At 35.2% G+C, this 57,671-nt stretch carries 54 protein-coding genes and 2 other annotated features (2 of these 56 only partly in view); of the genes, 11 read left to right on the top strand and 43 right to left on the bottom strand.

Annotated features, from left to right (window positions below):
• The 6 genes from AT726_RS12105 to AT726_RS12080 all read right to left on the bottom strand — a co-directional run.
• A protein-coding gene (locus AT726_RS12105) for a class I SAM-dependent methyltransferase (RefSeq protein WP_068759692.1) crosses the window boundary here: on the bottom strand, positions 1-75 show its beginning. It extends 516 nt beyond the left edge of the window; only the first 75 of its 591 coding nucleotides appear in the window; it begins with the start codon at positions 73-75; its stop codon lies off the left edge, out of view.
• Positions 76-98: 23 nt separating this feature from the next.
• A complete protein-coding gene (locus AT726_RS12100; protein WP_335338326.1) occupies positions 99-914 on the bottom strand; it encodes an AbaSI family restriction endonuclease in 816 nt (271 codons plus the stop codon).
• Positions 915-1,205: 291 nt separating this feature from the next.
• Positions 1,206-5,618 carry a hypothetical protein gene (locus AT726_RS12095; protein WP_068759690.1) on the bottom strand — a complete coding sequence of 1,471 codons (4,413 nt, stop codon included), beginning with the start codon at positions 5,616-5,618 and terminating at the stop codon, positions 1,206-1,208.
• Positions 5,605-6,327 carry a DUF6063 family protein gene (locus AT726_RS12090; RefSeq protein ID WP_055243964.1) on the bottom strand — a complete coding sequence of 241 codons (723 nt, stop codon included), beginning with the start codon at positions 6,325-6,327 and terminating at the stop codon, positions 5,605-5,607. The genes AT726_RS12095 and AT726_RS12090 overlap by 14 nt, the downstream gene beginning before the upstream one ends.
• A 1-nt stretch (position 6,328) precedes the next feature.
• Positions 6,329-7,930 carry a hypothetical protein gene (locus AT726_RS12085; protein ID WP_068759689.1) on the bottom strand — a complete coding sequence of 534 codons (1,602 nt, stop codon included), beginning with the start codon at positions 7,928-7,930 and terminating at the stop codon, positions 6,329-6,331.
• A gap of 11 nt (positions 7,931-7,941) precedes the next feature.
• The gene (locus AT726_RS12080; RefSeq protein WP_068759688.1) at positions 7,942-8,922 is read right to left on the bottom strand and encodes a Wadjet anti-phage system protein JetD domain-containing protein; all 981 of its coding nucleotides are present in this window, start codon (positions 8,920-8,922) and stop codon (positions 7,942-7,944) included.
• 255 nt (positions 8,923-9,177) lie between these two features.
• On the opposite strand from AT726_RS12080, the gene AT726_RS12075 reads away from it, so the two are divergent.
• Both AT726_RS12075 and AT726_RS12070 read left to right on the top strand, forming a co-directional pair.
• The gene (locus AT726_RS12075; RefSeq protein WP_068759687.1) at positions 9,178-9,549 is read left to right on the top strand and encodes a hypothetical protein; all 372 of its coding nucleotides are present in this window, start codon (positions 9,178-9,180) and stop codon (positions 9,547-9,549) included.
• Between the two features lie 89 nt (positions 9,550-9,638).
• A complete protein-coding gene (locus AT726_RS12070) occupies positions 9,639-9,896 on the top strand; it encodes a hypothetical protein (RefSeq protein ID WP_068759686.1) in 258 nt (85 codons plus the stop codon).
• Positions 9,897-10,054: 158 nt separating this feature from the next.
• Here AT726_RS12070 and AT726_RS12065 read toward each other — a convergent pair whose 3' ends face one another.
• The 5 genes from AT726_RS12065 to AT726_RS12045 all read right to left on the bottom strand — a co-directional run bounded on the left by AT726_RS12065 (position 10,055) and on the right by AT726_RS12045 (position 17,437).
• Positions 10,055-10,828 carry a class I SAM-dependent methyltransferase gene (locus AT726_RS12065; protein WP_068759685.1) on the bottom strand — a complete coding sequence of 258 codons (774 nt, stop codon included), beginning with the start codon at positions 10,826-10,828 and terminating at the stop codon, positions 10,055-10,057.
• Positions 10,829-11,486: 658 nt separating this feature from the next.
• Complete coding sequence (locus tag AT726_RS12060; RefSeq protein WP_068759684.1) at positions 11,487-12,938, bottom strand: DUF4352 domain-containing protein; 1,452 nt, start codon at positions 12,936-12,938, stop codon at positions 11,487-11,489.
• Positions 12,939-13,131: 193 nt separating this feature from the next.
• Positions 13,132-14,136, bottom strand: coding sequence for an isocitrate dehydrogenase (NAD(+)) (locus AT726_RS12055; RefSeq protein WP_068759683.1), 1,005 nt, complete (start codon positions 14,134-14,136; stop codon positions 13,132-13,134).
• A complete protein-coding gene (locus tag AT726_RS12050; protein ID WP_068759682.1) occupies positions 14,136-16,064 on the bottom strand; it encodes an aconitate hydratase in 1,929 nt (642 codons plus the stop codon). Before AT726_RS12050 ends, AT726_RS12055 begins: the two co-directional genes overlap by 1 nt.
• Entirely contained in the window at positions 16,064-17,437 is a 1,374-nt protein-coding gene (locus AT726_RS12045; RefSeq protein WP_068759681.1) for a 2-isopropylmalate synthase, read from the bottom strand. Before AT726_RS12045 ends, AT726_RS12050 begins: the two co-directional genes overlap by 1 nt.
• A 294-nt stretch (positions 17,438-17,731) precedes the next feature.
• Here AT726_RS12045 and AT726_RS12040 point away from each other — a divergent pair, with 294 nt between their 5' ends.
• On the top strand, positions 17,732-18,178 hold the full coding sequence (locus AT726_RS12040) for a hypothetical protein (RefSeq protein WP_068759680.1): 447 nt from the start codon (positions 17,732-17,734) through the stop codon (positions 18,176-18,178).
• A 36-nt stretch (positions 18,179-18,214) separates the two neighbouring features.
• Here AT726_RS12040 and AT726_RS12035 read toward each other — a convergent pair whose 3' ends face one another.
• The 18 genes from AT726_RS12035 to AT726_RS11955 form a co-directional block, all read right to left on the bottom strand.
• Positions 18,215-18,793: a DJ-1/PfpI family protein gene (locus AT726_RS12035; protein ID WP_055275781.1), complete on the bottom strand. Its 579-nt coding sequence runs from the start codon at positions 18,791-18,793 to the stop codon at positions 18,215-18,217.
• 216 nt (positions 18,794-19,009) lie between these two features.
• Positions 19,010-20,008 (bottom strand): tryptophan--tRNA ligase, encoded by a 999-nt coding sequence (trpS, locus tag AT726_RS12030; protein WP_055243985.1) that lies wholly within the window; start codon positions 20,006-20,008, stop codon positions 19,010-19,012.
• A gap of 76 nt (positions 20,009-20,084) precedes the next feature.
• Positions 20,085-20,298, bottom strand: a binding site (T-box leader).
• Positions 20,299-20,337: 39 nt separating this feature from the next.
• On the bottom strand, positions 20,338-23,589 hold the full coding sequence (locus AT726_RS12025) for a DEAD/DEAH box helicase (protein WP_068759679.1): 3,252 nt from the start codon (positions 23,587-23,589) through the stop codon (positions 20,338-20,340).
• A 105-nt stretch (positions 23,590-23,694) separates the two neighbouring features.
• Entirely contained in the window at positions 23,695-24,534 is an 840-nt protein-coding gene (locus AT726_RS12020) for a hypothetical protein (RefSeq protein WP_068759678.1), read from the bottom strand.
• 240 nt (positions 24,535-24,774) lie between these two features.
• Positions 24,775-24,924 carry a hypothetical protein gene (locus AT726_RS12905; protein ID WP_156344936.1) on the bottom strand — a complete coding sequence of 50 codons (150 nt, stop codon included), beginning with the start codon at positions 24,922-24,924 and terminating at the stop codon, positions 24,775-24,777.
• 158 nt (positions 24,925-25,082) lie between these two features.
• The gene (locus tag AT726_RS12015; RefSeq protein WP_055245113.1) at positions 25,083-25,511 is read right to left on the bottom strand and encodes a DUF2680 domain-containing protein; all 429 of its coding nucleotides are present in this window, start codon (positions 25,509-25,511) and stop codon (positions 25,083-25,085) included.
• Between the two features lie 114 nt (positions 25,512-25,625).
• The gene (locus AT726_RS12010; protein WP_055304343.1) at positions 25,626-26,372 is read right to left on the bottom strand and encodes a metallophosphoesterase family protein; all 747 of its coding nucleotides are present in this window, start codon (positions 26,370-26,372) and stop codon (positions 25,626-25,628) included.
• A gap of 21 nt (positions 26,373-26,393) precedes the next feature.
• Positions 26,394-27,227, bottom strand: coding sequence for a metallophosphoesterase (locus AT726_RS12005; protein ID WP_237297122.1), 834 nt, complete (start codon positions 27,225-27,227; stop codon positions 26,394-26,396).
• 123 nt (positions 27,228-27,350) lie between these two features.
• Positions 27,351-28,766, bottom strand: coding sequence for a cardiolipin synthase (gene cls / locus AT726_RS12000; RefSeq protein ID WP_068759676.1), 1,416 nt, complete (start codon positions 28,764-28,766; stop codon positions 27,351-27,353).
• Positions 28,767-28,806: 40 nt separating this feature from the next.
• On the bottom strand, positions 28,807-29,310 hold the full coding sequence (locus tag AT726_RS11995) for a DedA family protein (RefSeq protein ID WP_055245118.1): 504 nt from the start codon (positions 29,308-29,310) through the stop codon (positions 28,807-28,809).
• 141 nt (positions 29,311-29,451) lie between these two features.
• Positions 29,452-29,712 (bottom strand): autorepressor SdpR family transcription factor, encoded by a 261-nt coding sequence (locus tag AT726_RS11990; protein WP_055275769.1) that lies wholly within the window; start codon positions 29,710-29,712, stop codon positions 29,452-29,454.
• 56 nt (positions 29,713-29,768) lie between these two features.
• A complete protein-coding gene (locus AT726_RS11985; RefSeq protein WP_068759675.1) occupies positions 29,769-30,590 on the bottom strand; it encodes a YhfC family intramembrane metalloprotease in 822 nt (273 codons plus the stop codon).
• A gap of 80 nt (positions 30,591-30,670) precedes the next feature.
• Complete coding sequence (locus tag AT726_RS11980; protein ID WP_055304177.1) at positions 30,671-31,156, bottom strand: GNAT family N-acetyltransferase; 486 nt, start codon at positions 31,154-31,156, stop codon at positions 30,671-30,673.
• A 34-nt stretch (positions 31,157-31,190) separates the two neighbouring features.
• Positions 31,191-31,988, bottom strand: coding sequence for a potassium channel family protein (locus tag AT726_RS11975; RefSeq protein WP_068759674.1), 798 nt, complete (start codon positions 31,986-31,988; stop codon positions 31,191-31,193).
• Positions 31,989-32,382: 394 nt separating this feature from the next.
• Positions 32,383-33,558 carry an alpha/beta hydrolase gene (locus tag AT726_RS11970; protein WP_068759673.1) on the bottom strand — a complete coding sequence of 392 codons (1,176 nt, stop codon included), beginning with the start codon at positions 33,556-33,558 and terminating at the stop codon, positions 32,383-32,385.
• Positions 33,559-34,042: 484 nt separating this feature from the next.
• Entirely contained in the window at positions 34,043-35,212 is a 1,170-nt protein-coding gene (locus AT726_RS11965) for an aminotransferase class I/II-fold pyridoxal phosphate-dependent enzyme (protein WP_055275759.1), read from the bottom strand.
• Positions 35,209-35,688, bottom strand: a complete 480-nt coding sequence (locus AT726_RS11960; RefSeq protein ID WP_055244170.1) for an Lrp/AsnC family transcriptional regulator — start codon at positions 35,686-35,688, stop codon at positions 35,209-35,211. The genes AT726_RS11965 and AT726_RS11960 overlap by 4 nt, the downstream gene beginning before the upstream one ends.
• A gap of 45 nt (positions 35,689-35,733) precedes the next feature.
• Positions 35,734-35,967 (bottom strand) — a binding site (T-box leader).
• Between the two features lie 63 nt (positions 35,968-36,030).
• Positions 36,031-37,383 (bottom strand): MATE family efflux transporter, encoded by a 1,353-nt coding sequence (locus tag AT726_RS11955; protein ID WP_055304182.1) that lies wholly within the window; start codon positions 37,381-37,383, stop codon positions 36,031-36,033.
• Between the two features lie 237 nt (positions 37,384-37,620).
• Between AT726_RS11955 and AT726_RS12920 the strand changes: the two genes are divergently transcribed.
• Positions 37,621-37,770 carry a hypothetical protein gene (locus AT726_RS12920; protein WP_162492327.1) on the top strand — a complete coding sequence of 50 codons (150 nt, stop codon included), beginning with the start codon at positions 37,621-37,623 and terminating at the stop codon, positions 37,768-37,770.
• A 390-nt stretch (positions 37,771-38,160) separates the two neighbouring features.
• Here AT726_RS12920 and AT726_RS11950 read toward each other — a convergent pair whose 3' ends face one another.
• Positions 38,161-39,306: an AI-2E family transporter gene (locus AT726_RS11950; RefSeq protein WP_068759672.1), complete on the bottom strand. Its 1,146-nt coding sequence runs from the start codon at positions 39,304-39,306 to the stop codon at positions 38,161-38,163.
• A gap of 96 nt (positions 39,307-39,402) precedes the next feature.
• Positions 39,403-39,684 carry a DUF503 domain-containing protein gene (locus tag AT726_RS11945; protein ID WP_055275754.1) on the bottom strand — a complete coding sequence of 94 codons (282 nt, stop codon included), beginning with the start codon at positions 39,682-39,684 and terminating at the stop codon, positions 39,403-39,405.
• A gap of 143 nt (positions 39,685-39,827) precedes the next feature.
• On the opposite strand from AT726_RS11945, the gene AT726_RS13090 reads away from it, so the two are divergent.
• Both AT726_RS13090 and AT726_RS11940 read left to right on the top strand, forming a co-directional pair.
• Positions 39,828-39,980, top strand: coding sequence for a hypothetical protein (locus AT726_RS13090; protein ID WP_172676242.1), 153 nt, complete (start codon positions 39,828-39,830; stop codon positions 39,978-39,980).
• A 56-nt stretch (positions 39,981-40,036) separates the two neighbouring features.
• The gene (locus AT726_RS11940; RefSeq protein WP_055275753.1) at positions 40,037-41,185 is read left to right on the top strand and encodes a DEAD/DEAH box helicase; all 1,149 of its coding nucleotides are present in this window, start codon (positions 40,037-40,039) and stop codon (positions 41,183-41,185) included.
• A gap of 26 nt (positions 41,186-41,211) precedes the next feature.
• Here AT726_RS11940 and AT726_RS11935 read toward each other — a convergent pair whose 3' ends face one another.
• The 3 genes from AT726_RS11935 to AT726_RS11925 all read right to left on the bottom strand — a co-directional run bounded on the left by AT726_RS11935 (position 41,212) and on the right by AT726_RS11925 (position 44,297).
• Entirely contained in the window at positions 41,212-42,222 is a 1,011-nt protein-coding gene (locus AT726_RS11935; protein WP_068759671.1) for an aromatic acid exporter family protein, read from the bottom strand.
• Between the two features lie 23 nt (positions 42,223-42,245).
• Positions 42,246-43,703 (bottom strand): cardiolipin synthase, encoded by a 1,458-nt coding sequence (gene cls / locus AT726_RS11930; protein ID WP_068759670.1) that lies wholly within the window; start codon positions 43,701-43,703, stop codon positions 42,246-42,248.
• Between the two features lie 141 nt (positions 43,704-43,844).
• Positions 43,845-44,297, bottom strand: a complete 453-nt coding sequence (locus AT726_RS11925; protein ID WP_068759669.1) for a YaiI/YqxD family protein — start codon at positions 44,295-44,297, stop codon at positions 43,845-43,847.
• 160 nt (positions 44,298-44,457) lie between these two features.
• On the opposite strand from AT726_RS11925, the gene AT726_RS11920 reads away from it, so the two are divergent.
• The 3 genes from AT726_RS11920 (at position 44,458) to AT726_RS11910 (ending at position 47,388) form a co-directional block, all read left to right on the top strand.
• The gene (locus AT726_RS11920) at positions 44,458-45,306 is read left to right on the top strand and encodes a DegV family protein (protein ID WP_068759668.1); all 849 of its coding nucleotides are present in this window, start codon (positions 44,458-44,460) and stop codon (positions 45,304-45,306) included.
• A gap of 73 nt (positions 45,307-45,379) precedes the next feature.
• Positions 45,380-45,796 carry a hypothetical protein gene (locus AT726_RS11915; RefSeq protein ID WP_068759667.1) on the top strand — a complete coding sequence of 139 codons (417 nt, stop codon included), beginning with the start codon at positions 45,380-45,382 and terminating at the stop codon, positions 45,794-45,796.
• A 158-nt stretch (positions 45,797-45,954) separates the two neighbouring features.
• Positions 45,955-47,388: an alanine/glycine:cation symporter family protein gene (locus AT726_RS11910; RefSeq protein WP_055244190.1), complete on the top strand. Its 1,434-nt coding sequence runs from the start codon at positions 45,955-45,957 to the stop codon at positions 47,386-47,388.
• A gap of 42 nt (positions 47,389-47,430) precedes the next feature.
• Here the strand turns inward: AT726_RS11910 and AT726_RS11905 are convergent, their stop codons facing one another.
• The 4 genes from AT726_RS11905 to ade all read right to left on the bottom strand — a co-directional run bounded on the left by AT726_RS11905 (position 47,431) and on the right by ade (position 51,461).
• Positions 47,431-47,859, bottom strand: coding sequence for an EamA family transporter (locus AT726_RS11905; protein ID WP_068759666.1), 429 nt, complete (start codon positions 47,857-47,859; stop codon positions 47,431-47,433).
• Between the two features lie 76 nt (positions 47,860-47,935).
• Positions 47,936-49,045, bottom strand: a complete 1,110-nt coding sequence (locus AT726_RS11900) for a radical SAM protein (RefSeq protein ID WP_158508555.1) — start codon at positions 49,043-49,045, stop codon at positions 47,936-47,938.
• A gap of 126 nt (positions 49,046-49,171) precedes the next feature.
• On the bottom strand, positions 49,172-49,597 hold the full coding sequence (locus AT726_RS11895) for a hypothetical protein (protein WP_068759664.1): 426 nt from the start codon (positions 49,595-49,597) through the stop codon (positions 49,172-49,174).
• Between the two features lie 118 nt (positions 49,598-49,715).
• Entirely contained in the window at positions 49,716-51,461 is a 1,746-nt protein-coding gene (ade, locus tag AT726_RS11890) for an adenine deaminase (protein ID WP_068759663.1), read from the bottom strand.
• Positions 51,462-51,639: 178 nt separating this feature from the next.
• Here ade and AT726_RS11885 point away from each other — a divergent pair, with 178 nt between their 5' ends.
• Both AT726_RS11885 and AT726_RS11880 read left to right on the top strand, forming a co-directional pair.
• Positions 51,640-52,731, top strand: coding sequence for a DUF3810 domain-containing protein (locus tag AT726_RS11885; RefSeq protein WP_068759662.1), 1,092 nt, complete (start codon positions 51,640-51,642; stop codon positions 52,729-52,731).
• Between the two features lie 50 nt (positions 52,732-52,781).
• Positions 52,782-53,465: a TIGR00266 family protein gene (locus AT726_RS11880; protein ID WP_068759661.1), complete on the top strand. Its 684-nt coding sequence runs from the start codon at positions 52,782-52,784 to the stop codon at positions 53,463-53,465.
• A gap of 38 nt (positions 53,466-53,503) precedes the next feature.
• Here the strand turns inward: AT726_RS11880 and AT726_RS11875 are convergent, their stop codons facing one another.
• The 5 genes from AT726_RS11875 to AT726_RS11865 form a co-directional block, all read right to left on the bottom strand.
• A complete protein-coding gene (locus AT726_RS11875) occupies positions 53,504-54,283 on the bottom strand; it encodes a hypothetical protein (protein WP_068759660.1) in 780 nt (259 codons plus the stop codon).
• Positions 54,284-54,288: 5 nt separating this feature from the next.
• On the bottom strand, positions 54,289-55,134 hold the full coding sequence (locus AT726_RS13355; RefSeq protein ID WP_237297121.1) for an ATP-binding domain-containing protein: 846 nt from the start codon (positions 55,132-55,134) through the stop codon (positions 54,289-54,291).
• A complete protein-coding gene (locus AT726_RS13350) occupies positions 55,122-55,802 on the bottom strand; it encodes a UvrD-helicase domain-containing protein (RefSeq protein WP_237297120.1) in 681 nt (226 codons plus the stop codon). Before AT726_RS13350 ends, AT726_RS13355 begins: the two co-directional genes overlap by 13 nt.
• A gap of 23 nt (positions 55,803-55,825) precedes the next feature.
• Positions 55,826-56,821, bottom strand: coding sequence for a hypothetical protein (locus tag AT726_RS13345; protein ID WP_237297118.1), 996 nt, complete (start codon positions 56,819-56,821; stop codon positions 55,826-55,828).
• A gap of 289 nt (positions 56,822-57,110) precedes the next feature.
• Positions 57,111-57,671: the 3' end of an MATE family efflux transporter gene (locus tag AT726_RS11865; RefSeq protein ID WP_055275736.1), read on the bottom strand. It continues 858 nt past the right edge of the window; only the last 561 of its 1,419 coding nucleotides appear in the window; its start codon lies off the right edge, out of view; its stop codon occupies positions 57,111-57,113.

Genomic DNA, 57,671 nt, shown 5'->3' with positions numbered 1-57,671 from the left:
ATCAAACTCAATATTTAAAGTTGTTTCATTGTATGCCTCAGCACACTGATTATAATAATTTAATGTTTTAGTCATCGTTGCCCTCCTAAAGTTCTTTTCTACAGTGAATGATTTAGCCATGGTGTTAAGTTAATTTCTGTTGCAACGCGAACGTAGACGTTTTTTGATTTTGTTGAATGTTTTTTATCAAATTGAAAAACACCAAGAAATCGATAATAGTTTTGTCCTAGATTATTTTTACTTTTAGCAAATATAATTCGATATTGATTTGTTTCACCTACTGCATAGCGAATATCGCCTTTTTTATGATTTTCTTCATATATATAGTTCCAATCGCTTGATAACGTATTAATCCATCCATTTGCGACGGCTTCTGCTTTTCCTTCTACCATTACTGCAAGCTTAGGACACCAAACAGAGTATCCCTCACCGAGAGGAATTCCACTTTTTTGATATCCTTTATAGTTCTTGCCAAAACATCGTGCAATCATTGTAATTTTATCAAACTCTAAATGATCCTCTACTCGAATGATTTGTTTTTTAATACTTTCCTCTGCTGCATCGAGCTTCACAACCCAAGGTTTAATTTGACGGTTAATTAAAATTGTCTGACTTTCATGAACAATGTCATTAATTTGATTTTCAATCGAATCAATACTTTCATATGCTTTGACTCTCCTTAAAATAAACCCTTGCGTTTCTTCAACCGAGTCTAACATTTCTTCTATACTTAACGTTCGAATTCTATCTTCTTCATCATGTTCAAGATGGTATTTTTCGTCACATTCAATCCCATAATTGATTTGTGGAAAATATAAATCAATTAATGCGTATCTCCCATCTGACCGCTTCACATATTGCTGCGTTACAGGTTTGACATCTAGACGATTTAACTTATGATAAATTCGATTAATGATGTAATTTTCATAATCTTTACGTTTCGTTCTGGATAATGTCTTAATTAAATACTCTCTTTTTTATCTTCAATAGACTTTGATTGATTACTTAATTTGTTATACATTTTTACACTCATCCCACTTTTTACATGATTTAAACTAAGTTTATTTTAACAAATTACAGAAAAATATGACATACTTTGGAGATAATTTTAATTTAATAAGCAATCCCATTGATTGTTTTTTAAAAGACCTCAGTTGTATATTGAATATACAACTGAGGTCTCTCATTTTTAGGAAGATTAACTGTTAAAATAATAACGCTTCTTGTACTGCATCTTCCACGTAGACGCGCGAGGGAATCACCAGGTGGGGTTCGACTTCGCCTTTGATGTGTTGGCTTTTTAAGTATTCACAGCCTTTTTTGAAACTTGATGGAACGAGACTTAAGGAATAGATGTTTTCAAATCGACTATAGATGGAGTCCCCCCCTAGCCCGGATAAACAAATTAATTGAGTGTTGTTTTTCTTTGCGAGTTCAATGAGTGGTTTTAAAAGGTGAGCTGCATTCGTCTGGGCAAATGGGTTATCCATGAGTAAAACTTTTCCTTCTTCAAAGCTTGAGAAGATATCTGTTTCGTCTCGACGCATGAAAGAAAGTAAACTTGTTAAAATAACGAAGGCGGATAAGAATCCTTCCCCTCCTGAATTTTTCGCCACTTGCTCCCATGTGATTTGATATTCACGTTGCTCTTCAATTTTATATAATTTAATCTCAACATTTGACGTTCCAACAATTTGGTCATAAAGTTGTTTGGTTGTCACTTGATGGCCAATAAACTCTTCGATATTTTCATTATTTTGCATGAGTTGTAAGCAATGTTGCGTTAATGAGTTGACAAAGTCGTTCATTCGCACGTGATAAACATTGGCATTACTTTGCCAATCAGGTAGCTTGATGCGAAGCATTTTAATGTTTTTCCCACGAATCGGAATACTTGAATTTTGATCAATTAAACCGAGTTGTTTATGAATTTCTCCGACATAATCAAGTAACAATTGAATGACATTGCTTTTCTCTTTTTCACTCATTTCAATATCAACATCTAACTTTTTCATTAGGCTGTTAAAGACTTGATGCATCGTGTCGTACTGCTCGATAAACGATTGCGGGACATGTTTGCATACAGCAAATCGCTGTAATGGACAATTAAAGAAATCCTCTTCAAATAGAGGGAGGCGACTCATTCGATTAAACTCATCGCTAATTGAATGTTTTAATGTTTCGACCATTTTTTGTTGTTGTCTATAATCACGAAGTAATGTTCCTCTCTCTGTTTGCCATGCTTTTTCATCATAGCTTCGATAGCTTGAATCAATGACAACGTCTGTTTCAGGTAACTCTTGATTATATTCGACTAAATTCGATTGCTCACGGGCGTATAACGCTAATGATTGCTCGAGCGTATGAAGACATTGCTTCACCGTTTTAATTTGTGCTTGATTTTGTGACAGCAATATAATGAAATCCCGCTTCACGACTTCAGATTTATCTAAAATCTCGGTTTCACCTAAATCACGTTTTAATAAATCATAGGCATTTTTCTTCTCAGTTTCATATTTTGCAACTGAAATCTTTAACTCATTAATCACCTTTTCTTGTTCACGAAGTTCATGCGTCAATCGTTCAATCTCATGTAACACCTCTTCATGCGCAAATTTATCATAGGTTATGTGTTGGTAATCAGCATCTGAAAGTCCATAACGTTGCATGAGTGTATGAAGTTGCTCTTCTTCAAAGTTAAATCGCTTTTTCGCTGAAATGAGGTCTTCCTCGCTGCGATGTAGCACCCCATCTAATTGATCTTTAATGGCCTCATACTCTGCTAATAAATCCTCCACATCTTTTCGTAATTCTTCTCCTTCTTCATAATGCTCAAAGCGTTGAAGAACTGCTTGTGACTGGGATAAACGCGCTTGTTTTTCACGCTCACTGGCTTTTAATCGATCGTATGATTCATGAAGTTCTGCTTGCTGTTGCATCGCCTCATCAATCTCGCTTAACGTTGTATTTAATTGCTCACGGACGTCTAATAACTCCTTCAGAAACTGAACATAACGCTCATAAGCAATTATAAATTGTTCAAAATCTTGAAGTTTCAATTGAGTAAAGTGAATCTGTTCTTGACGTGTCGTTAACTGTTTCAAGATCGCGTCTAATTCTCCACGAAGACGCTCTTTTTCCGCTTGAAAATGAAGAAGTTGTTGTTGTAATTCATCTTGTTGTGTTAAGGAATCAGAGAGTTGTTTTTTAGCATGATCATATGTTGTGGCAGATAGTTTTTGATATTTTAAGACACCTATTTGCTCCTCATATCGTTCAAGATGAAGACGTTGTGTGGCACACTTATCTTGAATCTCGGCAATTTCTTTTTCTTTAAGCAGTAACAATTGTTGCAAACGGTGCTCGTCTAATAATTCTTCATTAAACCAAACATAAAAATGAAGGGTATCTAATTGACAATAACCAGATAAATACGTTGTGGCCGGTGCTTGTTCTAATTGTTCCCTCAGAATCATCGGTACAGGGAATGGCGTTTTAATTTGAAGGTCAATACGTTTTAATCGCTTCATCTCTGTAGCATTTAAAATCAAACTGTAGGGCAAAAATGGATTTTTCGAAATAAGGAGTTGATTTTCTTCGGCTGAACGTTGATTTCGTTTTAACCAGTCTATTCCTTGGATATATTGAATCCCTTCATCCGCTAGACGTTGTTTTAAATCATCAGGAATCGGCAAAACTTCTCCCGATTGAAGTTGTTGTTTTTCTTTTTGTAAACGATCCATTTCACGTTCAAACTCACGTAGACGTCCTTCAACGGTTTGGCGCTTTTGGTGTAGCGCCTCTATCATGCCATCTGTATCAAGAACGGCTTCTTCAGGCCAAGCAATGTAACTACGAATACGATGACGAACTTTCAATTCCTCTTCTAATTGTTGTAGTTCTTGTTGATAGGCGTTGATCATCATTTTTAACGACCCAAGTGCTTCTTTAGCATCTTCTGAATCACGATTCACCTTATGCTGCAACTCTTTTACGTGAAGCTCTTGTTCTAAGTCTTGTTTTTTTTGTTTCTTGAGTTCTCCAAGCTGATGTTTGATCGAGTCGATTGTCTCCTTTAACAATCCCGCTGCATAAAAACCTTCTAAGTTTCGTTGAATAGCTTCGTCATACTTAGAAGATAAGCGTTGTTCGTCTTGATCAAATTGTGAAATAGCTTGCTCAAGTCGCCCTATTTGAGTGGAAAATTGCTGACGATCCTCTTGCTTGATCTCTAATTGCTTGTGAATGTGTTTTTGTTGTTGCATCACATCTTTTATTTGCCAACGAACATGAGTTAAGTCAGCTTGTTCACGTTCGACTTGCTGTTCATACGCTAAACTTAAACTATATCCAAGATTTTGTAAACGTGGGAGTAAATCTTCTTGACTTTTTTTCGCAACGGCAAGTTCCGATTCACAACGCTGAACATCTTCTGACGCTTGCTTATACGATTGATAACGATTCGCTGCTTCATAGATGCGTTGTTGTCTCACGGTTATTTGTTGACGCTCTTCTAATTGAGTTAACCGATGTTCTTGCTCACCTGTTTCCTTAAGTAAGGTTGTTATCTGATCCATTAAATCATAAATGACAAGGGATTGTTGTTCATAAGCTAGACGATGTTGTTGTTGAGTTAACTGCTCTAATTGCTGGTTCTGCTGCTCCTTTGCCTGTGTCGTTTCTTGGTGTAAGACATCTAAAATGGCATATAATTTAGCCAATTGATATTCATACTCATGCACTTGAGTTTCATTCTTAAGTAACTGTTTTTCAAGCTCTAAAATCGGCTGCATTTCTTCTTGAAAACGTAAAATTCCTTCTTTTTTTTTGAAATTTCCTTCGTTCGCCTGATACTGTAAGATATATTTTTTTATTAGTGTTTCAAAGTTTTTCATGCGGTCTTGCTGCTGATTGAGCTTATTTTCAATCGCTTCTAAAAACCATTTTTCTGTGAGCCCTTTTTCATCTTTTGCATCCTTAAATAATTCAGATAATCCCGACTCTTTTAAATTGACCTTTTTGATGATGGACTCCCATTCTTTATAATAAATTTGAAATTCTTCTAATTTATTGAAGTAGGCACGGCTACGTGCCGGCTGATTCATATCATAGTAATCAAATTTAAGTTGTTTATCTTGTTTACATTGCTCAAATAATTGACGACAAACATGAAACCCTTTTAACGTCTTACGCTGACTTTCTTGAATCAGTAGCGGGAAGTTTTGAATATCGTAATCATTTTCTGACGTATATTCATGAATAAAGTTAATCATTTCAAGGTCAAAACGATGATCCTCGTCCTCTTTCAGCTCTTGATTTTTACGAACCATCATTCCCGTTAACACATACCCAGCCTCATGATCTAAACTCCATTCCACTAAAATAAACGTTGGCTGATTCGTCGTAAAATAGCTAGCAAATGGACGATCACTCGTATCACGGTAACGTTTATGAACAAACGGAGCGGTTAACATTTGAATTAACACCGATTTACCGCCCCCATTCCGTAAAGAAAGTAGCGTATTTTCATTGACTAGTTCAAAGCATTCATCATCAATTCGAATGGCGTTATTATTGTAATTTAAGTTGACAATACGGATACGATTAATTCGACTCATTTTCGGCCTCCTTTAGGACGTGTAATACTCGAGTATAGTTGTTTTGATTTAATAAATTAAAATCCATCAGTTGATCGAGCTTTTTCGTTGTTGTAATCATTTCATCAGCTTCAATGTATTCAATGAGTTGTTGCTCTTGTAAAAACTTAAAGATTCCATGTAAAAATCCTTCTTTTGTTGTTTTTTGTTTTGAACCTCGATCATCACTTCGTAGCGCTTCAAAGGCTTCTAGCATGTTACTATAGGCAATGCCAAGTTGCTGTTGTTGTTCTTCGTCATAGTAGGTTGCGCCTTCTTTTAAACGCTCGGCAATGATATTTTGTAACTCTCCCACACGCATAAAGTCTCGCCCTTTTGCACTTTGTCCTTGTCCATCATAAAATTCAACAAGTAAGGTTAAAATGACAAATTGAGATAAATAATAATCTTTATCTGTTCCCGATGATTTACAAAGGACTTTTTTTAGTTCACGTTTTGAAAATCCTAGAACTTCATTTTCCTCTTTTGGAATTAAGTAGATGCTACTTCCATAACGTTCAATGACACAATTGGCAATTTCGCCTTGGCTTTTGACTAAATTCATCACCGTTTCATTTCCAGTATAGGCGTAATAAAGAGCTTTGTCTTGTTGCTCATTTAATTCACGCTGTGAAAGTAAGTGATAAAAGATTTGCTGGCTAAGTTTTACTTCTTCTATTTGATAACTCATGTTACTTCACCTCTAATTTAATGTTAGAACATTTAATCGTCTTTTTACGCCCTTCTTCATCTTGAACGTGCTCAAATGTCACCACTTTTTTTGTTTCTGTTCGAGTGACCGTCAGCGTTTCAATTCGTTTTAATGGAAATTGTGCTTCCAGTACATCAAGCAAACAAGTGCTCAGCTGAAATTCAAAGGTTTGTTCACTAATATTTTCGGAACGTTCTTGTTTTAAGCGTTGGATATCGAGTTCTTTCGCTTGCAATAATTCAATCATAATTTCTTTAAAAATTTCAACGGTTGGAATAAGCTGTTGTAATTGAGCGTCATTCAGTTGTCGCTGGATCTCATTTAGTTCAATACTTCCCGTTTTAAAAACAAATGACAGTAAAAGGGTTAGACTATCCCGATAACGCTGAAGTCGTTGCTGCTTTTGTTCAAGGATAAAGGTTTCCATTGATTCTTCCTCAATTGTGGTAAAAAACTCTTCTTCTTTTTTCTTTTTTGAAATCGGGCGTTGTAACTCAATACTTTTATTAAGGTTATACGTCTTTTCTAATGGTTTCATAAATAACGGACGTAAGAAATAATCCATAAAATCCAAGGTATGTGGTTGTTTTAAGACTTCTTCATAAAGTTCAGTGCGTAAGTTAAATCGTTGAATCATCCCCATTTGCGTCAAACCTTCAAGTTCTTTGGTATACAAACTTTTCAAATCAAAATGTAAGTTTAAAATTCGCTGATGTTCATCAAGGGCTTGATTTAAATAACTTTCAATCGTTTTTAAATGCCCTAAGTTTTCACGTTCATCTTCTGCAAGCTTTTGAATCGTAATATCTTTTTCTTCTAGTTCTTGCATTCGACGTTTAATATTCTCGCGATATCCTAAAAATTTCTCTTTGGTTTCTTCAATAATGCTTAAATTTTGTTCAACAACTTCTTTATAGTCATCCACTGAATATAGCAAGGCATTTTGACGGATTTTTCGCATGGCTCCCTCAATTTTTTGAAATTGAATGCGCAATAAATTAAAGATATTTTTGACATCATCCACCGCTTTATCGTACGTTGCCTTCTCTAAGTGCAGTTTAAAGATCATCTCTTGAATCGTTAATTGTAAATGACTGTCGACTTCAAGGGTAGATAACATCAGTTCATAACCTTCATCGGTTAAGTAATACGACGTTCGTTTCAATTCTTGATCGATGTAAACCACTTTGTTTCCGACGAAACTGATATAAATGGACTCATACTGGCTTTCTTCGTAATTATAACTCTCAAAGTACATCGGACGTCCTTCATTACAAAGGGCTACATCAACAATAAAAATAGCCAGCTCTTTTGCTTGTTCATAGGACAGTGACTTCTGATAAGCTTGCATGTTAAGTTGATCAATGAAATTCGCAATGTCATCCATCGTGCACACCTCTTCTTTGAGTGAGCACTCCATAATATAAAGTAAGACTGAAAACATGAGGTTGACTTGTTCATAAGATTCATCATACCCATAACTTTTCCATGTCGTTTTGGCTAAACTGTTCTTAAACAAGACCGCATAAGCACCCACTTTTTTCATACGCATTTGAAAGTGTCGTAAAAAATCGTACTGCATGTCCTTCCCTCCTAAAAATCTTCCATCGTCAATATTTCTTGTGGAATATAATACTCATTCTCTAAAATGGCTTTCATGGCTGACACCTCATTAAAATAGCTAAAGAAAACGCCTTGTTCGTGACGGTTTTGTTTTTCTTTCGTCTTTGGTAATGGAAGATTGGCTGCTTTTTGAAGCATCGCCTCATATGCTGACACCAATGGCTCACAGTAAAAATGGGCGCATAAACTTTCATAGATAATGATTCCTTCATAATCTAAATCTCCAAAATAGTAAAATCGATTGTCTTGGTGCAATAAATACGGTTCAACGCTCGTGTGAAAATGTTGAAATCCTTTAACGCCCTTTTTACCGCCTCCATAAATTAAGGTACTGATTCGACACCCAAGAATCTCTTTATGCCCCTCAATTAAATATTTACGCAAACTATAAAACGTATCTTTGTTTTCAATAATTAAAATATTTTGAGGCGTCTCTTTACAAGCACTAAAATACGCCAGGGGTTCTGCTGTTTCATAAATATTTAAATCAGTCATTGATAGGCCAACATTTTTTAAAAGTCTGTTTCCTTCTTCTAAGAGAAACTTCTCTTGTTGCCAAATCTGAAAACTGCGTTCATTGATTGCAGTGGGATGTTCTAAATCAGATGATTTCGTTTGAAAAAAAGAACTGAGCTTCAATATGGCTTGACGATCGTTGCTATATTGCGTTAAATGAGTCAGGTAATAATCGTTTTTTAGTTTGGGATGAATTAAATAGAGTAACTCCTCACGAAGAGTTGCTTCATTTTCTATCGTGACTTGAATTCGGTAAGTTTTATACAATGCTGGTTTTTTCCCATTACTCCCACTACTTTTGATTGGGATGATGACTCCTGTTTTTAGTGCCTCTTGTATAAAATGATATAACTCTTGATAGTTACCTAGCTTGTAATGTTCCTCAATAGTTGCTAAGTCAATCTTTTTACGAGGATAGTGTTTAAAAAAGTCCATTATATTCACCTCTATTTTTATCTGACAACTTTTACGATAATTATACATGAAATATAAAAAAGAGTCCGCTTTTTATCGAATAAAAGTTGAGTGAACTCTGAATTTTATCATTTAAAATAAGGACACAAACTGAAATATTAGGTGTCATCGTAAATCATTTATCGCTGTTATCCTTAAAATTCGATAAATTGTTGTAGTCGTGAATTTTTTCTCATGTTAAAATGGATAAGATATTTCAGATAAGGAAGTGTTAGTATGAAGCAAATGTCTTCTAAGTATTTAAATTTAAATTTATTATCTGCCATGGCTAACTCTGGTGATGGATATGTTATTTTAATCACTAACTTTGGCCATGTCATGGGACGTTTATATTATGCTGGAGATCAACTAGATGAAACGATGGCAGGAATCATCTCGGCAGCAAAAGATGAAGTGATTAAAAACATGTGTGAAGAGGACATCGAATTTATCGGGGATGGCAGCATGATCTGTGTCAAAGAGGCTATCGTCACTTATGCAGCGGGACATACACTAAGTTTTGATGAATTAACGCTTCATTGTGATCAAATCGTTGGATTCTCACCGATTGACCGTGAATCATACGTTGCAAACTTAGAACAAGAATAATTTAAAAATTAGTCTTGATAAAGATTGAGGTGTTTTTTTGTTTAACTAAGCACTGTTTCTCCTATAATAAGGTATTCGAGGTGATGAAAATGAATATCTTAGATATTTTACATACACTTGGCTGGAAAATTATTTCAGCCGATAATTTTAGACAGATTTATGTGATTACTCAGAGTAGTGAACGATTAGCTAGAGCACAAGAAGTGGCTAAAACTTATCAAGTCACCATTGATGAAATGTGCTTTGATGAAACTGGAAACCTCTACATTAGCTTTATGGATAAAAAAACAAAAGAATTTGTAGATAATTATTATCATAATGGAATGGATCCCCATGAACTTTATTAAAGACAGATGTCAAACGACTAATAAGAGATTTTAAAAATTGATAACCGAATAAAAGAAGTCTGATTAGTCAGCAGTTCATAAAGAGTCAAAAAAAGATCATAAAATCCAGCATGAATCGAATAAATTACCAATTACATGCTGGATCACGACTAGTCTTGTCAATTTAATTCATCTTGCTTTGTTTTCTGTGCCACAATTAAAAAACGATGGCGTGTAAAATCGATATACCCTTGTTGATCAATCACAGCTTGTATCGCTTCTAAACGATCAAAGTATTTTTCCACTGAAAAATCAGGGATTTGCCAACTGATCGCTTTTAAATAATAAACAATGGCTCCCACATCATAAAAACGTGTGAATGAGACATCATCCGTTGCCTTTAAAATCGTTAATCCTGCTTCTTTTAAACGGTTCACAGCACAACGTAAACTCCAATTGGAAAAGTGACTGGGTTCTGCATTTAACCAGATATTCAACTCACAGTCATTTAAACCACCGACTTGTTGAGTAATGAAGTAACCATCTTCTGATAAAAGACGTGCCACTTCATCTGCGTTAAAGGATTCATGCTTATTCATGATCACATCAAACGAATCCTCTTCAAATGGTAAATGATCATCTGATTCAATTGGAACGACAGTTACTCCAAGTGGTGCTAAACGATCAGCAGCAATCGTTACATTAGGTTCATACCCTTCTGTTGCAAAGGTCACCGCTGGAAGTGGTGCGAATGAACTTAAATATTCACCGCCACCTGTGCCCATATCTAATAATCGGTGACAATTTTCAAGATATGGCTTTAAAACATTTGAAAATTTCCACTTTAAAGGAAACTCTACCATTCGACCACTGTCTTCTAAGTAACTAAAATCCCATCCTGAAAATGGTTGTTGTTCTTCTTTAATTAATGTTTCAAAAAGCCCTTGACTCATACTCACTACCCCTTTACTCCTTTATTTCTAACGATCGTCTTTCCCCAACGAACGTTAGCATTCACTCACCTACTCACTCACGTCATGGTGATAGGACTCTATTTGAAGATCAACGTCTTCAAATTCAAACTTTGCAAAAAAAGAAAGATCAATAAGTTGCTTTAGCTGATTTGAAGTCTTACAATGTCTTCCCTACCTATATGGGCCTTCAAATCATGACGTTCAATGATTATGATACACTGTATCAAGTCCTTGAATACTAGCCTTACATGACTGATGCCACTGATCATTATCTAAAAAGCTTTCGATATAACCCACTTGACCATCATTTATGATTAATAACGGATACCATTTGAATGGTACGTTTGAAATAGGTTTCAGTCATTCAACTTGTTGCTATGTCAATTCATCTAGGAATAGCGATAGCCATTTGCTTATATAACCTATCATCTTCAACATTTTTACATCAGCTTAAAAAATTAAATGGCCTCGTTCTAAGAATCGATCCCCATCCTTTGAGACGCTAAAGTGTGCCATCTAGATCTAACATAATTCACTCATCAGCCTAAAGCATTTTAACTTTTCTTTTTTGTTAAATTAAGAATATTATACACTGTTTTTCAAATAAAATGTAAAAATTTTTCAATATTCCCACAAATTACTGTAACGGTTGAATGATGCACTCAGAATCTTTCCAATTATCAGGTGAATAAAGTAAGTAAAAAGTCGTATATAAATCGGAATCTTCAAATAATAAGTAACCTGTGACACTTTCTTGTGGTGCTAAGGTGCCACTCGTTAACTCGGATTGATTATCAATTAATAAAAGACTTGGCATCGTTAAACGACCTTGCTCATTCATTAATTTAAAATCAAAAGCGGTATATTCTTGATTTTCAGCCGAGTGATTTGTCAACTCAACACGAACAGCAACAAATTGATGATGTTCTTTAGCTTGCGTGTATTTAGTTTCTTTGATTAACTCTGTTTCTAAAACTTTGAGTTGTCTGTTATTGAGTTCGTCCACTGACTTCCATTGTTCACTTAATACGACTTCAGATTGTAGCGGTAGGGACTGGTTACTTGTTTCCATTAAATTGATTTCAAGGGTTTGTTTTGTAAATAATGAGGGTTCGTGATAATAAAGCTTTAAATCCGTCGCTCCTTTAGGAACTTCAAATAGTAAGGTGCCCGTCACCATTCCTCCGCTAGCTAACTCGGTTATTCCTAATGTTTCTACTTCAGATATTCCCATAGCTGATTTTACCCGATTAGGACTTGAACTACACTCTAACTCAAAATGAAAGGGATAGTACGTCATCGCACGATTACTTGGATTTTTAATACTTAATGAGACTTCAATATATTCAAATCCAGCTTTAGCACTCTGATTCATTCGCCTCACTTCATGAACTTGAATCATCGTTTGTTTTGTCTTGATGATTTCTCCAATTTTGCTAACACTGACTTCTGTTGAGGCTTCTTCATTGGATTCTGCTTCTGTAGCTAGTGGTAAATACGTTAAGGTCAAATAGGATTCGTCAATCGGTTGTAAATAAACTAGGGATAACTCAATGGTTTCTTCTCCCGCGAGATCAATCCTTGTTTCTGTCGTATCCTCAATGGTTGGTGTTAAGACTTCAAGCATCCCTGTTTGTAATTGAAGTTCACGTGTATCAAGTGTATAGGGCTCATTCATTTTATTTGTTACCCTTAAATCTAATTGAACAAACTCATATCCTTCAGGTGCATTATAATTTTCATTACCTAAAGAGGTCTGCTGATTCAGAATATTAATCTCTAAATGATTGGTATAGCCGGTTTCAGCAATTTTATAAATTTTCATTCGCTCTCCTACCTCAATGGGAGAAAAGACAAAAATATTAGACGGTTCTTCCTCAGGATTAAACTCAGTATAAGTCTTGGGTAATGATTCACCGATTTGTGTGATGATGACTAATAAAAGTGTCACACTTCCAAAAAGTGCAAGCACACGTCTTCTAGTTTTAACGGAAGGAATTCCCCATCTAATGATGACTTCAGGGCTAAAAATACCGGTGATAAAACATAAGAAGCAGCAAAGTAGTAAGATTGATTTTATGTCTGGCATATGAATCCTCCATTTCGCCTAGTTAATATGAGTTATTATATCGCATGACGGATGGTAGCATTTGATATTACTCATTCTTCGATAAAAAAATCATTCATTAAACGTCTTTAAATAGAGAGGAAGTTGTCTCAGTCCGTCACATTCTCATTTCTTCTGTCAAAGGAAAACAAAAAAAGAACGGAAACCCGTTCTATTAATGGTTCAGTAATTTAGCAATGAGCGCATCAGTAAACTGTGTCGTTGTCGCTGTTCCACCCAAGTCTTTGGTTAAGTCCTGCCCTTGCTCATATACCGCATAAAGGGCGGCCTCAATGCGATTGGCTTCATTTAGAAGGTTTAAATGTCGAAGCATCATGATTGCAGATTGAATCAAAGCTGTTGGATTGGCCTGATTACAACCGGCAATGCTCGGTGCACTACCATGAACAGCTTCAAAAATAGCAATCTCTTCTCCAATATTTGCGCCCGGAATTAATCCTAGTCCACCTACAAATCCGGCACATAAATCAGATAAAATATCGCCATATAAATTCCCCATCACTAAAACATCTGAGGATTCAGGATGCAAGACTAAATTCATACACATCGCATCTACAATTTGTTCATCATATTCAATGTCAGGATATTGTTTTCGAATGTCACGAACACACTCTAAGAATAAACCATCACTTAATTTCATAATGTTCGCTTTATGAACGGCCGTTACTTTTTCACGTTGTTGTTGATTCGCGAGTGTAAAAGCATACGTTGCAATGCGATCACTTGCTTTTTTAGTGATGACCTTAATACTTTCAGCCGCTACATCTCCGATTTTATGTTCAATTCCAGCATATAAATCTTCTGTATTTTCACGAACAATAATTAAGTCAACCTCCTCATAACGGGAAGGAACCCCTTTAATACTTTTAACGGGACGTACATTGGCGTATAAATCAAAGTATTGTCGTAAGGCCACATTGACACTACGAAAGCCTGATCCAATCGGCGTTGTAATTGGGCCTTTGAGCGCTACTTTGTTTTTTTGAATAGAATCTAAGACGGCCTGTGGCAGTGGAGTCTTTTCTTGATCCATCACTTTCGCTCCCGCTTCAACGATTTCAAATTTAATCGGAACCTTGGCAGCTTCAAAGATTTTGACGACAGATTGACTAATTTCTGGTCCAATGCCATCCCCTGGAATTAATGTGACTGTTCTCATTAAGCTTCCTCCCTTTGACGAATTAAATTAATGATCCCACCTGCTAGAATCGCCTCTTTTTCACGAGGACTTAATGGTAAATGAACGGTAAACGTGCTTTGTTTACTCTGATTTGTCACTGTAAGCTGTGTTTGATTCAATTCAATGGCCTCTTTTAAATTTTTGATTGATAATCGATCTCCTTCTTCAATCAAATCATAATCTGAAGACTGTTCAAATTCAAAAGGAAGGATTCCTGAGTTAATTAAATTTGAGCGATGGATGCGTGCAAATGACTTAGCAAAAACAGCTTTGATTCCTAAATACAGTGGAACAAGTGCCGCATGTTCACGTGAGGAACCTTGTCCATAATTTTCTCCTCCAACAATAAAGCCTTGCTTCGCCTGTTTGGCGCGTGAAGAAAAAGTAGAATCAATCGTTTCAAAGCAATGGTTCGATAAATATGGGATGTTTGAGCGATAAGGGAGAAGCTTAGCATTTGATGGCATGATATGATCAGTGGTAATGTTATCTTCTACTTTCAATAACACCGAGGCTTCTAAATCCTTTTTAAGTGCCTCATTTAATGGGAACGATTTAATATTAGGTCCTCGAACGACGTCTTGTTTTAGTTCGTTTGGTAAAATAATACTATTATCTAACACTTCAAACTGATGAGGGAATGAAGGGTGCTCAAACGTTGTTGCTTGCAATGGACTAACTAATGTCCCACTGATTGCTGAATAAGCCGCTGTTTCAGGTGAACATAAATAAACTTGTGCGGATAACGTTCCACATCGTCCATAAAAATTACGGTTAAATGTTCGTAAACTCACGGCATGACTGGCAGGAGCTTGTCCCATTCCAATGCATGGACCGCATCCAGATTCTAAAATTCGCGCCCCACTAGCAATTAAATCTGCCAATGCTCCATTTTGAGCTAACATCGTTAATACTTGTTTTGACCCTGGTGAGATGACCAGACTGACATCTGGATGCACCCTTTTCCCTTTTAAAATAGCAGCGACTTTCATTAAATCAAGATAAGAACCGTTCGTACAAGACCCAATGGCCACTTGATCGACTTTTATAGCTCCCACTTCTTCGACGGTTGAAATGGCATCTGGTGAATGAGGTTTGGCCACAAGTGGCTCTAATTCATCTAAATCAATTTCATAACATTCATCATAATCAGCATCCTCATCTGCAACTAATGCTGTAAAGTCTTGTTCGCGTTGTTGAGCTTTTAAAAAGGCGTATGTTTGCTCATCACTTGGGAAAATGGATGTCGTAGCTCCAAGTTCTGCTCCCATATTAGTCATCGTTGCGCGTTCCGGAACCGTTAATGTCTTTACCCCTTCTCCACTGTATTCGATAATTTTACCAACGCCACCTTTGACACTTAGTAGACGTAAAACTTCTAAAATAATATCTTTAGATGAGACACCCGTTCTTAGTGCCCCAGTTAGTTTGATTTGAACCATCTTGGGCATCTTTAAATAGTACGGTTGACCTGCCATAGCAAGTGCAACATCTAAACCACCTGCCCCAATGGCTAACATGCCAAGCCCCCCACACGTTGGCGTATGTGAATCACTCCCAATTAACGTTTGTCCAGGTACTCCAAATCGTTCAAGATGAACTTGATGACAGATCCCGTTGCCAGGCTTTGAAAAATAAATCCCATATTTATTAGCGACCGTTTGAATATATTTGTGATCGTCTGCATTTTCAAAACCAACTTGTAACATATTATGATCGATATAGGCAACTGAGCGTTTAGTTTTGACCTGATCAATATTCATCGCTTCTAATTGTAAATAAGCCATCGTTCCTGTTGAGTCCTGTGTTAACGTCTGATCAATGCTGATTGCAATTTCTTCTCCTGCTTTCATCTCTCCATGAAGCAGGTGTTTTTGAATAATTTTTTGTGATAATGTTAATCCCATTATAAAACGCCCCCATTAGATTTTAAAAACTCGACATAATTGGCTAACTCTTCATCTGACATAATTCCAATTCGACCTTGTTCAAATTCCTGATCGACAAATCTTTTTAATCGACAGACGAGTGCTGAGTTTTTATCTACAGCCTCCTCTTCTTTTAACTGATAATAGTTATTCACCCAATGAGCAATTCCAGCTAATCCTGAATGAGCAGAGATTGAGACAAGGGGTGGACGATTTAAAAATTTATCCGTATCAAAAATATTATAAATTTCTTCATTTTTTAAGAGGCCGTCGGCATGAATACCGGCACGAGTCACATTGAAGTTTTTTCCAACAAAAGGAGTATTAGACGCCACTTTATAACCAATTTCATGCTCATAATAAGAAGCAATCTCTGTAATGACAGTAGGATCCATGCCATCTAGTGTTCCTTTCAGCTGGGCATACTCAAACACCATCGCTTCAAGAGGCGTATTTCCAGTTCGTTCTCCAATCCCAAGCATCGTACAATTTACGCCACTAGCTCCATATAACCAAGCATTCGATGAGTTATTGACGGCTTTATAAAAGTCATTATGCCCATGCCACTCAATTTGTTCACTTGGAATTTGAGCATGATGATTGAGTCCAAAAATAATTCCTTGAACCGAGCGTGGTAAAGCCGCTCCTGGATAAGTAACCCCATATCCCATCGTGTCGCAAGCTCTCACCTTAATAGGAACACCACTTTCATTACTTAATGCTTTCAGCGCCATGGCGAATGGGACTACGAATCCATAAAAATCAGCACGGGTAATATCTTCGAGGTGACATCTTGGAATGATACCAACTTCTAATGCTTGTTTAACGATGCCTAAATAATGATCAAAAGCTTCTTTACGTGTCATCTTTAATTTTTTAAAAATATGATAATCCGAGCAAGAGACTAAAATACCCGTTTCTTTTAATCCCATCTCATGAACTAATTGAAAATCATCCTTATTCGCACGAATCCATGCTGTGATTTCTGGAAATTCATAATCTAATTCTAAACATCGATAGACGGCTTCTCGATCTTTTTTCGAATATAAGAAAAACTCACTTTGACGAATCTTTCCTTGGGGTCCACCAAGACGATGTAGCATTTCATACAGTGTTACCATTTGATCAACGGTATAGGGTGCGCGTGATTGTTGTCCATCTCTAAATGATGTATCTGTTATAAAGATATCATCTGGCATACGTATAGGAACCCGCGTATGATTAAATGTCACCTTTGGAATTTCATCATACGGATAAACATCGCGATAAAGATTTGGATCTTTAACATCATTTAATAAATAATTAAATTCAATCGCTTCCATTAAATTCGTTCGGTTATTAAATTTAATCATCAAACTCATCCCCCTATCTATGACTGACTTATACCAAAAACACAACTTTTACCAATTAATGGTATTGTAGCATGCTTTATACGAAATATCAGTAACTTTGAAAATTGTTTTACTATCTTTTTAAAATCAAACGTTCCTTTAAACTCATCCTCATTATAAAATGGGATAAAGTAACATAAAAAGCGTTTTTAAAGGTCGGTTTTTATCATTTTTTAGGTTTTCATTATTTACATTGTAAAAATCTTGTGTTAAATTAAATAACGTTCGCCAAAAAGTGTAGCAATGGAGGTCAATATGAGACTACAACAAATGATATTTGCAGCTTTTGCAAGTACTGTTTTACTGATTGGGTGTCATGACACACCAAACGTGGTTGCATCTTCAGAAGTGACGCCAATCATGAACGTACAAAGCCAAATGAACCTTAATGAAACCATCGAACCATTAAGCCTAACTCAAGACATGACATTAATGCAACATGTTAAATATATAAAAGAAGAAATTAAACACGTCGTTTTACAATTTACCCAATCTTTTTCATCAGTTCAGATGAAAACTGTGTTCCAATCATTACAAGACATGATCGATTCACAAATCGCTTTTATGAATGATTCCTCACATTTATTTATGAGATTAATCGAATTTGAGGATTTTTATCCAAGCTCATATAAAGGAATTGAATCATATATAAAAGAAGAACAAATCATTATTCATGGTGAATTAAAACCCTTAAATATATAAAAAAAGGTTAACTCCAATGTCAGAGTTAACCTTTTTTTATGCTCCTTTAATCAGCTTCGCAAACGCATGCTTCTCTTGATGGTTTTGAAATAATTTAAACCAAGCACAAATTTCTAATGTGAAATCTAAAAAAGCAATGCTTTGTGCCGTGATAATATGTCTGTCACGTACGAGTCGCTTTTCAATACAATTATCGCGCGGGAATGGATCTTGGATTCCATAGACATATTGGTATTTCGTTGACCACTGCGTTAAAGGTGTTGTATAAGTCGCTTCATCTAAGACACCTGATTTAGCTAACATGATGGTTCCAGCTGTTCCAATCGCTGCTAATAGTTTTCGCTCACCATGATAGCGTTGAATTAATTTAACTAGTGAAGGTTTAATATCAACCTCTCGTCCCCCACATAATATAAGTCCCTCAGTATCTAAATCAACGACTTCAGCAAGGGTACAGTCAGGTTCAAAGTTGAACCCTGATTGTGCCTTGACGACACGATCCTCATAAGCGACCGTTATAATATCTTTCCCTGCATCTGAATGTAAGATATGGCAAATAAACGTGATTTCATAATCCGTCATCCCATCAAATAAAAAAACCAAAACTTTCCCCATATTTAGCCCCCATCTAACTCATCTTGCGTTCAAGTTATTCTCATTTTATTTGAAATTGCCATACCTTGTCAACGCTTTCCCCAGTAATGTTCAATAATAGAACTAAACTGTCCTTAAGTCCGAATCTTCGACGGAAAAAGTTGCTAAGAAGCGTGCTTAATGGATTCCTCAATCAAAGAAAAAGGATAGCTTTTCTGAGCTATCCGTTCTAAATGATTATTTTTTGCGACCTAATCCCATTTTATGTTCCACTTTTTTCACTTTTTTGAATGCCAGTTTATTCGCTTGTTCTGCACCACGATCTAATACTTCATCAATAATTGGTGAATTTAATAATTCTTTCATACGATTTTGGATCGGTTCTAATTCAGCCACGACTACTTCAGCTAAATCAGATTTAAATTGTCCGTATCCGCATCCTTCATAGCGAGCCACGATTGAATCAATTGATTCTCCAGTAATCACTGAGTAGATTTCTAATAAGTTTGATAATCCTGGTTTATTTTCACGGTCAAATGCGATAATTCCATCTGAATCCGTCACAGCCGATTTAATTTTTTTACGAATGACATTCGGTTCATCTGTCATTAAAATGAAGTTACGTGGGTTATCATCTGACTTGCTCATTTTCTTTGTCGGTTCTTGTAATGACATAATACGAGCCCCTGTCTTAGCGATTAATGGCTCAGGAATTTTGAAAGTTTCTCCAAAGCGGTTATTGAAACGCTCTGCTAAGTCACGAGTTAACTCTAAATGTTGTTTTTGATCATCTCCAACTGGTACAAAATCAACATCGTATAATAAGATATCAGCTGCCATTAAGACTGGATACATGAATAATCCAACACCGATTCCTTGTCCTTTAGCGGCTTGCTTTTGTGATTTATCTTTAAATTGAGTCATGCGCTCTAATTCACCCATGGATGTGTTACAAGTTAACATCCAAGCTAGTTGCGTATGCCCTGGTACTTCTGACTGAACGAAAATCGTTGCTTTTTCTGGATCTAATCCACAAGCTAAATATAATGCGGTTAACTCTTTAATTTTTTTACGTAATTCTAAACGATCTTGTGGGACTGTAATCGCATGTTGATCAACAATGAAAAATAAACATTCATGCTCATCTTGTAATTTCACGAAGTTTTTTAATGCCCCTAAATAATTTCCAATAGTTAATGTTCCTGATGGTTGAATTGCAGATAAAATTCTTGCCATAATTTCGACTCCTTTATTAAGTTTTATCATCCTTTTATTGTTTATCTAAATAAAAAAACGTCCTCTATCTCAATCGATAGAGGACGATAAAAACCGCGGTACCACCTCAATAGAATAAATCCTTGTTTATTCCACTTCATACTCATAACGGGAGTTTACCGGGTTCCTTACTCTTTTTATTCAGGTTCCACTCATGAGCCCATTCATTTAAGACATTTATCGATTCACACCAGCCATCGACTCTCTTTAAAATGACACTTAAACTACTATTTCTCAATCAAAGGTTTATTATTTACTATCATTGTATGAAAAGCATCTCACTTTGTCAATTAAAAATCATCATCAGTTTCAAAAAGTGCGGTTAACTCTTCACTACTTAATTGAGTAATAAAGGTTTCTCCTTCTTGAACGATTGCTTCAGTTAAATCACGTTTTCGCTGTTGAAGACGTTCAATTTTCTCTTCAATTGTATTTTTAACGAAGAGTTTAAATACTTGAACCGTTTTTTCCTGACCGAGACGATGTGCACGGTCTGTTGCTTGATTTTGAGCACTCATATTCCACCATGGATCATAATGGATGACGACGTCTGCCCCTGTTAAGTTTAATCCCGTTCCACCCGCTTTTAAAGAGATTAAAAAGACAGGGGTATCATCTGAATTAAACTGTTCCGTTAAAGCTAAACGCTCATTCGTTTTCGTTGAACCCGTTAACATTAAATGTTTGATTTCTTTAGCCGTTAACTCTTTAGATAAAATATCTAACATGGATGTGAATTGTGAGAAAATCAACACTTTATGACCTGTAGAAATACATTCATCGACTAATTCTAAGCAAAGTTTTAATTTTGCGCTTTCCCCTTTATAGTTTTCTAAATATAACGATGGATCACAACAAATTTGACGTAAGCGCATTAAAAGTGCCAAGATTTTAATACGGCTACGTTCAATGCCTTGCTCTTGAATCTCTTGATTCATTTCTTCTTTCATTTCATAAACCATTGCGTGATATAAGTCACGTTGCGTTTTATCCATCTCACAGTACATACTAGTTTCAATCTTCTCAGGTAATTCTTTTAAGACGTCCTTTTTCAAGCGTCGTAAAATAAATGGAGCCACTTGTTGATGGATCCGACTTAATAAATTCAGATTCTGTTGCTTCATGATAGGCACTTCATACTTTTTCCTAAACTGTGCGTATGTTCCAAAGTATCCTGGTAAGATAAAATCAAAGATCGACCATAAATCCGATAATGAATTTTCAATGGGGGTCCCAGTTAAGGCAAATCTAATTTCACTATTTACTTTTTTCACAGCTTTTGCACTTAACGTCGTATGGTTCTTGATATAATGTGCTTCATCTAAAATACAGTATCTAAAGCTTTGGGATTGATAACTCTCCACATCGCGACGTATTAAGTCATATGACGTAATGACGATATCAACGTTAGAACTGTCTTGAATCAGTTGCCTTCTCGTCGCTGGATCGCCATGAATAATCATGGTTGTTAACCCGGGAGCAAATTTATGAATTTCACTCTCCCAGTTATAAATGAGCGAACTTGGTGCCACAATGAGTGATGATTTATTGGATTGACCCTTCTCAGATAATAAAACAGAAATGACCTGTAATGTTTTTCCAAGTCCCATATCATCGGCTAAAATTCCACCCATTTGATATTTTGATAACGTTTTAAGCCATCGATAGCCTGTTTTTTGATAACGACGAAGTATTTTTTGAAGATTAACTGGCACGGTAAAGTCAGCATCTTCCACCTGTTTAAATTCACGAACCATCGATTTAAAGGAAACATCGCGTTCGACATGTAAGGACTGACTAATTTTGGTTAATTGATCTAAGTACAGCGCTCGATATTTTGGAATTAAAACTTCTTCCTCGTCTAATTGGTCATCATTTAGATTTAAATCATCTACAAATGAAGCAAGTGTATCGACATACTCATTCTTTAAATTTAAGAATGAACCATCTTTTAAACGGAAATATTTCTTATTTTGACGATACGAGGCTAGAATCTTTTTATACTCAGATGGTCCAAACTCTAAATCTTCAAAATTTAAGCTCAGCCAATCATTTTTCAAACGAATACCAACTGAGAATGATTTAGGCTCTTTTATTTTAATCGCTTTAAACGTATCAGAAGCATAAACTTCTCCTAACTGCTTTAATTCAGCTGTTCCATCATGTAAAAATGAATAAATCGCTTCTTCTTCCGCTAAAAGATAAGTTCCATTAGATTGCTTTTGGAATTGGTATTGTTCTAAGAGTGCTAAGATTTGAGCTTCTTTGTTTGCATCTCGTAAAATAGAGGTACTGTGTTCAAAGGAATTCGGATCATTTGCCTGAATAACCGTATCACCGTAGCAAAATTGAACATTCAATCCAATATTTCCTCGTTTTAATGAGTCTAAATAAAATTTAATCACTAATGGATAAACTTTAAACCGTTCATAAAGCGCATCTAAAGATGTGTCCCGAATGTAGTTTTTAATTTTGGGCATGACTAATGATAAAAATTTTCCCATATAAGCTTCATTCATACGCAACTCAAAACGAGGTGACTGAATGAGTGTTTGTAAGATTGGGAGCATTTGATCGATGAATTTACTTCCACAGCGATAGGCTTCTCGTTCACAAAGAAGATACATGTATTTCTGCCCTTGAATCATTCTAAAAGCTCCGAGATTATGCGATAAATAATAGTCTTCATCCTCTTGTGTTAATCGAAATTCAATCGCTGGTTCATAGGGATGGAGGGTTATCATTTCACTTGATAAATCCTCGATGTCACATGCAATCGTTTGACGTTGATATAAGTCATAAAACCGATCAAACCAACTAGGGGTCAAGATTAACGTACGAGTTGACTTCACAGGCCCTAGTAATGGAAGCTGTTTTGCATAAATATCATATTCCTTGACGATTTCACAGATAAAGCTCGCAAATGGACGTGAACCCTCATCAAAATGTTGAATTGAGTGTTTAAATTGAAGCTCTTTCCCATAGCTTACGACATTTTCATTCCAAATATCGCTGGCTAACTTATAAATATCCCGAACAACATAAGGACGATGAATCCCGACAGAGACCTCAACTGAGGCTTCTTGTTGTGATTTCATGATTAATTTTGGATAGATCATGACATCTTTTGCATACATCTCGTAATTCATCTCTGTTGTTAATTGTGATTCATAAGCCGCTAATAACTCGTCCATGAGGCCTTCTTCTTCATCTCCTGTGGAGTGAATAACAAGTTTATTACGCACTTGATCATCATAGACCTTCAACAGTGTCGCAATCACATGCTTACATGAACCAAAGTTTGATAAAAATGTTCCGCAATCACATTGATCATGAATCACTTTACTCTTTTCATCTAAATTAATCAAAATATGATGTAATTCGTTATCATCTTCAACTTCTGCAAAGATTTGATAGAGATCGACTGGATCGTAAGTTACATAGTATTGAATTTTTCCCCCACTGTTATAAAAAGATTGAGCACGCGAAAAAACAGCAGGGTTAGCTGCTCGATTTTTAATCATAGTTTGGTTTAAATTCACGCTACTCACACTCCTATTTTCCACTTATCTCTTCATTTTACCATAAATTGCTCATATAAGAAACGAGAGACGCTTGGCTTTTTGTAAAGAACTGTCAAATCACTATTAATTTACCCGAACCAATGACATTTTATAACCTTCAGATCTAACGTTTTCTTGTCTTAGAATGATATCAATATATTCTTTTAACAGGACAATCTGCGGGGTCTGATAGTTATAGTTCGTGTAGTCACAATAAAGCTCTAGTAGGTGGGTTGCTAACTGAATATATTTTGAAAGTTGCTTAAAGGAAATCACTTCCGTTACTTTCGATGGAGAGTTGATTAAAGCATTAATGTCTTGTAATTCGTCTACTGAAAAACATACTCCAAAATAGCTCAACCACTGGACGAAATGAACAATCGTCCATTCAATACAAAATTCTGGTGACGATAGTGTGAAATAAAAAGGTTGTTGCTTAATCAACCGGCATATTTGAAGAATTTCTTCGTAAAAATCGGAGACTAACGCTCGAAGTTCAACTTCTATTGGAGGTTCCTTCCATTGTCCAAAGTTCATCGCCTCAATTCGAATTCGCTCCGATTTAATTAAGAAATCACGATCAATAAAAACAATTATTTTAGATTGTTTAAAAAAATAGCTCTTTTCATCATTTTTAATAAAAATAAATTGGCTGCTCCATGCTGTTTTAAAGATGATACAGCAATTAAAATAAATATGACTGCTTTGATAAAAGAATCGTTCTTTTTCGATATGACCAACAGGATCAATTTCATTAACCCAATTTAAGTCTATAAAGAAACTGGCAGGATCTGTACAAATTACGATAAATTTATAACCTAAGTCAGTGTCTTCCTCTTCAAAGTCATAAAGAAGAAGTGCTCTAATTGATTCACGATTACTGGCCATTTGATAAACAGACCATAATTGCTGATTTAATAACATCCCACCTCTCCTCTCTATCTTTTTAATACAGTTTATGGAGAAATTTCAGTCATCATGATAGTTTTTAATACAATACATGCGAAAATTATCACAAATGGTTATATTTTTTATTGTTTGACTTTATTGTATCGGCGATGTTTTATCATTTTTCGTTGGATTTTTTTATGGTCAATTAATTAGAGTATTGTCTAATTTTATAATTACTTTAATTTAAAATATAAAAAAAGGTTATCGTGGCTCTTATTGGCGGTCACGATAACCTCTTAATCTTGCAAAATACGTTTTTCTTTTTTGTTCTTGATCCGTCATTTTTAATTTATACGTGTGATGAATATTTGAAGGAATCGTTCGTTGCTCTGGTCGAAGCGATGGACGCTTTAGTTCTTTCATAGCTAATCACCTCATGTCTTATTCTCTTATTTTATCATATGCATCCAGCCTTTAATTGGCATCGTTACAACATGATTAATCGGTAGATAAAAGAATGCCCCAAAAATCAAGATGGGCATTCTTCATCACATTTTTATTGTTGGTAAATAATAGCTAAATTATTCAACATCTTGACTATTTTGTTGATTATTTTCTGCACGTTTAGGAAAATGTGGGGCCTTAAACCCGATAAACTGACCTTCACTTCGAATTTTTTCTGAAACGTCAGACATATGTTTTTGAATGGACTTTGCCTCTTCATCTGTCATTAATCCTAGTTCCACATACTTATCTAATAATTTAATTTTTGCAACATTAACCTTATCATAGAGATCATAAATTTCTTTTTTCTGTTCATCTGTTAAAGCACTAAATTTCTCTTGCATTTGTTTATACTCAGCCTCAAATTGTTTTGCCTTCTCTCCTTTTTGCTCTTCAGTTAAAGCAGGTGGCGTTGGCATCTCTTTTGTTGATTCTTTTGCGTAACCCGTTAAGCTAAGTGTGGCTGCTAAAAAGATAGCACCTAATGTCATATTTATTTTTTTCATCTTAAAATCTCCTTTCGAATAAACTGACTTTTTTAGTTTTCACCACTTTATCCAAAAGTTTGTATTCCAGGTTTTTGAAAATAAAAAAAAACATCCTTAATTTATTGGATGTTTCTAACGACAATATAAACCTGTTTTAATTTCGTTGATATATGCTTCTTGATCAGGAATCTCTACTTTCATGGCATCACTAATGGATTTCATACGATCATATTTAACACGATAGAATTGAATCGAAAAATCAGCCTCTTCCCGACGATGAAGATGCCCCTCTAAGATTACATAAGCTGCCATTGGAATTGAATCACATGAATTTCCAACACTTCCGACATTGAATAACACGCGTCCTTGCTCTAAATGTTGCAAATATCCTTCATGAATATCACCATACCCAATCATATCAGCGGCTTTTGAACTGCTTTCAGTCGATGGTAATTTTGGGACTTCAAATAAAGCTAAACGTTTTTCAAGTGGAGAGGTCGCATAAACCCGATCATATAAACTATGTGGATTCGCATGAAAAAGACGAATATATTTTCCACTCATCCAAAAACCTGTCACCGAAGGTAATTGTCGAATATAGGCTAAACGTTCTTCCCCTAGTTGATTTCGATAAAACTGAATAAAAGGTGTCGCTTCCGTCTTCGGATCTGAAATAAAATCTTCCCAATTCCCTTTGACAATTCTTTGACACCTGATTTGACACACTTCTAATACTTCTTTTGAATGAGGGCCTTTCCCGATCATATCCCCTAAACAAATAATCTGAGAAACTCCTCGTCTATCAATATCCTTTAAAACGGCTTCAAGCGCTGGTAAATTCCCATGAATATCTGAAATAATTGCAATTTTATCTAACATTACCATTTTCTCACTCCACTCTTACTTCGGATAAATCTCGATAACGACAATATCTGGGCGATTAAATAAACGCAAACGTCCAAGCCCTCGACTGACAATCATCTTCATTTTTCCAATTTGATAAATACCTGCGCTATATTTAGGAAACAACTTTCGCTCCGGTGATAAGACTCCACCGATCAACGGTAATCGAAGTGCTCCACCATGAACATGCCCACAATAAACATGATCAAATCCATGTTGTTCATATAGATTTGCTAAAAATGGATTATGTGCTAATAAAATATTAAAATGTCCTTCTTCTAAATCAGAAAGTACCTCCGATACTTGTTTAATCTCTTTGACACTCACCTGTTTTTGAATATGGACGGGAACGGAATAATAATGCGCTAATGGGACCGTAAGCCCATAGATATACAGCTCATCCTCATTAATCATGACTTTTCGAGACTCATTATTTAATAAATGAACCCCTAAATCTTCTAAAGACTTTAAATAGGCCTCATACCATCTCGTCTCTTGATTTAAGGTATCATATTTAGCCGTTATCTCATGATTGCCTTCAATATAAAAAATCGGATATTTTGATGAGCACGCGGTAACGACATCTAAGAAAGCATTGCCATTTGAATCCGTAGAGGTAATCATATCACCCGTCGTCACAATAAAATCAGGATTTAAACGTTTAATTTTTTGAATCAAACGTCTATTTTGACGACCAAAGGATTTCGAATGTAAGTCTGATAATTGGACAATACGAATTGGACCCTTTTTTAAATTTAGTTTATCTGTTTTTAATTTATAAAATGAGGTTGAAAAGACTTCTTGCTCAAAGTAAATGAATAAGAGAGTCACTATAAAGAGTAAGATTATCATATGTCATCTTTCCAAAACATTGAAGTTTAATCTCTAAGTCTAAGGATATCAAATCGTTTTGGTAAACGTCCCTCCTTTCTAAAAAAATTTATTTCTCCTATATTATAAAATCATGGATACTAATCGGTAAACCTTTTCTTCCAGTCGGACAACCCATGATTTATTTTTTTCGTAAGATTCATCCACTAATAAACAATTTTCTAAGTCTTTATCAAATTGATGTGAGACGCGATGCGTCAAAAGTTGATCATAGATAAAGGCATTCACTTCATAATTAATCTTGAAGCTTCGTTGGTCAATGTTTGTCGATCCAACGGTACAAATCTCATCATCAATCACTAAAATCTTAGAATGTAAAAAACCTTTATATAAGTAAACATCAATATTGGCTTCTAGTAACTCATGAATAAAAGAAGTAGTTGTCCGATAAACATAATGATGGTCGGCAATTGTTGGAATCATTACTTCGACTTTAACACCGGAGTAAGCAGCAATTTTTAACGTCTCTAAAAACAACTGATCGGGAATAAAATACGGTGTTTGAATGCGAATTGATTTCGTTGCTGTTTGCATCATTTTCACAAAAGCTAATTTAATATCGTCGGTCGGTGTATCTGGACCATCTGACACAATTTGGATTGGACAGATGGTCGTCACTAATGAAGCAGTGAAGTAATGATCTAGATTTGATTGAATGTGCACTTCATCACGTTTATCTTCACAAACCATGAAGTAATCTCTAAAAAAGCGATGTTGCAAATCCCAAACCGCATCGCCTACTAACCGAAGATGGGCATCACGCCATGGCGAATAGTTAGGATCGAGTGACATATACTCTTTCCCAACATTCATCCCACCTAAATAACCAATTCGTCCATCAACGACAACAATTTTTCGATGATTTCGATAATTATAATTTAAACCAATGGGACGTAAAGTGGGAGGATGAAACTTATAAACATGACCACCTGCTTTAATAATTGAATCAAAAAATTTTAAAGTTGTACCAAAACACCCCGCACTATCGTAGACGAGTCGAACTTCAACCCCTTCTGCTGCTTTTTGGGCTAATAACGAGATTAACCTCTGTCCCACCTCATCTTTACGGACAATAAAATATAATAAATGAATGGATTGTGTCGCCTGCTCAATATCCATAAATAATTGATCATACTTACTCTTTCCATCCGCAAAATACATCCAGTCATGATACATGAATAAGCGACTTCCATTATAAATTTCATTAAACGCAATGACCGATGCCACGCACTCACTAAATTGATAATCAATTTGACGTTCCAAACGTTGATCAGTATATTCTGTTAAAAACAACAGCTTCTTTCTAGAAACTGGTGTTCGTTCAAACAAAAGGTACATAACAAATCCGACTGGAGGTAAAAATAACAAAAGCAGAATCCAAGCTAGCAATAGGGCTGGATCTTTTCGTTTATAAAAAATTAAGATTCCGATTAATATCAAGTTAATCATTCGAAATATCGCAAAACACCAAGTAATCATATAGACAGCCTCCAGTCGTTTAACCCAGAACCCCTCTCTCCTATTTTAAGAAAAAATAGCCAAAGGCATATCCCATATAAATAAAGATTAAATTCCAAATGGTTATTCCAAACACCGAATAAATCGTGAATGTTAGAAAATTCATACGTACGGTTCCTACCGTTAACGACACTAACGTTCTTGCAACCGGAATTAGCCGAGCAATAAAAACACCTTTACTTCCATGCTTATCGGTATAACTAATCGCCTTATTAATCGAAGGTCTGATTTTTTCATATTTTTCATAAAATTTATCTAAAATGGGCTTTCCTAGAAAATAGCCAATAAAGTATAATACATAACTTCCAAATAAACCGGCAATGACTGAAATAACTAGCGCTGTAATAAAATCCATATCATTCCCTGCGATTAAGATTCCTGCTGCAGGCATAATAATTCCCGCTGGTAACCCAGGTAAATTCATATACTCTAGGAAGACGATCAAAAATAAAAATACTAAACCATACTCCGAAAAATAATTTAATACAATCTGAATATTATCCATTTATGTCCCACCCTTTTACTATCTGTTCACTTATTATTCCACAAATTAATCAAACCATTCTATCACAAGAAATGGAAATAACAGTATAAATTATGTAAAAAAATAAAGAGGGTCTAAGAATAATCTTTAGACCATCTTTACTTAGATACGATGTGTAAATTCATAAAACCAACCAAGAACATCTCCGATTACCGTTGTGTTTAACGTATATACAACAAATTGTCCACGCTTTTCACTTTGGATCAAATCAGCATTTTTTAAAATATTTAAATGATGTGTAATCGAGGGTTTACTCATATCGAAACAATCGGCAATTTGACCGGCTGTCATTTCACCTTTATTTAATTTTTTTAAAATCGTACGTCTTGTTGGGTCCGCTAATGCTTGAAATGCTTTATTCACAGCTTCTTTCCGTTGCTAACCAATCAGCTAACGGCACACCTCCTTTATGTTATAACTTAGTATCCAGCCTGCTTGTATTTTTCAAGTTCAATATCTTCGACTTTTGTTAAATCTTCATGATAATTTTTAAACTGCTTAACCATAAAAATGATAAAGCCAATCGCAATTAATGTTATGAAACCTTCGACGACATAAATATTAAACATCCTCACTTGCACTAAAGCTGCTGGAACATCTAATATAGCATGTATGAACACAGCTAACACATAATAACAAATTTTTTGCTCTCGAACACCTTTAAAAACGAGAAGACTTAGTCCAATTTGAATCATGATCGTCATCAACCGTTCATAGCCGGCCAATCCAAAAATTATCGGAGAAATCTGTGTGAGTTGCGTCACAACGGTCTCTTCTAATTCAGCACTTAATCCAAGTTTCTCAATCCATCCTTGATTAATGAGAATTGAAAAAATCAAGTTATTTAAATACGTTGTTCCAACAATGAGCATGGCCTCTATTCCCCCATGTCCAATCCCATAACTGACTCCATCTTGGATTCGATTTTCTTTCTTCAAAAACCACTTAAAGCTAAAATAACGTCCTGTTTCTTCAAATATCCCTGCCATTAAACCACCATATAACGAGTAGATGATAGGTTGCATGAGCCAAATTGATGTTGTTTGATTCACTTTTAATAAATAAACGTGAACAACAGCTTCTAGTATTTGTGTAGTCACAATAAAAACAATCAGCCCAGCGAAAAAACTTTTAATGGATGCTTGATAGCGTCGTCTAACAAACCAAAATAAGCCAAGTGGAACCCCAAAACAAATCATAAGTGTCAAACACATCATCATCATTGAACTAATACTAACCATATTCTCCCCCTCAGTATAATTAGAAAAATATCTAATTATTAAGTTAATTATAAATCCCCTTTAAATGGGTGTCAATGCGCTTACTTGATGATTTTCTCGTAAGACTTCTCAGTTGCATTTTCCCCTACTTTTTTGAATCCACATGATTCAAATAATCGCTGTGATCCGATATTATAATGATAGATAGCCGGAACTGAAATTTTTGTCATACCAAGGCTTTTTGCACGTTTTAATAACGTTTTTATTACTGCTTTTCCAATGCCCTGTCCCCAATATTCTTCATCACCAATTGCAATCGGTAAATTTTCTTCCCATAGTGTCACATCACCAATTGCATACCAATTTTCGTTTTCCTTGACCTCAATAAAGTATAGCTCTCCCCGAGTACTTAGAAATTCATACATATTATAAATTTGTTCTAATTCGTATGTCTTATTAGTCACTCCTTCTGACAAATACATCACGTTTGGATTCTGATACCAAGGATATGCTAAATCCCAATCGGATTTTTTAGGAGTCCTTAAACGTAAAGCTGAATTAATTTCAATGAATTCAGGTTGTTGCATCTTCTTCACCTCACTCTTTTTAAGTATATCATATTTAAGACTTCATGTTTCCCTCATTCTCATTAGATGTCAAAATTTGACTTTGACCTTTTTTAATGACTTGCAAAATCATGATAATCTCATTAAATTCATCTTCACTCAGTTCATCAAAATGACTCAATTTCTCAATTAATTCTGTCACATACTGAGATTGGTGATCGGTTATTCGTCGATTTAAAAAATAGGTAGAAATGGTTCCCGTAAAAAGACCTAAAAATCCAATTCCGCTAATCATAACCATCCCCGCAATCACCCGACCAAGCCCTGTTTTTGGAACAATATCCCCATAACCAACGGTTGTCACTGTTACAATACACCACCAAAGTGCATCTTTAAATGTCATCCCCTCCACGAATGATAAACTGCCTGCGCCTAATAAAATAACAATGAGTGTCACTCCAGCAACATAATGAAAATTATTTGTTTTAAAAAAAGAACCTACTCGCTTAGATAGACTACTTAACATAGCCGTCGCCCGTAAAACCTTTACAAAATGGAACAATGGCACTACTTGTGTCACACGAATTACTCTTAAAATACGAAAGAATGAAAAATAGGGGATGATTGTTAATAAATCAATTTTGTTATTTTTGACAAACTCTTTCTTACTCTCACTTTTTATTAACCGGCAAGTATAATCAATTAAAAAAAACAACCAAATTAAAATATCTAAAATATTAAAGACTCGATTGACTGACGCACTTAAATCTAGTGTTAATTGCATTATCGTCATCACAACCACCACCAGCGAACAAACGATAATACTCCATTGATACAAACTAATTTTAGTCATAATCTACCTCACTCGATTCATTTATGTTTATTATGAATCAAAGTGTTAATTCTTATCAAAAAAAGCGATGACTCTTGATGAATCATCGCTTTGATTATTATTTTGATGTCTTTATTTTTCTATAATGATAAATTCCCATGCCAACACTAATTAAGCAAATAACCAAAATGAATGAAAAACCTAAAGTGCTATAGGTTGTTTTGAACTATCCACCTGTTCCCCTTGAACCAGTTAGATATCTGAATAATGAATTAACCCTTCATAATATTTAAGCACATCTAAATGTTCCGTTTTTGTCAACCTCTTATGTAAGTGATAACCTATATACAGTTTTATACCTTTAGACATTACAACATAAAAAAAGAGCTAAATGCCCCATAAGATTCATTTGCTCTTATTGTAATAAATTTGAGAAGACATCTCCTACCGTTGTTTCGTCTGGTGCTTCTTCTGCTTGTGGAAACTTCTTTGCAATGAGGTCCTTCATCCACTGATAGATTATACTTTCATCTTCATTTGAAAAATAATGAGCCGAGTTATCTAAAATGAGCACCTCTTTTTTAGGGGCTTGTAATTGTTCAACCCAAGACTGTAATAATGAAACCGAACAAATATAATCATCAACACCTGTAGCAAAATAGACAGGAATTTTCACTTCTTTTATTTCCTCAAATAAATTGACCGCTTGCAACTGGGACCAATATTGACTCTGCTGTAAGGTTTGATGGGAGGCTCCAATTAATGTATCATACGCTTCCTTCAACGTTAAATCAGGACAAGCTAAAACTTGACCCATCCAATTTAAAACATTAACATTTGGTAATCCCTCCCGCCATTTAACATACGCATTACTTTGGTTTAGAATTTGCTGAAACGTTTCTTGACTACTTGCTTGTTCATAAGGTGGCTGACCCAATTGCTTTAACGATGAAACAAGTTGATGATGACCTGTTGATTCAAATTCATCTAAGAGCCAATCATATAATACTTGTTCAGATTGAAGGGGATGAACAACTTGAGATAAGCCAAAATAAGCATATAACTGCTCTGGAATTTCATGGACAAGTCGCATACCTAAAACACTACCCCATGAATATCCGATTAAATAGATTTGATCTACCTCAAACTCACGTCTTAAATAGGTAATTAACTCTTTAGCATCTGCCTCTACTTGTTCATAAGTAAAAGACACGTCTGAGGGATTGGTACTATAAGTTTTTCCGGCGCCTCGTTGATCCCAATAAACAACCGTACAATGTGAGCTAATCGTTTCCAACTGATGCCGACTACTGATTCCATAAGGCAAAGATAAACCTGGGCCCCCATGTAAAAATAAGCAAACCGGATTATCCATGTTCTCTCCCTCAATAGCGATATATTGTAACATATCACCTAGTAGCACTTCTCGTACTTCACTGATTCCACCAGTGTGATTTAACTCATTCGCTGATGATAAAATAGACTGTCTAAAGAGTTGACGCATGACAAAGAAACCACCACTAATAAGGAAAATCATTAAGCCGATCGATATTAAGCATCGAATCATCATTTTTAATACGACTTCTTTCAATCTTCTCTCTCCTTTTGATGAGTCTCTTTCAAAACTATGAGTCACGTCCTTCAAATATGATAAAAGCCGTCATTTTATTTAATGACGGCTTCCTTTTTAGTCGTTTATCTTTGACCAATCCAATTCTTTTTGTTTTAAGTTTTTAAATTCTCGTAAAAGACAAATCAAAGTAATGACAATCGCTAATATATCAGAGATTGGTTGTGCGAGCCACACCCCATCTAGTCCAAATATTAGCCGTTGTTCCGATTCCAACCAACATGCCACATGCTAGGATAATTGTAGAAATTGGCATAGTCATCCCAACTCCTGTAATAGCAAGTGGACCCTCCCCTAGATATTCCCGATAAACATTCGATTCACCACATTATAAAGGGCATTAACCATCATCCCAATGATGGCAGGAACAGAATATTGAATAAGTAATCTTGTCACGGGTTTTATTGCTCATTCATCTTGATGCTTCAAACTTTCACCTTTTTTTCTATTTTGATAATGTTGTTAAAAAATGCTCAATACGCGCTAGCGCTTCTTTAATATTTTCCATTGATGAAGCGTAGCACGCACGAATATACCCTTCTCCACAGTCACCAAACGCATTTCCTGGTACAGTTAGTACTTTCTCACTTAATAGTAGCTTCTCACAAAACTCATCAGAAGATAGGCCGGTTGACTTGATACAAGGGAAGACATAAAACGCTCCAAGTGGTTCAAAGCAGTCTAGACCAAGTTTTCTAAATCCATCGACTAATACACGACGACGTTGATTATATTCCTTAACCATCATCTCGACACTAGTATCTCCATTTTTCATCGCTTCAATCGCAGCATATTGCGATGTCGTAGGTGAACACATGATAGCATATTGGTGAATTTTTTTCATAGCATTAATTAAAATTGGATGTCCACACACGTAACCTAAACGCCATCCTGTCATCGCATAAGCTTTTGAAAAACCATTAATAACAAGAGTTTGATCTTTTACTTCAGGGAAACTTGCAATTGAAACATGTTGCGTCTGATAAGTTAGTTCGGCATAAATTTCATCTGAAATAATAATAATTTCTTTATCTTTTAAGACATCGACAATTTCTTGAAGCTCTTCCTTTGTCATAATCGCCCCTGTTGGGTTATTGGGGAATGGCATAATTAAAACTTTTGTTTTTGGAGTAATCGCTTCTAATAATTCCTCTTTTGTTAATTTAAACTCATTTTCGGCTTTTAATTCAATCACCTTCGGCGTCGCTCCTGTAAAAGTTGTACAACCTTTGTAAGCAACAAAACTTGGTTCAGGAATAATAACCTCATCACCCGGTCCAACTAAGGCACGTAATGCTAAATCAATCCCTTCACTTCCACCGACAGTCACTAAAATTTCATTTTCTGGATGATAAGATAGATTAAAACGGCGATACAAATAGCGTGAAATTTCATAACGCAACTCTAAAAAACCAGCATTTGATGAGTAATGGGTATGTCCTTTTTCAAGTGAATAAATTCCCGCTTCACGAACATTCCATGGGGTTACAAAGTCTGGTTCACCAACACCAAGTGAGATAACCCCTTCCATTTCATGAACCATATCAAAATATTTACGAATCCCTGATGGGGGCATATTTTTTACATTTTCTAAAATCATATTTTCTAGCATCATAAGAAGATTACCTCTCGATCATCAAATTCTTTTTCCTTAAAGATCGTTCCATGATCTTTATATTTTTTCAAGACAAAGTGTGTCGAACAGCTTAAGACGTATTCTTGAACAGCTAATTTCTCCGAAACAAACATCGCCACTTCTTTCATCGTTTTACCTTCTACAATGACTGTGAGATCAAATCCACCAGACATTAAATAACACGCACGAACTTGTTCAAAATTATAAATACGCTCTGCGACTTTATCAAATCCTTCTCCGCGTTGTGGGGTCACTTTTACTTCAATTAATGCCGTCACGGTTTCTTTCCCTGTATTTTCCCAATTGATTAAGGTCGTATATCCGGCGATGATGCTACGCTCTTCATAGTCACGAATCGCTTCACGAACTTCTTCAACAGTTTTTCCAGCCATGACTGCAATTTCTTCATCTGTATAACGACTATTTTTTTCTAAAATCTCTAAGATTTCTTCCATTTATTTAAACCTCCTGTATCAAATAATAAAAAAAACCTTCATCCCAAAAGGGACGAAGGTTTAGCTTCGCGGTACCACCCTCATAAGCCACATCATAGTGATCTGACCCACTCGAAACTCGTAACGTGAGTTAACGGCTACACCTACATTAAGAGTTCTCTTAGTTCTCAGTGCGCGATTCAAAGACTGCTTCAATTTAACGATCCTTACTGAATTTCCACCCTCATCAGCTCTCTAAAAAGTTCGTCTAAATTTACTCTTTCTTCTCGTTATCTTTGCTATTTTTTACTATTATAACGGGAAATTGTGTCTCTGACAAGCTATTTTTGTAATAATACGTTTTTAAGCCATATCTTTAACCATATTATTAATCCATTTATTTGATTTAAAACGACGTCGTAAAATAAAGAAACGTAACACTTCTTCAAATGTCGATAAAAAAATTACTGAAGAAATGGACCATTTAAACACATAGGCTGCAATGAAAGCAAGTGGAATTCCGACTAGCCACATCGATAATCCTTGAGCAATCGAACCATACTTAGCATCGCCCCCTCCGCGTAAAATTCCGACGATTTGAACCCCGTTATAAACACGCGGTAACATAAAAATAGCATAAATCATTAGAATCTTCATCGCATCGTTACGAACCATTTCAGACACATTATACACTTGAACAATGAACGGAGCTAACACGGCTAAAGTAATCGCCATAATAATTCCAACCACCACAGCTAAACGAATAATTTTTTTCGCATAGGTAATTCCTTCTTCCTCACGATTAGCTCCAATTTCATTCCCAATGATAACGACTGAGGCATGTGCCATTCCAAAGATGACAATGGTAAATAAGTTGATGATCGTTGATGTAATTTGCGTCGTGGCAATAGCATTCACTCCAATATGACCATAAATCATCGTGTAGGTAATATTCGCCAGCCCCCAGCAAGCTTCATTTAAAACAACTGGTAAAGCTGTTTGATAAAGAAGTTTCACCATCGGTATTTCAATGTGTTTAAAATCTTTAGATGACAAACGAAGCGGCTTAACTTTTAACGTAACGACCGTTAAAATAATTAAACATTCAACAATACGTGCAATTAATGTTGCAATCGCCGCTCCAGAAACACCTAAGGCAGGAGCCCCTAATAAACCAAAAATTAAAATAGCATTTAAGACACCATTAATCACTAACCCAACTAAACTCCCCCACATGGGTAAAGCACTATTTCCAATACTTCGTAACGCCCCGGCGTAAACAAACGACAAGGCTGAGACAAAATAACTAAAAATAGAAATACGTAAGTAGTCACTTCCTAGACGAATAACCTCCGTATCTGAATTAAATAATCCAATAATCGTCTCTGAAGCAAAGAAGCCAATTATCATAAAAACAAGTGCAAAGCCAATGGCTCCGATTAAACCAAGTTTTAGAACCGAATGTATTTTCTCTTCATCTTTTTTCCCCCATAATTGGGCAATTAAAATGGAACACCCGGCACCTATTCCCATCACAAGTAAACTATATAAGAAATAAAATTGATTGGCAACTCCAACAGCAGCTAACTGTACCTCACCAAGATTACCAATCATTAAGGTATCTAACATATTTAATGAGGTTGTAATTAAGTTTTGAATGACGATTGGTAACGTTAGAATTAACAATCGCTTATAAAATCGTTTATTTTCTGTCATAAAATCCCTCTTTCTAACATACTGATTTTCTTAAAAATTGCATACAAAAACCCCCAATTTGAAGTTTGTTCAAAGTGGGGGTTCAACACTTATAGTAAAATATCTATTTTTTACAATATCCATCACATTATATCTAATTTTCTTGAAAGAATCAAGTTTTTTTTATGAAGAAGACTAGTCAAAAACATCATTTTTCGATAGAATGAAGATAAAATGTGTTAGAAAGGAGCATCTATGATGAGTCAAACCAAACAATCAATTAAAGCATTATTAGAACAAAAAAAACAAGCGACAGCCAATCAAAAGGCACAATTATTACCAAGTCGTGAAATGGTCAAAGGACAAAAAGGAAAAAGTAAACGACGTAAAGCAGGTATTTTAGGTTAAATCATTCGCCTCTGTTACATCTTAAAGTTAAAAAAGCGATAGACATTCAATGGGTCTATCGCTTTTTTTCACTTTAAATACAGAAAAATCGAAGCCTCTTTCATCCTTAATCATCAGAATACTAGTGACTCAATGACATAGTTGATCATTTCTAACGACTATTTGCCTATTGTCCTTACCTCTAAAAATCATTAGTGCTTCATATCTTCTTCATTTTCTAATTAATTGAATCCCAACACTATTAGAGAATTATCTAAATTTTTTATTATATAATTATATTGTTTTTGTTTATTAAAACGCATAACTTCTAGACTAGTCATCAGTTACTAAAAGTTATGCATTTAACCTACTACTGGTATTCTCTGAAGGAATTATCAAAGAAGCAGGAATTTATACTGCTTCTTCAAGCGATTCCTCTTTTTGTTTTTGAGGGGACAGATATAACTTCTCATACTCTTGATCAATAAATTGAGTAAAATAAAGCTTAATCACCCCCATGATGGGTACACCTAAAATCATTCCGATCATTCCCATCAATTTTCCACCGATTGTCACAGCTAATAGCGTAAGAAAGGGGTTAAGCCCCATCTTTTGTCCGACAACTTTAGGGTCAATAATTAAAGTTTCTACCTGTTGAACAATTAACAAAAAGACGAGGATCATTAAAGCCACGAAGGGACTATAAAAAAAGTTAATTCCAACCGCAATCAATGTCCCGAAAATAGGTCCAATAAAAGGAATCATATTCGTAATTCCAAAAATAACACCGAGTAACAACGCATATTTGGCTCCCATTAAAGATAAACCAACCACCGCACAAATCCCAACAAATAAAGAATCAATGGATTTCCCTATTAGATACTTACCAATATTTGAATGAAATAAGTAAGCCATATGAAAAACATGCGTCGCTAGCTTAGGTCGACAGATAATACTAACTAATTTTCTTGTGATTGAACTAAACTTTTCTTTCTCAAGTAACACATAAATACTAATAATAAATGCTAATAAAACGTTACTTGTCCCCATGAGCGCATGATACATCACCCCAATAACAGATGTTAAGGAGTTCGTTAAAACATCCGTTAATTTCGGAATAATTCTTAAGATTTGATCCTGAATTGCAGCTAAATCACTAACATCTATCTGTTTAAACTGACTTGTCCAGTTGGTTAGCCAAATCTGAATCTCACTGGCAAAGCCAGGAATTTGTGAAACTAAATCTTTTGAACTTTGATAGATAACTGGAAATAAAAAACTCGCACCCAGATAGCAAAAAAGTAATAAACCAATATACGTTACTGCAATACTTACTGTTCGCTGACACTTAAACTTTTTTTCTAAAAACACAATGATGGGATTAAAAGCATAAGCCAAAACAAAGGCAAGCAAAAAGGGCCAAATGGTTGCCAGCATTCCATTGATGCCATTAAATAAAACTTCATAATGATCAATGACTTTAATCAAAAGATAAGCCATTCCAACAAACAATAATCCCTTAAAAAAAGAGAGCGAGAGGTTATTCATTCGATTCATACAGCACTTCCTTTAGTACAACATAATACAACAAATTATACTATCTTATACTAAAGTTTACAATTTAAGGTGCCAAAATTCTACCGTTATTCTACATTATAAAATATCAATTTGTATTTCATCGATACTTACCTCATAATTTGATTCAATAAAATTAATGACCTGATCCAAAACAGATTGAAGCTGTGCTGTTGAATTCGAACCGGTCGTAATGCCTAAAACAATCTGTTGATGAACATCATGATCATCGATTTCATGAACCGACACATTAAACGTATTTCGAATTTTAGCCACTAAACTTCTTACAATCATTCGCTTTTCCTTTAAACTATGGACCCAAGGTGCACCTAATTTAATTTCTAAACAACCAATTTTCATTAAAAATACCTCGCATTCTTGAAATTACCTTTACTTTTTTCGACAAATCGATCATGAAGAATAGATAAAACGTCTTAAATATTATAAAATAAGAGAGTTAATAAAATTTTAACATCATTATTTTATGTGTAGGAGAACAAATTATGGCAACAAATATGGATTTAATGAAAAAAATCATTGAAGAAAAACGTCAAAAAACGAAACAACAAGATAAATTAAAACGCCCTGACAAACAAATTGGTGAAGCACGTAAACGCATTAAACAACATAAAGGTGGCGGATTATTCGATAAATAAGACGAGCCAACCTTTTTAAGCCAACCGTCAAATGACACGATAAAAGGAGGATGACTATGTCTTTATCATTTGAAACTCTTAATCTAAATCCTTCATTAATTGAAGGTTTAGCCAAACAAAACATTACAACACCGACAACAATTCAAGCGGAAGCCATTCCCGTTATTTTATCACGTCAAGATGTGATTGCACAATCACATACAGGAAGTGGGAAAACATTAGCTTTTGTTACGCCACTTTTCCAACTGATTGATAGTAGTAAACGTGAAATGCAAGTTTTAATTTTAGCTCCCACTCACGAATTAGTCATGCAAATTGATGCTCAAATTAAATTACTAGCTGCTAATTCAGGTGAACCTGTCACATCAACGACAATTATTGGGGGAGCAAACATTGAAAAACAAATTAAAAAGCTTAAAGAAAAACCTCACTTCATCGTGGGTTCAGCAGGACGTATTCTTGAATTAATCAAAAAGAAAAAAATTACAGCCCATACGATTAAAACAATTGTCTTAGATGAAGCGGACAGCTTATTAGATAATACGAATACGAAAACGATTCAAGATATCATTAAAACAACATTACGTGATCGACAATTATGTCTATTCTCTGCTTCAATTAGTGATAATACTTTAGAATTAGCCAAATCATTGATGAAAGAGCCGGTGGTTTTAAAAACAGCTGAGACAGTAGAAATGAATCCTAATATTGAGCACTTCTACTTAAAAGGTGATCGACGTGATAAATTTGAATTACTACGTAAATTAATTGTCGCTGAAGAACCACAACGTGCTTTAATCTTTGTTAATCAAAATGATTCAATGCAAGAAATTGCAGAAAAATTAAATTATCACCAAAAAGAAACATTTATGATGCGTGGAAACATTAAGAAAGAAGAACGCAAACGCGCCTTAGATGCCTTCCGTAGCGGAAAAATTAAATTATTAATTTCATCAGATTTAACGGCTCGTGGTCTAGATATTCCTGAAGTGACCCATATCATTCATTTAGATTGTCCATCAAATCCAAATGAATATTTACATCGTGCTGGACGTACAGCTCGAGGAAACGCCTCAGGTAAGTCAATTTGTATCGTAACAGATAAAGATTTAAGTACGTTAAAAAAATATCAAAAGAAATTTAAGATTCAATTTGAAGAAATGAAAGTGAGCCATGGAAAGTTTATTTCTGCTGCTTCAAATTAAAAAAGATGACCTTGGCGTCATCTTTTTTAATTGATAGCTTCTTCAAGCGCATACGGATTAAATTTTCGAACTTGTTCATCTGTTAAATTCGCAATAAATTGGCGCTTAATTTCAAGCAAATGCATCACATCATTCAAATATTGAAATAGCATCGCACGATTTTCAAACTCTTCACGAGTTTTTGGTAACTCTTGATTTCGACAACTCGTTAAGACTGCTTTTGTCTTTTTAATCAAGTCATCTGCTGTATTGAATTCATGTAAACTCATTGCTATATGTTCAGTTAAATCAGCTAGCATGATTGACTGTTCAAGTGTCATGACTACTTTTCCAAGCGTTTGTCGCATATTCGTTAAGACGTGATATTGCATCGTGCGCATCTTCATATACTGTGCGTAATACGTCATCTCATCAAATAAGTAATTTTGACGATTTTGTTCTGCACGAAGCCGTGCTATTTCTAAACGATTCGCTAATGATAAAAATAAAGCTTCTTCGTCAATTGACACCGATTGACTTCTCGTCGTATTTGCTAAACAAAATAAAACAGTACGTAAGTGTTCCTCAATGTCATCTTGATCCTTCTTAATTTGATGTATCATTTTTGGCATATATAAGTTAAAAATTAAGGCGATTCCTGCTCCAATGAACATCAGCATCAATTCATTGATTAAGAGCGACAAATTAACATACCCCTCACCTAGTAAATGCGTGACTAAAACCGAACTCACAACAATCCCATCGCTTAATTTAAAATGAGCAGCTATTGGAATAAAAATTAATAAGTAGATACCAAAGGCAACTGGATGAAACCCTAATAACAAAAATAAAATACAACTAATTCCTAACGCAAGCAGCGTCGAATTTAATCGTAAAAGAGCAATTTCTAACGATTTTTTCTTGGTATTTTGAACACTTAAGACGGTAATAATCCCTGCTGATAAGGCGTATTTTAACCCTAATGACTGGGCCATTAACATTGCAATGGTCGCACCAATTGCCGTTTTAATCGTACGCATACCTAATTTATGTTTCATTTTTTATCTCCTTTTTTTCTCTCTTACATTAACATTGAAAGTAGTCGATAAACAGATTCTTCTGCTTTCATAAACCATGATTTACTTTGTTCGTATTCAAAGTCTAAGCGACGACAATCTTTTTGATCAAATTTAAACTGCTCCACTAATTGTTTAGCCATCGTATCGTTATAAATAAAAGCAGCTAATTCAAAATTAATACTAAAACTACGAACGTCCATATTAACTGACCCCACCGTTGCCATTTCTTGATCAATGATAATAATTTTCGAATGTAAGAATCCTTCGTAAAAGTATACCTCAATTCCCGCTTCGAGTAACTCTTTGATATACGATGTTGTCGTTCGATGAACAAAATGATTATCCGGAATGACGGGAATCATAATTTTAACATCAATTCCTGAATGGGCAGCTATTTTTAAAACATGTAAAAATTCACTATCTGGAATAAAATAAGGTGATTGAATCCAGATACTTTTTTTTGCCGTCATAATTAATTTAATATAGGCAGCACGCATATGATCTGTTTTTTGGTCAGGACCATCACAAACCAGTTGCATAAATGTCTCATCTTCATCCAATGAAACGGAGCGGAAATAACGCTCAATATTTGATTCCACCTCATTTAAATCAGAGACATCTTCAATGACAGCCGCATAATCTTTAAAAAAGCGTAGCTGTAACAATTGGACGACTCCCCCTGTGACTCGCAGATGCGCATCACGCCAAGGCGTAAATTTAGGATTTTTCGATAAATATTCATCACCAATATTCATTCCTCCTAAATAGGCAATGGTCCCATCAATCACGACAATTTTCCGATGATTTCGATAATTCCAATTTAATGTAAAGATCTTAAATTTAGCGGGATAATGTTTGACAACAGTTCCTCCAGCCTCCTTTAAAGGTTTAAAAACTGATGAAGGCGTCATAAAACTTCCTCCATCATCATAAACTAAGCGAACTTTAACACCTTCACGAGCTTTTTTAGCTAAAGTCTTAATTAAAGCTTTTCCACTTTCATCACCACGAATAATAAAATACAGGACGTTAATCGTATCCTGCGCCTGTTCAATATCGGATAGTAAACGTTCATATTTATCATTCGCATCGCTAAAATACTCTAGCGTATTATGGCGCGTTAAAATGCTACGATTATAATTTAAGTTAAATTTTATTAAAGACATATAGGATGATTGTATTGTTGACACCGAATCCATCATTTCAAGTTGTGAATCAACGGCTTGTTGATAGTATTGTTCTTCTATCGCATCTAAAAATGTTCGCTTTTCTTTAATAATCGGTCCATGTCCAAATAAAAGGTACAATAAGAAACCGATAAACGGAATAAACGTCATAATCATTGTCCATGCAATAATATAAATAGGTTCATCTCTTCGACGAAAAATCATAACTAAAATCGTACATAAGTTAAGAACTTGTATCACCATAAGTGATAACGCAATAATCCAAGCAATCATGAACAAACCTCCAATCCCTCACCTCTTCGTATCCAATCTCAAAAGATGAGCATTTTCCTTCCTTTGCGTGATTTTATCATGATTCATGAAAAAACATAAGCTTTCCTATTATACCTTAAATTTCGACTTTTGGTAAGAGGGCTAATGTGACTGCCCTTCTTGTATCGATTTAAGAAACTTGGTTAAAGCTAAGATAAATTGTTGCGTATCTTCTCTCGTTCGTTTCTTTGGTCCTTTTAAACGCTGACCTGATTGACGTAACTTCGACGAAAGATGGCGGGTAAATAATAGCTGATCAATATTCTGATCCTCATACCTTTTTCCATTTTGATTCATCGCATAACCTTTTTTGGCCAATACAAGCGCACCTAAGCCATAATCTTGTGTAATGACTAAATCACCCGGTTGTAATCGATTAATAATTTCATAATCCACCGCGTCTGAGCCTTGCATGACCGTAATCGTCTGAACTCCCTTATGCATAAAATAATGAGCAGCATCACAAACAATAACGACGGGAACTCCAAATTGCTTAGCCACCTTAATCGTTTCTTTTACAACGGGACACCCATCGGCATCAATATAAATATTCATTTCTTTCACTCCTATTTCACAGCTTTAATTCGATTCATTTCTTCTATATTCAAAAAATTAATGGGAAATTTGTGAAAAACCTTATTTTTTTAGATCACATCGGATATAATTAACCTTATCAATAAATCCTATTTAACATAAACATGATTGGAGGCCTCATATGTCTGTTAAAATTATTACCGATAGTACATCATACATTCCTGAATCCATTCGTCAAAAACTCGATATCACCATTATTTCTCTTAATATTATCACGAATACCTCCTCAAAACGAGAAGTAGAGATAAATCTAGATGAGTTTTATCAGGAACTCCCTCACCTTTCAGCCATTCCAACCTCTTCTCAGCCAAGTCCAGATGAAATGTTAGCTTCCTTTGAGCAATTAACGAACGAAGGACATGAGGTACTCGGAATTTTTCTTTCCTCTAAAATGAGTGGAACGTATTCAAGTGCACATTTGATTAAAAATTTAATCCTCGAAACAAATCCCGATGCAAAAATTGAACTTTTTGATTCGTTAACGAACTGTATGCAAATGGGGCTAATCGTGATGGAAGCTGCTAAAGCAGCCCAATCAGGGGCATCTTTAGAAGAAATCTTATGTCTTATTCACACCGTGCAACATAACAGTCGTTTTTTATTCACACCACACACGCTAGATTATTTAAAGAAAGGTGGCCGAATTGGAGGGGCTTCTGCTCTACTTGGAAATCTATTTCAAATCAAACCAATCTTAACGGTTGAAAATGGTGAAACGACAGTATTTACAAAAGTGAGAACGAAGAAAAAAGCTATTCTAAGCATGATTACCAAATTAAAAGAAGACCTTGAGGGTCATGAACTAGGAGGTCTTTTCGTGCATCATATTAGTTGTGAAGATGAAGGTCTAGAATTGGCCAAACAAATTGAATCTGAACTAAATACGCCGATTCAGATTCAATCCATTGGACCGGTCATTGGTTGTCATGTAGGACCTGGTAGTATAGGAATTGCATATTTTGTAAAATAATGATTGCGACGACTCATAATGAATGATATAATGCAAAAGCTAAGAAAAACTATTAGAAATGCGAAGTGAGATTATGAAGAGTTCAGCTATTGAAAAGCGTATTGTAAAAATCGATCAAGAAATTCAAGCGATGAACATTGCTAAGAAATATTTAAATAACCATGAAGAAATTAAACAAGTGATTTTAGAGTTAAATCGCGAACGTCAATTATTAGTTAATGATTTATATCGTGATGATAAAGCGTCTTATGCCATCGTACGTGATCACATGGAATCATTAGTTGACGTTGAATTAGATGCCACACAACAAAAAGAATTATTAGAGTACATTAAAGAAACATTCGGTCGTCAAGCGGCTACAGATGGAAAAACAGCCACAGGATTAAATGCCTGGTTAAAAAAATTAAACGTTAAATTCAATTGGCAAACAACAGATAATTCTGATTGGGCAACGTTAATTATTACAGGATTCGAACCATTTAAATGCTAAGGATGAAAGACCTTTAGAACTTTTTTCTAAAGGTCTTTTTTATTTTTCCATTTTTTTTATTCAGCTTCACATTTATTCCATTATTCTACATTTTAGAGTATACTTATCTTTGGAGTGTCAAAAAATGATGAAGACATAACAGATAAAGGAGGATAATTATGGAAAAATTACAACTTATTGGAGAACGTATGTTAGCATTCCTAAGCGATTTGATTAGTTTTGGGAATACGTACATTGGAACATACTTATTAATTATTTTATTATTAATCGCTGGTTTCTATTTTACTTTTAAAACGCAATTTGTACAATTTAGAATGATAAAAGAGATGATTAAGCTATTAGGGGATGGCGTTGGAAAATCATCAAAAGATGGAAAAGTTTCATCTTTCCAAGCCTTTTGTATTAGTACTGCCTCACGTGTTGGAACGGGAAATATTGCAGGAGTTGCCTTAGCGATTGCTGTTGGAGGGCCTGGTTCAGTATTCTGGATGTGGATCATTGCGTTAATTGGTGGAGCTTCAAGTTTTGTTGAAAGTACATTAGCGCAAATTTATAAAGTGAAAGATGCGTCAGGAGCTTATCGTGGTGGACCCGCTTATTATATTGAAAAAGGATTAAACAAACGCTGGTTAGGATTACTGTTCTCAATTTTAATTACAATCACTTTTGGATTTGTCTTTAATGCCGTACAAGCAAATACGATTACAGAAGCATTCCAAACAGCATTTGGTATGGATAAATTATTCATGGGAATTATCTTAGCCATTGTAACAGCTGCCGTGATTTTTGGAGGAGTTCAACGTATTGCTAAAGTCTCTGAAATTATCGTCCCAGTGTTAGCCGTTGCTTATGTGTTAGTAGCTCTCTTAGTGATTGCGTTAAATATCACAAAAATTCCAGCAATGATCAGTTTAATCGTTTCTAATGCCTTTGACTTCAGCTCATTCGCATCAGGTGCTTTTGGGGTCATGTTCATTCAAGGGGTTAAACGTGGATTATTCTCAAATGAAGCTGGGATGGGATCTGCCCCAAATGCAGCTGCTACAGCAGAAGTTAACCACCCTGTTCAACAAGGTTTAATTCAAACACTTGGAGTCTTCACAGATACCATCTTAATTTGTAGCTGTACAGCCTTCGTTATTTTATTATCAGGAATTTATGCGGATTCAGACTTAACAGGAATTCAGTTAACACAAGCAGCTTTAACCTCACAAATTGGCGTAATCGGTAACTACTTTATTGCCTTCTGTATTTTATTATTTGCATTCAGTTCAATTATTGGGAACTACTACTATGGTGAGTCAAATATCGAATTTATGAGTGCAAAAAAATTCTGGTTGGTCGCTTACCGTATTATCGTAGTTGGAATGATTATCTTTGGTTCATTGACAAAAGTCGCAATCGTTTGGGATTTAGCTGACTTATTTATGTCATTTATGGCGATTGTTAACTTAATCGCAATCTTACTATTAGGTAAGTTTGCATTTAAAGCCTTAAAAAATTATACGGATCAAAAGAAACAAGGAGTTAAAAATCCTATCTTTAAAGCGTCTGACATCGAAGGTTTAACAAACGTTGATGAATGGAAGTAAGCAAAAAAAACAGTTCTAGTCTATCTAGAACTGTTTTTTTGTTTAGGCTAAGGCAACAAATAATGACCCCGCCGCAATTAAAATAACACCGATGATTCCTTTAAGTGTGATTTCTTCTTGGAAAATTAAAATAGATACGATGACTGTCATCACAACAGATAATTTATCAATCGGCGCCACCTGCCACGTCTTTCCAGTCTTTAGAGCAATATTTAAAAACAACCAGGATAAAGCTCCTGAAATTCCTGCTAAAATTAAGAAACAAAAATCTTTTTTGTAGATCCCCAACTCTTTTAAGTGTCCGAAGTCCCCTTTGGTTGCAGAAACAATCACTAAAAAGACGGCCATAATCATCGCTCGAACTGAGGTTGCTAACGTAGGGGTTAAATGGTGAATCCCGAGTTTCGTAAAAATAGTAACAAAACTGGCACTAACCGCTGCAAGCAAACCGAAAATTAACCACTGAGCCATATAAAACCATCCTCTCTCACGCTACGGGATGATTATACGCTATGAATCCTCTCTTTTCAATCACTCGATTTAGATGTTAAGATTGAATCTTTCTTAACACTTGAATGAGCGGTTGGTTTTGGCTATTTTTCACACTAAGTTGTGGGAAAAATAACGCATTATGTTGCCCATTAAAATCATAATGAAATAGTAATGGACCCACGACACAACGACAAATAAATGGATTTCCACTTTCTAATAAAATAGTCACGTAAGGTCGTGTTTGACGAATAAATGAAATTCGTGCCTCAAGTTCACTTAATTCATTATCCCCCAACTGTTCAGATGGTACTCCATGAGAGGTGGTCACATACCAATTTATTCGAGAGCCTTTACGAATTAAAGGTAAAATAAAGTCATCTGATGTGACAAATTTCAGGTTAGACTGTTTTGTTGGTGTCATGACCCCAAATAAGATGCCATGTGCTTTCATTCGATCTAATGAAGCCAGAATTTCTTGATAAGTTGAAGGTTCTATATATTGCTTAATTTCATCACCTCCACCTTCTAAGGTGACTAACGGCAAAACATTTCCTAATTTAGATAAGGCAAGACAGCGTTGTTCATTCAGTAAAACGCCATTTGTTAGAACGATAAATTCCATATCATCATATTTTTCATACACTTTAAATAAGCTATCGTTCATCAATGGATCCCCGCCAGTTAAAACGATAATGTGAATGCCAAGCTCTCGTGCTTCAGCCACTAGTCGATCAATCTCTGCTAAAGGCATCGCTAAACTCGGATCTGATTTACATAAGCACCCTTTACACGCTAAAGAACAATTCATCCCAATATTGATAACGAGAGCGTGAGGGACATTGACTGAATATTTTTGTGACATTTGTTCTCGGATAGAAAGCCCCTCCCATAATTCTTTAACTGCAATATTTTGTAAAAAGTGATTTAAACACGTTTTATTCGTATTATATATCATATTTTTAACATATCGCTTAATCGAAGGATGGCTATCATAATAGCCTTTAATTTGTCCAATAATTGCCTTTATCTGAGGATCAGTAATAAAAGTTCCCGACATTTCATATAATTTCTCTACTCCATTATCAGGATCCTCTTTTAGCACTTCGACAATATTAGCCACAATAAAATTTTTCGGCAATAAATTCATATTATTTAAAAAGTTCATCATGTTCTTCACCTCATTTTTTTAATTCGATGAAACTTTACCTCATTTCATTATATTGTCGATTTTTATTATTCATGACTTTTCTTTGATGCTTTTGCACAAAAAAAGAAGAGACTCACTCTTCTTTTAATAAAATGTGACGTTATGATAATCGATATCGACTAAAATAGGTTGGGTTTTATTTTGTAACAAGAGGGGCTTTAAAAGTTGATAGACATAGGCGCGTGCATTCCCCTCATCCGTATCAAAAAAGATAAAAACATATCGTAATCGTTTGCCTTTTAATTTTTTCAGTTCATAGGACGTTGAAGTATTAAAATGATTAACCGCCACAACATAATTCACTTCATCTTGCTCATCATTGAGCGTCGCTAAATGATGAGCAATAATACAAGCTTCATTGATTCCAAACCAATGCTGGTATAAATCATTAATCAGATCACTACTGGCGCCTTCTTGATAGTAGCGAACTGCTGAGCTATTTCGTCCAAATTTTTCAACAGCTTGTTGTTTATGATTCAAAATAAGAACTTCAATACGGTTGATATTCATGACACTTTCATCCCCTCTCTCTCATTTGGAGGGCATGCTCACTAGACTCCCATCTACTTCTGCTCTGCCTTTAATTAACACTTTATTATATGCATCATTAGGCAGAAATGGAACAACTCTATTCTGTCACTGAAATAAAATCAAAGATTGTCACATCAAATAAACCTTTATCCGTCAACTTAATACTTGGAATAACAGGTAATGTTAAAAAAGATAACGTTAAAAATGGATTAAAACCTAGATTCGGTGATAGCTGTTCTAGTGCCTCATGAAGTAAACTTAATTCAGAAACGACCTCATGTGCTGGACGAGCAGTGATTAATCCAGCTATTTCAAGCGCGATTTGAGCTAATACTTTTCCATCTTTCACCACAACGATTCCTCCACCCATATTTTCAAGTTGTTTTGCTGCTACTAACATATCGGCATCATTTGTTCCACAAACGATTAAGTTATGTGAATCATGTGAAATCGTTGTTGCAATGGCTCCTTTTTGGAGTTTTAACCCTTTTAACATCCCTAAACCAATATTCCCTGTTAGATGATGACGCTCAATGACTGCCACCTTTAATAAATCTTCTTCGATACATGATCTCACGTCGTTTGTCATGTTTAAAGCTTTTAATTCATATTGACGATGAATCGTTTCTAGCTTATTTGGAATAATTTCAATGACATTAAGCTTTTGGCAGTTGCTCGCCTGAATTTCAAACGATTTTTCACTTAAGTTTTCTGGTAAATGAACCGTATTTTCAACGATGAAACGTTCGGTCTCACGATCCTCATCTAGTTGAAGTTGTCCTTGTCTGACGACACACTTACCATTTTTATAAACCGAATTAATTTTAAAGGTCTCTAGCTCATCTAAAATAATAAAATCAGCAATAAATCCAGGTGCAATCGCTCCTTTATTTTTGAGTTGATAACATTCAGCTGTATTTAACGTACTCATCTGAATCGCTGTTTCAATTTTCAATCCACTATTAACGGAAATTTTAATGGCTTGATCAATACTTCCTTCGCGAATTAAATCATCAATATGTTTGTCATCGGTGCAGAAACAAATACGACGACTATTAGAAATACTCGCTACCTGAATTAAATCTTTTAAATTTTTAGCAACACTTCCTTCTCTCATTAACACATACATTCCACGACGTAAACGCTCAATCACTTCTTCAGCCGTATGACATTCATGATCTGTTAAAATCCCAGCTGTGATATAGGCATTTAATTGGTTCAAATCAAAACTAGCCCCATGTCCATCAATTCGATAACCTTTGGTTGTGGCATCGACTAACTTTTGTAACATATCGTCATCCCCATTGAGGACTGCTGGGAAATTCATCACCTCAGCCAATCCAATCACTTTTTCATAACAATACAAGGGATTTAAATCCGCGGCGAGTAAGGTCGCTCCTGAATTTTCAAAGGTTGTTGCTGGAACACACGACGGTAACATGACATACATATCAAATGGAATATTCTTTGATAAGTTTAACATTAACTCAATTCCTTTAATCCCTAGCACATTAGCAATTTCATGTGGATCGATAATCATCGATGTAATTCCATGTTTTAGCGCTTCTTTATAATATTCTTTAGGTGATACAAGAGATGATTCTATATGAGCATGCGCATCAATGAGACCTGGACAAATATATTGATTGGTTCCATCTATTTCATTGATTCCCTCATATGACCCTATTCCGATAATATATCCTGCTTCTATCGCTACATCAGCCATAAATCGATCATTTTGAAACACATCAATGACCGTGATATTTTTGATAACGAATGAGGCCTTTTGTTGATTTGAAGCACATTTAATACGCGTTTTTAATTCCATTAACTTCTCTTTCATCTGTCTCACCTCATGAAGTTTTTTTCTATTCAATCATATCCTCTTTAAAAAGTCTACTATTTGAACTTGTTTTTTATCATTTTATGTCCAATTTCAGTTTTTTATCCTAACCAATTACTACATTTTTACTTTTTTGATATAATAAGATAACTACTTTATGACTGGAGAGACAGAAAGAATGAATTCCTATAAACGACAGCTATTATGTATTGGATTAGGGATTGTTATTGCTCTTTTACGAGCTCTATTATCGGCTTTCCCTACTGTGATTGACACGTATTACTCCAAAGGGATTAATAAATGGTGGATTGAGCAACTAAGTCGTTTGAGCGCTCTATTTCCTTTTTCAATTTTTGAACTTCTCATCTATATCGCGATCGTGGTCTTCGTAGCCGCTCTTATTTTTTATTCGATTAAACTCATTCAAAATCATAAGAAATGGGGCTCTCTCATCCTTCAATATTTATTAAATCTTCTAGCAGCTTTCTCGATTGGCTACTGTATTTTTATCCTCTTTTGGGGACTCAATTACGACCGTCCGTCATTAGAGGCTGATTTCTCGTTGGCGAGTGAAGGACATGACCCAGAAGAATTAATTGCTCTTTATGAGCAATTAATTCAACAAGTCAATGAGGCCCGACTGAATACCCGTGAAAATGAACAAGGTATTTTTATCGCTAACGGATCTTATCATGACATTTTCAAACGAGCACCCATTGGTTATGAGCATGCCGCTCAAACATATCCTGTCTTAAGTGGAACATATGGGCTAGCAAAACCCACCCTTACATCCAAACTAATGAATTATACGAATATTACAGGAATCTATTCCCCCTTTACAGCAGAAGCCAATGTTAATGTGGCGGTACCAGATTCCACACTTTTATTTACAACAATGCATGAAATGGCTCATCAGCGAGGTTATGCGAGTGAAAATGAAGCAAACTTCATTGCTTTTTTGACCTGTATTCATCATCCAGACCCAGACTTTATTTATGCAGGTTATCTATCGGCGTTGAAATATACGAACGTGGCGCTTGCAAAAGTTGATTCTGAGTCATTAATCGAGCTCAATGCACAGTTAAGTGATGGCGTCCGGCGAGATATGCGCTATTTAAATCAATTTTGGGCGCAATATGAAGGGAAGGTCGAGGAAACCTTTAACTCTATGAATCAAACCTATCTCACACTCAACGGTATAAAGGATGGTGTTAGAAGCTATGGACGAGTGGTTGATTTATTATTAGCTTATTATGATCATGAATCGTAGGATAGTCAAATTCATTGAAATATGCTATGTTAAATTCAGGAGGGATTCAAATGAAATGTAACATTTTTGGAAATGATTTACCAGGTGTCTCAATTGTTCTAGATAAAGGCGAAAGTGTCTATACACAGTCCGGCGGAATGGCCTGGATGGATGAGAAAATTAAAATGGAGACGAATGTAAAAGGGGGGCTGATGAAAGGAATTGGGCGAATGTTTTCAGGCGAGTCACTGTTTATGGCAACCTATACTTCGATGGCCCCCGCACAAGAAATTGTCTTTGCCTCGACTTTTCCTGGTCAAATTCTTGAGTTTGATTTACTAAAAGGAGATGAGTGGATCTGTCAAAAAAGTTCATTTTTAGTCGGTGAACCTAGCATTCATTTAAATGTGGAGTGGACTAAGCGACTTTCTGCTGGCTTATTCGGTGGGGAAGGATTTATTTTACAACGTATTAGTGGACAAGGCAAAGTCTTTTTAGAAGCTGCAGGAAGTGTCGTCAAGCGAGAGTTAAAACATGGAGAAATTATCAAAGTTGACACTGGAAATGTCGTTGCTTTTAGTCGTGGGGTTAATTACGAAATTGAAACCGTTAAAGGATTTAAAAACATCTTCTTTGGTGGGGAAGGATTATTCTTAACTAAATTAACCGGACCAGGAACCGTTTATTTGCAAACCTTAACAATGCAAAACGTTGCCACTCGATTAATTCCATATATTCCAACAGGTGGAAAATAAAAAGCATAGTGGAGTATGGTATGACTCCACTATGCTTTTTATTTATTTAAATTCACAAAGACTGATTTTTTAGCCTCAGTTTGACAAATTAATTGATGATTTAAACGTTCGAATGAAACAATATGATTTAAAATGACTTCTTTTTCTAGTGTAAACAGATGGAATCTCATTAGTTTTGTGTCAGATAAGTAGTAAATATTAAATCCTACCACCACAAAATCTGTTGCATCTAATGAATGACGAGCCATCGGGATTCGCCCATTTAAGACAAATACGTCACCTGTCTCTTGATGGAGGGCAAACACTGTATCATTTTCACAAACAAGTTTTTTAGCAAGAATTCCATCAATTGGACCATTCTCATCTTCATTTTCCTTGTCCATTGCCATCAATTGATGCGTCTCCGTTTCAATATAATAAACATGACGACGATCTTCTAGGGCGATATAACTTGAACTTGCTTGCCCTTCTTTTTGATTCCCATCATCCATCGTTTCACGATCACTTAAACGCATAATTTTATCTTCAATTGCTGTTAAACGCTCGAAGTACTCCCCGTTAAATTCATCAACATGTAATAAACGTTCATACGTCTGCGAAATTTGATCTAAATTTTGATTTAATAATTGGATTTTTCGGCTCCCCTTTTCAGATAACTCTACAATCTCCTCGAGATGTACCATTTCTACAAGCTCATCTAAATTTTGGCGTAACCCCTCTACCACATCCTTGAAGTTTAAAATCGTTGTATCTAATGTTTCCAGTCGTTTAGCTGTTTTTTCAAATGTTTTTATTAAATCTAAAAATTCCGTTTCCATTCCTCTCATCCTTTCAACTCGTGTATCGTTTCAATCATTCGATCAATGACCTGTGCCTGTTTTAGAAGATGTCTTGAATATAGCTTATTAAATCGCTTCAACCAAGTGACACGTACGTCTTGCTCATAAACAAAAGTTAAAACATCACTTCCTTCTTTCTCAAACTCTTGTTGGATTTGAGCAAAGGGTAACTCCTGAAAGACCAATGCCTTTAAATAGTTGAGTCGGTCATGTCCTTGACGATAACAAAGCGCTGCTTTTTCATACTCTTTAAGGTGCATTAAGTCATGTCCCGCTTCAATGTGATGGCCCTCTTTGTTCTTCATTAATGCACGGCATCTTGCAATATCAGTTTTTGCTTCTTCAAGTTGTGATAGTTCATATTCCGTAATCGCTTGCTCATAAAGCTCACGACGCTCATATAATTGAGCTTCTTTATAAAATTGATTATCCGTTGATAATTGATTCAGCTTTAATTCGGTTTCATCAAATGTATCAAAAGATAAAAACTCACTTTCAAATTGCTCATAAAGTGACGGTGGCATATCTTCTTCAATGAAACATAAATGATGACGAGCTCGTGTCAATGCCACGTACAATAAGTTAAAGTAATAACGATATTGATTTTGATACATCACATCTTGATTTATGATTGTTTCCCACGCCGTTTTATACTTCGTCATGACATTATAGCAAATGATATACTCCTTTTCGATTCCTTTAATCTCTTCAACCGTAAAGACAGCTCCCTTTTGTTGAGTGAGTCGTTCAAAGTTTTTCTTTTCTTCTTCATCTGGAACAACAATGGCTACATAATGTCGATTGAGTCCCGTCTCAATTAACTTAACCATCTCAAGGGGATGTTTCGCATCAAAATAATAAATCGGATGCTGTTCTCCTCGAATTGGAATTTCATGATAATCATTTTTTTATTTAAACCTAAACGCTGAATTCGCAAATTAACCACTTGATTAGCTAAATCGACAACTTCTTTCGTACTTCGATAATTTTTAACTAATTGATGTTTAATAAATCCTAAATGCGTATTTGACGTTTTTAAGATACTCTCAATTCGTCCTGTATGAAAATAAGTCGGGCGAATGGTTTGATTGATATCTCCACTAAATAATAAGTTATTTCGATTTCTGGCCAGACGAATTAAACAATAAATTTGAATTTCTGTTAAGTCTTGAATTTCATCAGCAATGACAAAATCAAATAAAGGAACCTTTTGATTCATTAAACGATTGAGAAATTGTCTTGCCATGTCATTCTCGTCCACTTTTCCTTCAGCAGATAAGAACATTTGGTATCTTAAGGTTAGTTCATATAGTAATTCACGCTGAGACGATGAATATAAACAATACTGCTCATCTAACTTTAAATAGATTTCTTTTGGAATTAGGGCATGATTGAGTAAATACTGATCGAGAATTTGATGCATCAGTAAAACTGCTTTGAGTTCATATTGATCTAAAAATCGAGTCTTTGCTTCATAAAGTTTTTCGGCATGAAGCACGAGATCTTCTCCATCCACATGACCTAAACCTTTTTAACAATCACCTCAACTAAATCTGATGCAAGAGACCACTCATTCATATTCACTCGATAATCTATCCATTCTTTTGGAATCATCCCTTTAATAATTCCTCGAATTTCTTTCCAAATATCATAAATTCCGAGTCCTAATTGTTTTAAAAGCAAGGGCTGACGTTCAATAACCCACGTGCGAAACTGTTCATAACTCACCGTTTGATAAATTGAAACTTCTTGAGAAATATAATCGTTCAAATGATAAAAATGAACACGCTTTAATAATTCATCTGCACGATACTCCGGTGACTCTTCCAAAATTTTTTGAAATAACTTCTTCGCATCTTCGACAAGATAAGAAGAATAAGTAAAGTAAGCAATCTTAATGGGTTGCATCGCCAAAATAAACGCTTTATGAATATTAATGGTTGTTTTTCCGCTTCCGGCACTACCAAAAATAAAGGTAGGGGCATCTGTTGGTGCCAAGCATTCAAACTGTTCATCATTCAAATAATAAACCGCCTTATCCTCACGTTCATCTAATAACTGTCCCATGGTCTCGACATTGATGACACGAGTAATCACGCGATTAGGATCGTAATCAAAATTGATATATTGCTGATCGATGAATTCATCAATCGACTCTTCGGATGTCAAATATTCCTCAACTTGTTGATTTGAAACTCCAATCATTCGCCCTCGCATCGCTTGATCATCATGATGGCAATAATCTAAAAACAAAATCGCTTGACGGTATTCTGAACGTACCCGATCCGTATCAAACGTAAACAAAATCCGATCTCCTTTATTAATTCGGAGTTTAAAAATGCGTAACCCATTTCGATTATTTTTAATTTCACGGACGGATACACCTGCACGCATAGCAGACATATTAAACTTTGAAGCAACATATTCATGAACAAACTGACTCATTTTTTGTAGGACAAAGGATTCTTTCCCTTGAGGGATGTGACTTAAAAATAATTCAGTAACTAATATTTTCATAACCATATCCCCTTTCTACATAATCTTATCTCTATTCTATCAAATTAGACACTAAATGTATATTAAAACGTCGATACGCTGTCGTTAGTTGATAAGAATTTCTTCAAAAAATTCTTGTATGAACGAAAGAAATCTTTTCATCTACACTAAATCTTTCATTTCCTTTATTTCTAACCTTTATTCTTTAAGTCATCCATGCTCGGTCATCTAAGTAGGAATAAAACGAATAGTTCAAAAGATTAAAAAAGCCGAATAAACGCACAGGCGCTTATTCGACTCTAAAACAAGACTAAGATTCGATTAAAGGAGGACTACTTTCTTCAAAATTATCCTCAGTATCGAGATCAAACTCTTGCATATCGTATAACTTTTTTCGTTTTTGTAAATAAAAATAAATCACAACTAAAACAATTCCCTTTGCCACACTGCTTAATGAAATAGCCCACCAAACACCATTAATTCCTAAAAGCGTAGGTGTTGCAATTAAATAAGCAAGGGGAATACGAGCAGCCGTTAAAATAATCCCCACTGCAGAAGGAATATACGTTCGACCTAATCCATTAAATAATCCTTGTGTTGTAATCTCAATACACATAAACAATTGTGAGTACCCTAAGATTTTTAAGTAATCTGTTCCTTGGTGAATTGCCTCTGCTTCAGGTAAAAAGAAGGTAAAAATAGGACGACCAGCAAAGATGAGTAAGGAGGTCGTAAATCCCCCTAGTCCTAAGGCTAACATTAACGTGGTACGATAACCTTTCTGAATTCGCTCATATTGTTTTGCACCATAGTTTTGACCGACAAACGCTCCTAAGGCTGTTGAAAAACCACCAGCTGTCATCCAAGAAAT

Source organism: Turicibacter sp. H121 (genome assembly GCF_001543345.1).
Taxonomy (GTDB): domain Bacteria; phylum Bacillota_I; class Bacilli_A; order MOL361; family Turicibacteraceae; genus Turicibacter; species Turicibacter bilis.
This window is presented reverse-complemented; position numbering and strand designations above follow the sequence as displayed.

Excerpts from the sequence above, each read along its gene's own strand:
- AT726_RS12095 (WP_068759690.1), bottom strand. The coding sequence starts at position 5,618 with ATGAGTCGAATTAATCGTATCCGTATTGTCAACTTAAATTACAATAAT.
- AT726_RS12090 (WP_055243964.1), bottom strand. The coding sequence starts at position 6,327 with ATGAGTTATCAAATAGAAGAAGTAAAACTTAGCCAGCAAATCTTTTAT.
- AT726_RS12085 (WP_068759689.1), bottom strand. The coding sequence starts at position 7,930 with ATGCAGTACGATTTTTTACGACACTTTCAAATGCGTATGAAAAAAGTG.
- AT726_RS12080 (WP_068759688.1), bottom strand. The coding sequence starts at position 8,922 with ATGGACTTTTTTAAACACTATCCTCGTAAAAAGATTGACTTAGCAACT.
- AT726_RS12075 (WP_068759687.1), top strand. The coding sequence starts at position 9,178 with ATGAAGCAAATGTCTTCTAAGTATTTAAATTTAAATTTATTATCTGCC.
- AT726_RS12070 (WP_068759686.1), top strand. The coding sequence starts at position 9,639 with ATGAATATCTTAGATATTTTACATACACTTGGCTGGAAAATTATTTCA.
- AT726_RS12065 (WP_068759685.1), bottom strand. The coding sequence starts at position 10,828 with ATGAGTCAAGGGCTTTTTGAAACATTAATTAAAGAAGAACAACAACCA.
- AT726_RS12060 (WP_068759684.1), bottom strand. The coding sequence starts at position 12,938 with ATGCCAGACATAAAATCAATCTTACTACTTTGCTGCTTCTTATGTTTT.
- AT726_RS12055 (WP_068759683.1), bottom strand. The coding sequence starts at position 14,136 with ATGAGAACAGTCACATTAATTCCAGGGGATGGCATTGGACCAGAAATT.
- AT726_RS12050 (WP_068759682.1), bottom strand. The coding sequence starts at position 16,064 with ATGGGATTAACATTATCACAAAAAATTATTCAAAAACACCTGCTTCAT.
- AT726_RS12045 (WP_068759681.1), bottom strand. The coding sequence starts at position 17,437 with ATGATTAAATTTAATAACCGAACGAATTTAATGGAAGCGATTGAATTT.
- AT726_RS12040 (WP_068759680.1), top strand. The coding sequence starts at position 17,732 with ATGAGACTACAACAAATGATATTTGCAGCTTTTGCAAGTACTGTTTTA.
- AT726_RS12035 (WP_055275781.1), bottom strand. The coding sequence starts at position 18,793 with ATGGGGAAAGTTTTGGTTTTTTTATTTGATGGGATGACGGATTATGAA.
- trpS (WP_055243985.1), bottom strand. The coding sequence starts at position 20,008 with ATGGCAAGAATTTTATCTGCAATTCAACCATCAGGAACATTAACTATT.
- AT726_RS12020 (WP_068759678.1), bottom strand. The coding sequence starts at position 24,534 with ATGTTATTAAATCAGCAATTATGGTCTGTTTATCAAATGGCCAGTAAT.
- AT726_RS12905 (WP_156344936.1), bottom strand. The coding sequence starts at position 24,924 with ATGAAAGAACTAAAGCGTCCATCGCTTCGACCAGAGCAACGAACGATT.
- AT726_RS12015 (WP_055245113.1), bottom strand. The coding sequence starts at position 25,511 with ATGAAAAAAATAAATATGACATTAGGTGCTATCTTTTTAGCAGCCACA.
- AT726_RS12010 (WP_055304343.1), bottom strand. The coding sequence starts at position 26,372 with ATGTTAGATAAAATTGCAATTATTTCAGATATTCATGGGAATTTACCA.
- cls (WP_068759676.1), bottom strand. The coding sequence starts at position 28,766 with ATGATTACTTGGTGTTTTGCGATATTTCGAATGATTAACTTGATATTA.
- AT726_RS11995 (WP_055245118.1), bottom strand. The coding sequence starts at position 29,310 with ATGGATAATATTCAGATTGTATTAAATTATTTTTCGGAGTATGGTTTA.
- AT726_RS11985 (WP_068759675.1), bottom strand. The coding sequence starts at position 30,590 with ATGGTTAGTATTAGTTCAATGATGATGATGTGTTTGACACTTATGATT.
- AT726_RS11980 (WP_055304177.1), bottom strand. The coding sequence starts at position 31,156 with ATGCAACAACCTGAATTCATTGAAATTAATTCAGCTTTACGTTTAAGG.
- AT726_RS11975 (WP_068759674.1), bottom strand. The coding sequence starts at position 31,988 with ATGACTAAAATTAGTTTGTATCAATGGAGTATTATCGTTTGTTCGCTG.
- AT726_RS11965 (WP_055275759.1), bottom strand. The coding sequence starts at position 35,212 with ATGATGCTAGAAAATATGATTTTAGAAAATGTAAAAAATATGCCCCCA.
- AT726_RS11960 (WP_055244170.1), bottom strand. The coding sequence starts at position 35,688 with ATGGAAGAAATCTTAGAGATTTTAGAAAAAAATAGTCGTTATACAGAT.
- AT726_RS11955 (WP_055304182.1), bottom strand. The coding sequence starts at position 37,383 with ATGACAGAAAATAAACGATTTTATAAGCGATTGTTAATTCTAACGTTA.
- AT726_RS12920 (WP_162492327.1), top strand. The coding sequence starts at position 37,621 with ATGAGTCAAACCAAACAATCAATTAAAGCATTATTAGAACAAAAAAAA.
- AT726_RS11950 (WP_068759672.1), bottom strand. The coding sequence starts at position 39,306 with ATGAATCGAATGAATAACCTCTCGCTCTCTTTTTTTAAGGGATTATTG.
- AT726_RS11945 (WP_055275754.1), bottom strand. The coding sequence starts at position 39,684 with ATGAAAATTGGTTGTTTAGAAATTAAATTAGGTGCACCTTGGGTCCAT.
- AT726_RS13090 (WP_172676242.1), top strand. The coding sequence starts at position 39,828 with ATGGCAACAAATATGGATTTAATGAAAAAAATCATTGAAGAAAAACGT.
- AT726_RS11940 (WP_055275753.1), top strand. The coding sequence starts at position 40,037 with ATGTCTTTATCATTTGAAACTCTTAATCTAAATCCTTCATTAATTGAA.
- AT726_RS11935 (WP_068759671.1), bottom strand. The coding sequence starts at position 42,222 with ATGAAACATAAATTAGGTATGCGTACGATTAAAACGGCAATTGGTGCG.
- cls (WP_068759670.1), bottom strand. The coding sequence starts at position 43,703 with ATGATTGCTTGGATTATTGCGTTATCACTTATGGTGATACAAGTTCTT.
- AT726_RS11925 (WP_068759669.1), bottom strand. The coding sequence starts at position 44,297 with ATGAATATTTATATTGATGCCGATGGGTGTCCCGTTGTAAAAGAAACG.
- AT726_RS11920 (WP_068759668.1), top strand. The coding sequence starts at position 44,458 with ATGTCTGTTAAAATTATTACCGATAGTACATCATACATTCCTGAATCC.
- AT726_RS11915 (WP_068759667.1), top strand. The coding sequence starts at position 45,380 with ATGAAGAGTTCAGCTATTGAAAAGCGTATTGTAAAAATCGATCAAGAA.
- AT726_RS11910 (WP_055244190.1), top strand. The coding sequence starts at position 45,955 with ATGGAAAAATTACAACTTATTGGAGAACGTATGTTAGCATTCCTAAGC.
- AT726_RS11905 (WP_068759666.1), bottom strand. The coding sequence starts at position 47,859 with ATGGCTCAGTGGTTAATTTTCGGTTTGCTTGCAGCGGTTAGTGCCAGT.
- AT726_RS11900 (WP_158508555.1), bottom strand. The coding sequence starts at position 49,045 with ATGAACTTTTTAAATAATATGAATTTATTGCCGAAAAATTTTATTGTG.
- AT726_RS11895 (WP_068759664.1), bottom strand. The coding sequence starts at position 49,597 with ATGAATATCAACCGTATTGAAGTTCTTATTTTGAATCATAAACAACAA.
- ade (WP_068759663.1), bottom strand. The coding sequence starts at position 51,461 with ATGAAAGAGAAGTTAATGGAATTAAAAACGCGTATTAAATGTGCTTCA.
- AT726_RS11885 (WP_068759662.1), top strand. The coding sequence starts at position 51,640 with ATGAATTCCTATAAACGACAGCTATTATGTATTGGATTAGGGATTGTT.
- AT726_RS11880 (WP_068759661.1), top strand. The coding sequence starts at position 52,782 with ATGAAATGTAACATTTTTGGAAATGATTTACCAGGTGTCTCAATTGTT.
- AT726_RS11875 (WP_068759660.1), bottom strand. The coding sequence starts at position 54,283 with ATGGAAACGGAATTTTTAGATTTAATAAAAACATTTGAAAAAACAGCT.
- AT726_RS13355 (WP_237297121.1), bottom strand. The coding sequence starts at position 55,134 with ATGGTTAAGTTAATTGAGACGGGACTCAATCGACATTATGTAGCCATT.
- AT726_RS13345 (WP_237297118.1), bottom strand. The coding sequence starts at position 56,821 with ATGAAAATATTAGTTACTGAATTATTTTTAAGTCACATCCCTCAAGGG.